This window comes from Rhodanobacter glycinis (genome assembly GCF_900114325.1).
GTDB lineage: Bacteria > Pseudomonadota > Gammaproteobacteria > Xanthomonadales > Rhodanobacteraceae > Rhodanobacter_A > Rhodanobacter_A glycinis.
Genome location: NZ_FOSR01000003.1, coordinates 167,052 through 224,722 on the forward strand (window position 1 = coordinate 167,052; position 57,671 = coordinate 224,722).

46 protein-coding genes (2 of these 46 cut by a window edge) are annotated in these 57,671 nt (G+C 61.5%); 27 read left to right on the plus strand and 19 right to left on the minus strand.

The window, feature by feature from the left end; all coding sequences use genetic code 11:
• Positions 1 to 207, plus strand: the end of a protein-coding gene (locus BMY90_RS04735; protein ID WP_092702054.1) for a BatD family protein. The gene continues 1,554 nt to the left of window position 1, outside the view; the window shows 207 of its 1,761 coding nt (coding positions 1,555-1,761); its start codon lies beyond the left edge, outside the window; it ends in the stop codon at positions 205 to 207.
• Between the two features lie 129 nt (positions 208 to 336).
• On the opposite strand, the gene BMY90_RS04740 is transcribed toward BMY90_RS04735, so the two are convergent.
• Complete coding sequence (locus tag BMY90_RS04740; protein ID WP_092702056.1) at positions 337 to 867, minus strand: O-acetyl-ADP-ribose deacetylase; 531 nt, start codon at positions 865 to 867, stop codon at positions 337 to 339.
• Positions 868 to 915: 48 nt separating this feature from the next.
• Here BMY90_RS04740 and BMY90_RS04745 point away from each other — a divergent pair, with 48 nt between their 5' ends.
• The 7 genes from BMY90_RS04745 (at position 916) to BMY90_RS04775 (ending at position 13,310) form a co-directional block, all read left to right on the plus strand.
• A complete protein-coding gene (locus tag BMY90_RS04745) occupies positions 916 to 1,380 on the plus strand; it encodes a MarR family winged helix-turn-helix transcriptional regulator (protein ID WP_008211540.1) in 465 nt (154 codons plus the stop codon).
• A gap of 224 nt (positions 1,381 to 1,604) precedes the next feature.
• The gene (locus BMY90_RS04750) at positions 1,605 to 2,726 is read left to right on the plus strand and encodes an efflux RND transporter periplasmic adaptor subunit (protein ID WP_092702058.1); all 1,122 of its coding nucleotides are present in this window, start codon (positions 1,605 to 1,607) and stop codon (positions 2,724 to 2,726) included.
• Positions 2,727 to 2,862: 136 nt separating this feature from the next.
• Positions 2,863 to 5,961, plus strand: coding sequence for an efflux RND transporter permease subunit (locus BMY90_RS04755; protein WP_092702060.1), 3,099 nt, complete (start codon positions 2,863 to 2,865; stop codon positions 5,959 to 5,961).
• Positions 5,962 to 6,576: 615 nt separating this feature from the next.
• A complete protein-coding gene (locus tag BMY90_RS04760) occupies positions 6,577 to 8,037 on the plus strand; it encodes a Wadjet anti-phage system protein JetA family protein (protein WP_092702063.1) in 1,461 nt (486 codons plus the stop codon).
• On the plus strand, positions 8,034 to 8,693 hold the full coding sequence (locus BMY90_RS04765; protein WP_008214054.1) for a DUF4194 domain-containing protein: 660 nt from the start codon (positions 8,034 to 8,036) through the stop codon (positions 8,691 to 8,693). Before BMY90_RS04760 ends, BMY90_RS04765 begins: the two co-directional genes overlap by 4 nt.
• Positions 8,680 to 12,111 (plus strand): SbcC/MukB-like Walker B domain-containing protein, encoded by a 3,432-nt coding sequence (locus BMY90_RS04770; RefSeq protein WP_092702065.1) that lies wholly within the window; start codon positions 8,680 to 8,682, stop codon positions 12,109 to 12,111. Before BMY90_RS04765 ends, BMY90_RS04770 begins: the two co-directional genes overlap by 14 nt.
• On the plus strand, positions 12,108 to 13,310 hold the full coding sequence (locus BMY90_RS04775; RefSeq protein ID WP_092702066.1) for a Wadjet anti-phage system protein JetD domain-containing protein: 1,203 nt from the start codon (positions 12,108 to 12,110) through the stop codon (positions 13,308 to 13,310). The genes BMY90_RS04770 and BMY90_RS04775 overlap by 4 nt, the downstream gene beginning before the upstream one ends.
• Before the next feature lie 90 nt (positions 13,311 to 13,400).
• Here the strand turns inward: BMY90_RS04775 and mscL are convergent, their stop codons facing one another.
• Entirely contained in the window at positions 13,401 to 13,811 is a 411-nt protein-coding gene (gene mscL / locus BMY90_RS04780) for a large-conductance mechanosensitive channel protein MscL (protein WP_092702068.1), read from the minus strand.
• 98 nt (positions 13,812 to 13,909) lie between these two features.
• A complete protein-coding gene (locus BMY90_RS04785) occupies positions 13,910 to 14,596 on the minus strand; it encodes a fumarylacetoacetate hydrolase family protein (RefSeq protein WP_092702070.1) in 687 nt (228 codons plus the stop codon).
• Between the two features lie 129 nt (positions 14,597 to 14,725).
• On the opposite strand from BMY90_RS04785, the gene BMY90_RS04790 reads away from it, so the two are divergent.
• The 4 genes from BMY90_RS04790 to BMY90_RS04805 all read left to right on the plus strand — a co-directional run bounded on the left by BMY90_RS04790 (position 14,726) and on the right by BMY90_RS04805 (position 19,632).
• Complete coding sequence (locus BMY90_RS04790) at positions 14,726 to 15,964, plus strand: efflux RND transporter periplasmic adaptor subunit (RefSeq protein ID WP_092702072.1); 1,239 nt, start codon at positions 14,726 to 14,728, stop codon at positions 15,962 to 15,964.
• Between the two features lie 98 nt (positions 15,965 to 16,062).
• Positions 16,063 to 16,749 carry an ABC transporter ATP-binding protein gene (locus tag BMY90_RS04795; protein WP_008212497.1) on the plus strand — a complete coding sequence of 229 codons (687 nt, stop codon included), beginning with the start codon at positions 16,063 to 16,065 and terminating at the stop codon, positions 16,747 to 16,749.
• 412 nt (positions 16,750 to 17,161) lie between these two features.
• Positions 17,162 to 18,328 carry an ABC transporter permease gene (locus tag BMY90_RS04800; RefSeq protein ID WP_092702074.1) on the plus strand — a complete coding sequence of 389 codons (1,167 nt, stop codon included), beginning with the start codon at positions 17,162 to 17,164 and terminating at the stop codon, positions 18,326 to 18,328.
• On the plus strand, positions 18,325 to 19,632 hold the full coding sequence (locus BMY90_RS04805) for an ABC transporter permease (RefSeq protein WP_092702076.1): 1,308 nt from the start codon (positions 18,325 to 18,327) through the stop codon (positions 19,630 to 19,632). Before BMY90_RS04800 ends, BMY90_RS04805 begins: the two co-directional genes overlap by 4 nt.
• 81 nt (positions 19,633 to 19,713) lie before the next feature.
• Here BMY90_RS04805 and BMY90_RS04810 read toward each other — a convergent pair whose 3' ends face one another.
• The 4 genes from BMY90_RS04810 to BMY90_RS04825 all read right to left on the minus strand — a co-directional run bounded on the left by BMY90_RS04810 (position 19,714) and on the right by BMY90_RS04825 (position 23,810).
• On the minus strand, positions 19,714 to 21,105 hold the full coding sequence (locus BMY90_RS04810) for a short-chain fatty acid transporter (protein WP_092702078.1): 1,392 nt from the start codon (positions 21,103 to 21,105) through the stop codon (positions 19,714 to 19,716).
• 180 nt (positions 21,106 to 21,285) lie between these two features.
• On the minus strand, positions 21,286 to 22,254 hold the full coding sequence (gene yedA / locus BMY90_RS04815; RefSeq protein ID WP_092702080.1) for a drug/metabolite exporter YedA: 969 nt from the start codon (positions 22,252 to 22,254) through the stop codon (positions 21,286 to 21,288).
• A gap of 196 nt (positions 22,255 to 22,450) precedes the next feature.
• Positions 22,451 to 23,302 carry a methylated-DNA--[protein]-cysteine S-methyltransferase gene (locus BMY90_RS04820; protein ID WP_245734901.1) on the minus strand — a complete coding sequence of 284 codons (852 nt, stop codon included), beginning with the start codon at positions 23,300 to 23,302 and terminating at the stop codon, positions 22,451 to 22,453.
• Positions 23,303 to 23,531: 229 nt separating this feature from the next.
• On the minus strand, positions 23,532 to 23,810 hold the full coding sequence (locus BMY90_RS04825; protein WP_092702084.1) for a hypothetical protein: 279 nt from the start codon (positions 23,808 to 23,810) through the stop codon (positions 23,532 to 23,534).
• 78 nt (positions 23,811 to 23,888) lie between these two features.
• On the opposite strand from BMY90_RS04825, the gene BMY90_RS04830 reads away from it, so the two are divergent.
• Positions 23,889 to 24,236 (plus strand): Rieske (2Fe-2S) protein, encoded by a 348-nt coding sequence (locus BMY90_RS04830; protein WP_092702086.1) that lies wholly within the window; start codon positions 23,889 to 23,891, stop codon positions 24,234 to 24,236.
• 163 nt (positions 24,237 to 24,399) lie between these two features.
• Here BMY90_RS04830 and BMY90_RS04835 read toward each other — a convergent pair whose 3' ends face one another.
• From BMY90_RS04835 to BMY90_RS04855, 5 genes are all read right to left on the minus strand, one after another.
• Positions 24,400 to 26,553: a YjbH domain-containing protein gene (locus BMY90_RS04835; protein WP_092702088.1), complete on the minus strand. Its 2,154-nt coding sequence runs from the start codon at positions 26,551 to 26,553 to the stop codon at positions 24,400 to 24,402.
• Positions 26,550 to 27,332: a capsule biosynthesis GfcC family protein gene (locus BMY90_RS04840; protein ID WP_092702090.1), complete on the minus strand. Its 783-nt coding sequence runs from the start codon at positions 27,330 to 27,332 to the stop codon at positions 26,550 to 26,552. Before BMY90_RS04840 ends, BMY90_RS04835 begins: the two co-directional genes overlap by 4 nt.
• Positions 27,329 to 28,000: a YjbF family lipoprotein gene (locus tag BMY90_RS04845; protein WP_245734903.1), complete on the minus strand. Its 672-nt coding sequence runs from the start codon at positions 27,998 to 28,000 to the stop codon at positions 27,329 to 27,331. Before BMY90_RS04845 ends, BMY90_RS04840 begins: the two co-directional genes overlap by 4 nt.
• Positions 28,001 to 28,445: 445 nt before the next feature.
• Entirely contained in the window at positions 28,446 to 29,555 is a 1,110-nt protein-coding gene (locus BMY90_RS04850) for a polysaccharide biosynthesis/export family protein (protein WP_092702094.1), read from the minus strand.
• 98 nt (positions 29,556 to 29,653) lie between these two features.
• Complete coding sequence (locus BMY90_RS04855) at positions 29,654 to 29,950, minus strand: hypothetical protein (protein ID WP_092702096.1); 297 nt, start codon at positions 29,948 to 29,950, stop codon at positions 29,654 to 29,656.
• A gap of 455 nt (positions 29,951 to 30,405) precedes the next feature.
• On the opposite strand from BMY90_RS04855, the gene BMY90_RS04860 reads away from it, so the two are divergent.
• From BMY90_RS04860 to BMY90_RS04910, 12 genes are all read left to right on the plus strand, one after another.
• Positions 30,406 to 30,897, plus strand: coding sequence for a low molecular weight protein-tyrosine-phosphatase (locus tag BMY90_RS04860; protein ID WP_008212521.1), 492 nt, complete (start codon positions 30,406 to 30,408; stop codon positions 30,895 to 30,897).
• A 47-nt stretch (positions 30,898 to 30,944) separates the two neighbouring features.
• Positions 30,945 to 33,146 carry a polysaccharide biosynthesis tyrosine autokinase gene (locus BMY90_RS04865; protein WP_092702098.1) on the plus strand — a complete coding sequence of 734 codons (2,202 nt, stop codon included), beginning with the start codon at positions 30,945 to 30,947 and terminating at the stop codon, positions 33,144 to 33,146.
• A 282-nt stretch (positions 33,147 to 33,428) separates the two neighbouring features.
• Positions 33,429 to 34,709, plus strand: a complete 1,281-nt coding sequence (gene tviB, locus BMY90_RS04870; protein WP_092702100.1) for a Vi polysaccharide biosynthesis UDP-N-acetylglucosamine C-6 dehydrogenase TviB — start codon at positions 33,429 to 33,431, stop codon at positions 34,707 to 34,709.
• Positions 34,710 to 34,887: 178 nt separating this feature from the next.
• Positions 34,888 to 35,841 (plus strand): Gfo/Idh/MocA family protein, encoded by a 954-nt coding sequence (locus BMY90_RS04875; RefSeq protein WP_092702102.1) that lies wholly within the window; start codon positions 34,888 to 34,890, stop codon positions 35,839 to 35,841.
• Between the two features lie 10 nt (positions 35,842 to 35,851).
• A complete protein-coding gene (wbpD, locus tag BMY90_RS04880; RefSeq protein ID WP_092702104.1) occupies positions 35,852 to 36,439 on the plus strand; it encodes a UDP-2-acetamido-3-amino-2,3-dideoxy-D-glucuronate N-acetyltransferase in 588 nt (195 codons plus the stop codon).
• On the plus strand, positions 36,436 to 37,536 hold the full coding sequence (locus tag BMY90_RS04885) for a DegT/DnrJ/EryC1/StrS family aminotransferase (protein WP_092702106.1): 1,101 nt from the start codon (positions 36,436 to 36,438) through the stop codon (positions 37,534 to 37,536). The genes wbpD and BMY90_RS04885 overlap by 4 nt, the downstream gene beginning before the upstream one ends.
• Positions 37,536 to 38,864, plus strand: a complete 1,329-nt coding sequence (locus BMY90_RS04890) for a lipopolysaccharide biosynthesis protein (protein WP_092702108.1) — start codon at positions 37,536 to 37,538, stop codon at positions 38,862 to 38,864. Before BMY90_RS04885 ends, BMY90_RS04890 begins: the two co-directional genes overlap by 1 nt.
• A 5-nt stretch (positions 38,865 to 38,869) precedes the next feature.
• The gene (locus BMY90_RS17005) at positions 38,870 to 40,195 is read left to right on the plus strand and encodes a hypothetical protein (RefSeq protein ID WP_139201690.1); all 1,326 of its coding nucleotides are present in this window, start codon (positions 38,870 to 38,872) and stop codon (positions 40,193 to 40,195) included.
• Complete coding sequence (asnB, locus tag BMY90_RS04895) at positions 40,195 to 42,063, plus strand: asparagine synthase (glutamine-hydrolyzing) (protein ID WP_092702110.1); 1,869 nt, start codon at positions 40,195 to 40,197, stop codon at positions 42,061 to 42,063. Before BMY90_RS17005 ends, asnB begins: the two co-directional genes overlap by 1 nt.
• Complete coding sequence (locus BMY90_RS04900) at positions 42,060 to 43,169, plus strand: glycosyltransferase family 4 protein (RefSeq protein WP_175481494.1); 1,110 nt, start codon at positions 42,060 to 42,062, stop codon at positions 43,167 to 43,169. The genes asnB and BMY90_RS04900 overlap by 4 nt, the downstream gene beginning before the upstream one ends.
• Positions 43,166 to 44,251: a non-hydrolyzing UDP-N-acetylglucosamine 2-epimerase gene (wecB, locus tag BMY90_RS04905; protein WP_281244031.1), complete on the plus strand. Its 1,086-nt coding sequence runs from the start codon at positions 43,166 to 43,168 to the stop codon at positions 44,249 to 44,251. Before BMY90_RS04900 ends, wecB begins: the two co-directional genes overlap by 4 nt.
• A 5-nt stretch (positions 44,252 to 44,256) precedes the next feature.
• Complete coding sequence (locus BMY90_RS04910; protein ID WP_217638550.1) at positions 44,257 to 45,468, plus strand: glycosyltransferase family 4 protein; 1,212 nt, start codon at positions 44,257 to 44,259, stop codon at positions 45,466 to 45,468.
• A gap of 26 nt (positions 45,469 to 45,494) precedes the next feature.
• Here the strand turns inward: BMY90_RS04910 and BMY90_RS04915 are convergent, their stop codons facing one another.
• Both BMY90_RS04915 and BMY90_RS04920 read right to left on the minus strand, forming a co-directional pair.
• Complete coding sequence (locus BMY90_RS04915; RefSeq protein WP_139201691.1) at positions 45,495 to 47,006, minus strand: hypothetical protein; 1,512 nt, start codon at positions 47,004 to 47,006, stop codon at positions 45,495 to 45,497.
• 438 nt (positions 47,007 to 47,444) lie between these two features.
• A complete protein-coding gene (locus BMY90_RS04920; protein ID WP_092702118.1) occupies positions 47,445 to 47,765 on the minus strand; it encodes a helix-turn-helix domain-containing protein in 321 nt (106 codons plus the stop codon).
• 250 nt (positions 47,766 to 48,015) lie between these two features.
• On the opposite strand from BMY90_RS04920, the gene BMY90_RS04925 reads away from it, so the two are divergent.
• Both BMY90_RS04925 and BMY90_RS04930 read left to right on the plus strand, forming a co-directional pair.
• Positions 48,016 to 50,406, plus strand: a complete 2,391-nt coding sequence (locus BMY90_RS04925; RefSeq protein WP_092702120.1) for a TonB-dependent receptor plug domain-containing protein — start codon at positions 48,016 to 48,018, stop codon at positions 50,404 to 50,406.
• Between the two features lie 52 nt (positions 50,407 to 50,458).
• Positions 50,459 to 52,663 (plus strand): Atxe2 family lasso peptide isopeptidase, encoded by a 2,205-nt coding sequence (locus BMY90_RS04930; RefSeq protein ID WP_139201692.1) that lies wholly within the window; start codon positions 50,459 to 50,461, stop codon positions 52,661 to 52,663.
• On the opposite strand, the gene BMY90_RS04935 is transcribed toward BMY90_RS04930, so the two are convergent.
• From BMY90_RS04935 to BMY90_RS04950, 5 genes are all read right to left on the minus strand, one after another.
• Entirely contained in the window at positions 52,563 to 54,311 is a 1,749-nt protein-coding gene (locus tag BMY90_RS04935) for an asparagine synthase-related protein (RefSeq protein ID WP_092702122.1), read from the minus strand. The genes BMY90_RS04930 and BMY90_RS04935 overlap by 101 nt on opposite strands.
• A gap of 49 nt (positions 54,312 to 54,360) precedes the next feature.
• On the minus strand, positions 54,361 to 54,990 hold the full coding sequence (locus tag BMY90_RS04940) for a lasso peptide biosynthesis B2 protein (RefSeq protein WP_175481495.1): 630 nt from the start codon (positions 54,988 to 54,990) through the stop codon (positions 54,361 to 54,363).
• 49 nt (positions 54,991 to 55,039) lie between these two features.
• On the minus strand, positions 55,040 to 55,180 hold the full coding sequence (locus BMY90_RS17010; RefSeq protein WP_139201693.1) for a benenodin family lasso peptide: 141 nt from the start codon (positions 55,178 to 55,180) through the stop codon (positions 55,040 to 55,042).
• Between the two features lie 168 nt (positions 55,181 to 55,348).
• Entirely contained in the window at positions 55,349 to 55,975 is a 627-nt protein-coding gene (locus BMY90_RS04945; protein WP_092702126.1) for a GntR family transcriptional regulator, read from the minus strand.
• A gap of 735 nt (positions 55,976 to 56,710) precedes the next feature.
• Positions 56,711 to 57,671, minus strand: partial view of an undecaprenyl/decaprenyl-phosphate alpha-N-acetylglucosaminyl 1-phosphate transferase gene (locus BMY90_RS04950; protein ID WP_245734905.1) — the 3' portion only. It continues 275 nt past the right edge of the window; only the last 961 of its 1,236 coding nucleotides appear in the window; the start codon falls outside the window, past its right edge — the gene reads right to left on this strand; it ends in the stop codon at positions 56,711 to 56,713.

The window sequence follows — 57,671 nt, forward strand, 5'->3', positions numbered from 1 at the left end:
GGCGAGTTGTCGGCTGCCTTGTCGTCCTCGGCGCAATGCGCCGCGATTGCCGCCATCCAGCAGCGCCAATACGGCGGCACGCCGGCAGGCGAGGGTGTGGATCTGGCGGCGACTTTCGCGCGCGGTTTTGCGTGGCGAAACGACGCCACCGGTGGAGACGATTCACCGTTGCCACCGCTGTACCCGTTCGACCTCGGGTCACGTTGAAGCGCTTCTCGTCGCAGACGACAGGCGCGGTTTCAGTCGCTCTTGTCGACGGGGCTTTGGCAGGAGCGCACCCTGTGCGCGATGCTCTTCGGCATATGCTCGCAAGAGCATCGCGCACAGGGTGCGCTCCTACCCGGAGGTCGACGCGTCCAGTGCGCGCTGAAGGATGGCACGCATGTGTTCGCTGAAGGCGCAAAGTTGCACGTGCAGGCTGGGCGATCCACGCAGGGTTTCGCGCAATGTGGTGATGGCCGTGGGCGCGGCGAGCTCGGGCGGGTAGCCATAGACGCCGCAACTGATCGCAGGGAAGACGATGGACTGTACTCGGTGTGCCATGGCCAGCTTGAGGCTGGCGCGGTAGCAGCGGGCCAGCAGCTCGGGTTCGCCATGGTGGCCGCCGTGCCAGATCGGGCCCACGGTGTGGATCACCCAGCGTGCCGGCAGCTCGAAGCCCGGCGTGATGCGTGCTTCGCCCGTGGGGCAGCGTACGCCGGCTGAAACCTCCGGCAGGGCGCGGCAGGCGGCCAGCAGTCGTGGTCCGGCGGCGCGATGGATGGCGCCGTCGACCCCACCACCGCCCAGCAGTGTCTCATTGGCGGCGTTGACGATGGCGTCCACGTCGAGGCGGACGATGTCGGCGGTGATCACGCTGATGGACATGCGCAGGCGATATGCTTGGGATATGCAAGATGGAGGGTGCGACAGACCATGGCGAAAACGGAAGACATTTCCTTCGGCTACCTGATGAGCGACGTGACCTTGCTGTTCCGCAAGCACTTCGATCGTCGCGCGGTGAAGTTCGGTTTGACCCGCGCGCAATGGCGTGCCACCAAGATGTTGTACCACCGCCCGGGCCTGCGCCAGACCGAGCTGGCCGAGTTCCTGGAAATGGAGCCGATCGCGGTGGGCCGGGTGATCGATCGCCTGCAGGCGGCCGGCTTCGTGGAGCGTCGTCCCGATCCGAAGGATCGTCGCGCGTGGCGCCTGCATACCACCGAGCAGGCGCACGATGTCATCGGTGACATGGAACGCATCGCCCAGGGCCTGCGCGTTGACGCCACCGCAGGCATCGCCCATGACGACATGGCGCACATGATCGCGGTACTGAACCGCATCAAGGAAAACCTGCAGGCACTGGAAAGTGCCGACGAGCCCATCGATCCGGCGGCATAGACGGCCGCGCTCGTGGCGCGTCATGCGCGCATGCGCCGCCTTGTCATGTGCCATCGGTACCGTCTGGCGCAACCCTGAAATGGCGCAGAATGGTCCCTCGGGAGGTCAACTGATCGACGTCATGCGCGTTGATAGCGAGACACGTTCCTGACGAACTTCGTCATATCCGACATGACCGCATCAAGCTGCGCTTGTCGTGTCGACGGCCAAGGGCCGGAGAAACCATGCAACGCAATTCCCGGAAGAACATGCTGCTGGCGGTGGTGGCGCTGGCGATCATCGGTGTGGCTCTGCACGGCTGGCTCGGCAGTCATGAGAAGGCGCACGCAACCAAGGCGCCGCCGGTGGTGCCGGTGAAGGTGGCGGTGGCCGCGCGCGGCAATCTTGATCTCGCGCTGAAGGTGATCGGCCGTGCCGAAGCGTATTCCACCGTTACCGTGCAATCGCGCGTCAGCGGGCAATTGCAGTCGCTGGCCTTCACGCCGGGCGGCCATGTGCACGCGGGGCAGGTGATTGCGCAAATCGATCCCAGCCTGCTGCAGGCGCAACTGGACCAGGCGCGCGGCGAGCTGGCGAAGGACCAGGCGCAACTGACCCAGGCGCGAAGCGTGCTGGCGCGCTACACGCCGCTGCTGTCCAAGGGCTACGTGTCGAAGACCGACTACGACAACTACAAGGCCAACGTGGGCATCTACGCCGCTTCGGTGAAGGCCGACCAGGCTGCCGTGGAAATGGCCCGGACCCAGCTCGGCTACGCGCGGATCACCGCGCCGGTGAACAGCATCGCCGGTGCGCCGCTGGTTTACCCCGGTGCGCAGGTCACCGCCAACGGCACCGATCTGGTGGTGTTGAACCAGGTGCAGCCGATCTACATCACGTTCTCCGTGCCGGAAGCGTCGCTGGATGGCATCCGGGCGGCCTTTGCGCGCGGCAAGGTGGCGGTGAGTGCCACGGTTCCCGGCACCAGGGGCGCGCCGCTCACGGGCACGCTGGATTTCATCAACAACACCGTGGATGCCGGCACCGGCACGATCCAGTTGAAGGCGGAATCCCCCAATACCGATGATCGCGTCACGCCCGGCCAGTTCCTGCAGGTGAGCTTGCCGACCACGCGCCTGGTCAACGTGGTGACGGTGCCGGTGGAGGCGTTGCAGAACTCGCCGAAGGGCAGTTTCGTATTCGTGGTGAGTGCGGACCACACGGTGCAGCAGCGGATGGTGACGGCCGGCCCGGACAGCCATGGTCGACTGGTAATCAGCAAGGGCCTGGCCGGTGGCGAAACGGTGGTCACCGATGGCCAGATGCTGCTGACCAACGGCTCGCACGTGAAAGTGGTGAAAGGATGAGCTGGGGCGAGGCGAGGCTGGCCCCTCATCCCAGCCCTCTCCCCGCCGGGGAGAGGGAGCAAAGCCGCGGTGAGGGTTCGTGTCTCGGGGTGTGTCGCGACCAAACACTGCACGGCTTGCGCGGAGTGCGAATCCTTTGAACATTCCCGCCCTGTGCATCCGCCGGCCGGTGATGACGGCGTTGCTGATGATCGCGCTGATCGTGTTCGGCGTGGTCGCCTATCCGCATCTGCCGGTGAACGAACTGCCGAACGTGGATTTCCCCACCATCTCGGTCAGCGCCAGCGTACCGGGCGCCTCGCCGGAAACCATGGCGACGGCGGTGGCGACGCCGCTGGAGAACCAGTTCTCCACCATCGCCGGCATCGACCAGATGACCTCGACCAGCGCACTGGGGTCGACCAGGATCACGCTGACGTTCGATCTCAACCGCAGCATCGATGGCGCCGCGCAGGATGTGCAGGCGGCCATTTCGGCGGCGCAGCGCCAATTGCCCACCAACATGCCTACGCCGCCCACGTTCCGCAAGGTGAACCCGGCGGACAAGGCCATCCTTTATCTCACGCTCGGTTCGGACACGCTGCCGCTGTCCACCGTGGACCAATACGGCGAAACCCAACTGGCGCAGGAGCTCTCGATGATCGAGGGCGTGGCGCAGGTGAACGTGTTCGGTTCGCAGAAGTACGCGGTGCGCATCAGCGTCGACCCGGCCAAGCTGGCGGCCAACGGTATCGGCATCGACACCTTGCAGAAGGCGATTGCCGACGCCAACGTCAATCTCGCCACCGGCTCGCTCAACGGCAGCCGCCAGTTGTTGCAGATCAGTTCGGACGGCCAGTTGCAGGATGCGGCGCCGTACAACCACATCATCGTGGCCTATCGCAACGGCGCGCCGGTAACGTTGTCGCAGCTCGGGCATGCATCGGACGGCGTGCAGAACGACCAGGTGGCCAGCTGGTACAACGGCAAGCGCGCGGTGGTGCTGGCGATCGATCGCCAGCCGGGCTCGAATACGGTGGCCACGATCGATCGCATCCGCGCGGTGCTGCCGCAGTTCGAGGCCACGCTGCCACCGTCGATCAAGCTGAATGTGCTGTACGACCGTTCCGATTCGATCCGCGCCTCGGTCGACGACGTGCAGTACACGCTGCTGCTGGCCGGCGTGCTGGTGATCCTGGTGATCTACCTGTTCCTCGGCAACGCGTCGGCCACGCTGATTCCCGCGCTGGCGTTGCCGGTGTCGGTGATCGGTACCTTCGGCGTGATGTATGCGCTGGGCTACAGCCTGGACAATCTCTCGCTGCTGGCGCTGACCCTGGTGGTCGGCTTCGTGGTGGACGATGCGATCGTGATGCTGGAGAACATCGTGCGCCACGTCGAGGCGGGCATGGACCCGTACGAGGCATCACTGAAGGGTTCCGGCGAGATCGGTTTCACCATCTTCTCGATGACGCTGTCGTTGATGGCGGTGTTCCTGCCGGTGATGTTCATGGGCGGCATCGTGGGGCGCCTGTTCCACGAGTTTGCCGTGGTCATCAGCACCGCGATCCTGATCTCGGGCTTTGTCTCGATCACCCTCACGCCGATGCTGTGCAGCCGCTTCGTCAAGCATGCCGAGCACGAGAAAAAATCGCGCGTGGCGCTGCTGTTCGACCGCGGCTTCAACCATGTGCGCGACGGCTACAACCGTTCGCTGGGCTGGTCGGTGGCACATCCGCGGGTGGTGCTGGGCGTGTTCTTTGCCAGCCTGCTGGCGACGGCGCTGCTGTTCGTGGTGGTCAACAAGGATTTCATTCCGGCCGGCGACAGTGGCCAGCTGATCGTCAACACGGAAGGGCCCGACGACATCTCCATCACCGGGATGATGAAGCGCCAGCAGGAGCTGGCGGCGATCGTGGCGAAGGACCCGAATATCGCCGGCTACATGTCGTCGGTGGGCTCGGGTGGCTCGCGCGCCACCACCAACAACGGCTCGATCTTCATGCGCCTGAAGCCGGGGGGCGAACGGACGCTCGATCCGTCGCAGATCATCCAGGAGCTGCGCCAGAAGTTCGCGAAGATTCCCGGCATCCGCGCCTACATCCAGAACCCGCCGGCGATTCAGGTAGGAGGGCGCTCGTCGAAGGCGGAATACCAGTACACCTTGCAATCGACCGAGTTGAGCGCCTTGTATGGCGAGTCGGGCAAGGTGCTCGATGCGTTCGCCAAGCTGCCCGGTTTCCAGGATGTCACCAGCGATCTCGACCTCAACGGCCCGGCGATCAGCGTGCATGTGGATCGCAACAAGCTGGCGCCGCTGGGGCTCACCATGAACCAGGTGCAATCAGCCCTTGGCAGTGCGTTCGGCGAGAACCAGGTGTCGACGATCTATGGTTCGGCCACGCAATACTGGGTGATCCTGCAGGTCGATTACGCGCAGCAAAACGATCCGGCGGTGCTGTCGCAGCTGTACGTCACCTCCAACACCGGCACGCTGGTGCCGTTGAGCGCGGTGGCCACGTTCAAGCGCACCTCGCAGCCGCTGACCGTGAACCATCAAGGCGAGCTTCCCGCGGTGACCATCTCGTTCAACCTCGCGCCGGGTGTGAGCCTCAGCCAGGCCGTGGGTGAGATCGACGGCGCGATGCAGAAGCTGGACCTGCCCGCGTCGATCACCGGCAGCGTGCAGGGCACCGCGCAGGCGTTCGAGCAATCCCTGCAGGGCATGGGCCTGCTGCTGGCGCTGGCGCTGTTCGTGATCTACCTGGTGCTGGGCATCCTGTACGAAAGCTTCATCCACCCGCTGACGATCCTGTCCGGCCTGCCAGCCGCGGGCGTGGGTGCGTTGCTCACGCTGATGATCTTCCACGCGCCACTGGACCTGTTCTCGTTCGTCGGCATCGTGATGCTGATCGGCATCGTCAAGAAGAACGCGATCATGCTGATCGACTTCGCGCTGGAGCGGCAGCGCGTGGAGGGCATGTCGCCGGCCGAGGCCATCGTCGAGGCCTGCCACGTGCGCTTCCGCCCGATCATGATGACCACGATGGCGGCGTTCGCCGGCACCTTGCCGATCGCGCTTGGCATTGGCGCGGGCGCCTCGTCGCGGCGGCCGCTGGGGCTGGCGGTGGTGGGCGGGCTGCTGGTGTCGCAGGTGCTCACGTTGTATCTGACGCCGGTGATTTATCTTTATATGGATCGACTGCAGCAGCGGTTTGGGCGCCGGGGGCGCGCTGTGGGTGTGGGGGCGGAGTAGGCATCTTCTTGTTGGTGTATATGGCTAAGGAGGGGAGGAGTGGTCGCATGTTGGCTCGTCTGAGGGGGTTTTCGCTCGTACTGGCGTGGTCGCAAACTGGCTCGCCTGCGGCGGGCTTTCGAGCGCCTGCCGGCGCCCGAGTTACCTCTCTTTGCTGGCCCAAAGAGACGTAACCCAGAGAAATGGCCTGATGGGACCCGCCGACCCTACAAGCCTTGGCGATCGAGGTGTTTGGAACCTGCGTGACACTTTCTGTTACACGCACGGCCACGCCGCGCCGTCACCGATAACCGAGGGGTAGGGAGAGCAGGCTCGCGTGATCGAACTCGACGCTGCGGTGTGCGGCTCTTCCAACCCTTCGAGAAGTGACGCACGGCGGAGGATCGGGCCCGCAGGGTGCCCCTCTTTGGTTTCGTTTTCTCGGGCAAGCGAGAAAATGAACCCGGCCGCCGGCAGGTGGGCGGAACCTTCGTCACCATAGGTGACGGCACGTGACCGAGAGCATTCAGGGAGGGTGACACACCCGCGAATACCTCCAGCTGGGTGGCCTCGGCCTCGTTGCGCCATAATCCGGAGCATGATTCCACGCCATCCCATGTCCTCACGGAGCCTTGCTTGAGCACCAGCGTGCCGCCGCTGTTTTCGGTGGTGCCGGGCGGGCTGTTTGGTCCGTTGGCGAGTGCCAATCGCGAGCGTTACTGGGAACTGTTGTGCCGGTTGTTCGACGAGTTCTTCGGTCCCGATGCGCCGTTGCCGCCCAGCATCGGCTTTCAGCGGCGCGAAATCACCGGCGCGGTCGAGCGCTATCTGCTCACTGATGATCCATGGGTGGATGAGGGTGGAGTGGATGAAGACGGTGGCGAGGGCGGCGCGCCGGGCGCCTCGTTGCTGGAACGCGCCAACGCGATCTACGAACGCTTTCGTTCCACCGGCTGGTTGCGCCAGGAGCGCGTGGGTGCGCGCGAAATGGTGTCGATGATGCCGGTGGTGTCGCAGCTGCTATCCACCCTGGTCGAGTTCGCCGAGCATGGTCCGACGTTCGTCTCGGCCAAGGTGCGTTCGATCGAGCTGCAGTTGCAGCAGGTGGTGGACGGCAAGGCGTTTGGCGATGCGCTGGACGAGGCCGCCGACCAGGCGCGACGACTGCTGGTGTCGCTGTCTTCGATGAGTTTGAAGGTGCGCGACCTGATGCCGGAGCTGAGCCGATCGGAAACCACGGCGCAGTTCGCGCGGCAGTGGTTCGAGCGTTACGTCAGCAGTTTCTTCGTGGGCGACTACGCCGACCTGCACAAGGCCGACCATCCGCTGGCACGGCGCAGCGCGATCCTGTCGATGGCGCAGCAGGTGGAAGACACGTCGCTGCACGAAGCCATGCTCGGCTGGTATCGCGAGCACCTGACCGGCAGTGATACCGAGCGCGCCGAGCTGCGCCTGCAACGCAGTCTGCGCCGGCTGCACGAGCTTGAACGCATCGACGAATATCTCGGTCGGCTGGACGAGGACATCCGCCAGGCCAATCGCCGCGCACTGGCCTTCCTCGACTACCGTCTGCGCGCGCCGGCCAAGCTCGACGTGCTGCTGCGTCGTGCCTGCCGTGGCGTGCTGCAGGCGCCGGAAGATGCACTGCGTTTGCCGGTGGCACCCGGTGCGCTGATGGATGACGCGCAATTGCGCCCGCCGCGCCGCAAGCCGCAGCCGATTCCGCGCAGCGCCAATGCCATGCAGCAACCCACGCCCGAGCAGCTGGCGCGCCTCAGTCTGCTGCGCCGGATGAAGCGCGCGCGGCTGGTCAACGCCGAGGACATGGCCCGCTACCTCGGTCGTCATTTGCCGCCCGAAGGTGGCATCGACTCCACGCAATTGTCGATCGGCTCGATCGAGGATCTGCGCGCCTATCAGACCCTGCTTACCCTGGCATTGCGCAGTCGCCGCATTGGTGGCTTGCGCCGCGAGGATCCGCTGGGTCGCCTGCAGCGCGGCTTCCGCGTGGAACTGCTCGACGCGGGCGAAGCGGGCGACAACGGCTACCTGCGCGCACCGCGCTTCGCCGTGCATCGATTACGGAAAACCGCATGAAACGCAGCTGGAACACGCTCAGCCAGATCTCCAACGGCGTGTACGCCGTGCAGGATTTCGAGCGCGCCGCCTATCGCCTGGTCACCGAGCAAGTGCTCTACGCCAGCGATCGCAACGCACGCACGGCGTATCACCTGATCGAGGATCACTTCGACGATTATCTTGCCGTGCTCGAACCGCTCGGCATCCGGCTGGAACGCAACGCGCACTATCGCTACGTGGTGGCGCTGCCCACGCACGGCGAAGGCACGCCGGTGACGCTGGACGAAACCCTGCTGTTGCTGGTGCTCCGCCAGCGCTACGACGAGGCGATGCGCCAGGGCCAGATCGAGGATCAGGGCGAAGTGGTGGTCGAGCTGCCCGACCTGCAGGAGGCGTATCCGGCGCTGGCTGGACGCGCGATGCCCGAGGTCGGCACGCTGCGCACGCTGGTCCGGACGCTCAAACGCTGGGGTGTATGCCGCCTGGTCGATACCGAGGGCGACGATCCGCAGCCGTTCCATTTGCGCGTACGCCCGGCCATCGTGGAGATCGTCGGCGAGCAATGGCTGCAGCGGCTGGACCAGCATAATCGCGACGACGACATCCCGGATGAAGCTCGCGACGACGCCGACACCGACACCGATGTCACGGAGGACGACGATGCAGCTGCTTGAGCGTGTGCACCTGGTGCAGTTTTTCCTGTTCGAGGCGCAGACCCTGACGCTGGACGCCACCAGCGCGATCATCGCGCCGAACGGTGCCGGCAAGAGCGCGTTGCTGGATGCATTGCAGATCGTGCTGCTCGGTGGCGACCGCAGTCGCATCCGTTTCAATGCGCAGGCCGGCGGCAGTGCGCGGGCGCGCAGCATTCGCGATTACTGCCTCGGCGTGTTTCGCAGCGGCGAGGAAGGTCGCAAACGGCGCACCGCCACCACCTACATCAGCCTGGTGTTCCGCGACCAGGACAGCGGCGTGTCGCTGACCGCCGGCATCGCGCTGGGCGCGTCGGCCGACGAACCGGATCACCGCCTGTACGGCCAGTACCTGCTGCCCGGCGTGGCGCTGGAACTGGACGATCATCTGGAACGCAGCAAGGGTCGCGAACTGCCGCTGGAGTGGGCCGCGTTCCGCGAGTTGGCGGTGCGCCGCTGTCGCGATGCCAACGGCAAGCTGGAGTTGCATCCGACCAGCGAACGCTTCGTCAAGGATCTGCTGTTCCGCCTGCGTGCCGCGCCCACCGCGCACCCGGATGTCGCGGCTTATCGCAAGGCGTTCCAGAACGCGCTCAACCTGCAGCGCGTCGAGGACGTCGACCTGTTCGTGCGTACCCTGGTGGCCGAGGACCGGCCCACCGATATCGCGCGTTTCCGTGGGCTGCTGGAATCGTTTCGCCAGTTGAAGGAAAAGATCGCGCAAGTGGTCGAGCGCATTGATGCGGCCGAGGGCGTCGAGCAGCAGTATGCCAAGATCGCCACGCAGGCTGCGCGCGCGGCCTCCTATCGGGCGCTGGCCGCCGAATACGCCCGCGACCTGCTGGCCGAGCAGGTCGACCAGGCCGAGCAGGCCAGCGAGCAGGCCACCGACAAGCTGGCCGCCACGCGGCGCGCCTTGCAGGAATCGACCCTCGAACAGCAGTCAGCCGAGGACGCGCACCAGCAGGCCAGCGCGCGCCTGCAGGGCAGCCAGGGCTACGGCGAGCAGGCGCAGATCGACGAGCTGGCTGCACGCGATCGCAACGAACTGGCGCGCTTGAAGAAGGAACTGTTGCGCGAGATCAGCTTCGTGCGCGAGCAGTTTCTCGCGCTCGGCAAACTCGGTTTGCCCAACGTGGATGCCGCGATGCTGGAACACGCACAGGCCGCGTGGCATGGCTGGTACGACACGCTGGTGGCGTTGCCCGCCGACGCCGAGCTGCCGTGGGACGCCGCTTCATTGCATGCGCAGGCGCACCGGGCGCTGGCGACGGCCAGCCCGTTGATCGCCGCGGCAGACGGCCACGCGCGCCAGTTGCATGCCACCTTCGAGGACGCGCAGGCGCGGCTCGCCGCTGCCCGCCAGAACCAGAAGCGGCTCGCCGCCGGCCAGGCCGAACTGAACCCGGATGCCGTGCGCCTGATGAGTTACCTGCACGACGAAGGCATCGATGCGCGGCCGGTATGTGACCTGGTGCGGGTCATCGATGCCGCGTGGCAACCGGTGATCGAAGCCTATCTGCGCAGCAACGTCGAGGCCTTGCTGATTCCTGCCGCCGCCGAGGAACGCGCCACCAAACTGTATCGCTCGCTGCAGGGTGGGCGCAGCGTCTATGGCGTGAAGCTGGCGCTGAGCAGCCAGGCGCGCAACGGCCGCAGCAACGACCGGCCTGCATCCGACAGCGTGGCCGCGCTGCTCGATGGCGACAACGCCGATGCGCTCGCCTTCTTGCGCCGCCAGCTCGGCGAACTGCGCTGCGTGGAAACCGAAGCCGAGTTGATCCGCAGCCGCCAGGGTCTGACCCGTGACGGCCTGCTGGCCAAGGGCGGCAGCATCGAACGCCTGCGTCTGCCGGCGGCCGGCGATTTGAAGATCGGTGCCACCGACAACCGCGCGCGCCAGCGCGTGCTGCGCGAAGACATCGAGGCGGCCGAGCGCGACGTGCGCCAGCTCGAACCGGAACTGCGCCGCGCCGAAGCCTGCCAGCGCGGACTGGCACGACTGAGCAACCCCGACGAACCGGCGCAGTCATTGCACGACCACGTGCTGGAACATCGCCAGGTCGCCCAGCGCTATCGCGCCGCATTGGAAAATCGCGAGTCCACGCTCAATCCGGATCTGCTGCGACTGGCCGAGCAGGTGCGCGAGTTGCACGAGCGCATGGCCGAGTGGCGCAAGCAGAGCAATCGGCTGATTGGTGAAGAAGCCTTGGCAGCGCGTGCTGTCGAAGAGGCGCGGCGCCTGTTCGATGGCCTGCGCGCGCAGGAAGCGATGGTGGCGCAGCGCGCCGTCGAGGCTTTCCGCGATGCCGATGTCGACAACGCACGGGTCGAACGCCAGCGCGAGGAACTGGACGCGAAATTCCCCTCGCTGGAAGAACGCGGCAAGCGCTGCACCGAACGTGCCGGCGAAAGCGATGCACGCCTGCGCAGCCTGTTGCCCGAAGCCTGGAGCGGGTTGGCCCAGTATGCGAAGGACCATGGCCTCGGCATGGAATTTGCCCCGGACCAGTGGCGTCCGGCGCAGGCGCTGCTGCAGAAGGAACTGCATCACTTGCGCGATACCGAACTGGCCAACTACCAGGGCCAGGCCGACGAGGCCTACGCCACCGCGGTGGAAACCTTCCGCAGCAACGTGGCCTCCACGCTGTACGACAACTTCAGCAAGCTCAAGTACCAGATCACTACGTTGAACCGAACGCTGCGCGGCAGTCCGGCGTTCTCCAACAACGAGCGCTATCAGTTCCACTACGAGGTGGCACCGGAATATCGCGAGCTGCATCGCTTCATCCAGCGAGCGGCGGATGTGGGCGGCGAGGACAACCTGTTCGGCAGTGCCGGCGAAGTGCCTGCCGCGTTCCGCGAACTGATCGAGGACAACGCCACGACGCGCGGCAGTACGTCACCGCTGGACGACTACCGCCGCTTCTTCCGCTTCGAGGTGCAGATCCGGCAGGACGAACGCGTGGTCGGCACGCTCAGCGAGCGCATGCGCTCGGGGTCGGGCGGCGAGCATCGTGCGCCGCTGTACGTGATCGCCGGTGCTGCGCTGGCGGCCGCCTACGGCAAGAGCGAGGCGTGGCCCGGTGGCATCGGGCTGATCCTGCTCGACGAATTCGGCGACAAGATCGACGCGCAGAACGCCCGCGCCGTGGTCGATTACCTGCGCTCGCTCGGCCTGCAACTGGTGCTGGCCGCGCCGGACACCGCCCAAGGCACCTTGAGCGGCGTGCTGGAAAGCTATATCGAATTGTTCCGCGATGGCGACCTGCTGCAGGCCGAACGCATCGAGGTGAAGCAGGCGGCGCGCGACCTGCTGCTGAGCGACCAGTTTGACCTGCATCCGGCCTTGCTGGCCGAGGAAGCTGCCCGCATCGCCCGTGAGTCATCGAGCGCATGAGCGCGGCGCGCAGCGTGCTTGAGCGCCTGCTGCGCCGCGCCGAAAGTGCGCGTCTGCGTGGCGCCGATGAACACGTTTCGCTGCCGATGGGCAGTACCCGCGAATACACGGATTTGCGCTCGCTGGCCGAGCTGGAACGTTTCCATGCCGAGGTGGCGCTGGCCGAGCGCGACGGCGCGGTCAGCGTACAGCGCGAAGCCCGCAGTGGTGATGGTTCGCGCCTGCTGCGTCTGCGCGTGGCGGATCTTCCCGCATTGGCGCGCCATCTTGATGTGCCGTTGCTGGGTGACCGCGTGACCGAAGCCGCTTCCCGTCTGGCAGCATGGGTCGAACGCTTCCCCGTCCTCGCCGACGTGCTCGACGCTTGGCGCAGCGGACGCAAGCTGCGCAGTTGCGGCCCGGAAGCTGCCAGGGACTTGGCGGACGCGGCGATTGCCGTCGCGGCCCGTGCCGACGATGCCGATCACGAACGCATCCTGCGTCGCGAGAGCGTGCGCCTGTTTGGCGACAGCAAGCGGCTGGAGAAGCTGACCACGTGGCTGGAGTTGCTGGTCACCGGCGAACTGGCCGCTACCGGCTTGTCGAAAGAGGAAGTGTGGTCGGCGATCGGCCTGCGCCGCGAACCACAACCGCTGTTGATTTCCGGCTGCGGCCGGGTCGTGTTGACCGATGCCAGCGTGCCGCTGGTGCGTCCCTATCTGGGCTTGCCGGTTGAATCGGTGCAGTCGGTGGCGGTGACCGCAGACTATGTTCTGAGCATCGAGAATCTCGCCAGTTTTCATGACGCCGCACTTTCCCCGGATGCGGCTGCCGGCTTGCTGCTCTATACCGGCGGTATGCCATCGCCCGCGTGGCGAACGGCGTACGCGCGCATTCTGGGAAGCTTGCCGTCAACTTGTCCGGTTTACCACTGGGGCGATGTCGACGAAGGCGGCTTCCGCATTGCCGCGGTGCTGGCCGGGGTCGCACGCGGTGCCGGCCGCGTTTTGCAGCCATGGCTGATGTCGCCCACCGACCTGGATGCTTCGGTCTTGCGCGTCGCCGACGTGCCTTCGGCATCCGTGTTGGCGGCGATGCGCCACTGGGCGAGCCGGGCCGGTTGGGAGTCGTTGGCGCAAGCGCTGGCGCAACGGCCGACTCGCCTGGAGCAGGAGCGGCTCGATCCCGTGATGCCTGCGCCGGAGTCGTCTACCCGCTGAGCTTGCCCTGCAGTTTGCCGAAGCAGTTTGTCAGATACGAAAAAGGCGACCGACGGCCGCCTTTTTCGCGCATCCGACAGCGTGTCGGACTTACGCCTTGTTCTTCAGCAAATCGCGGATCTCGGTGAGCAGGGTCACGTCAGCCGGCGGCGCGGCGGGGGCGGCTTCTTCCTTCTTGTGCATCTTGTTGATCAGCTTGACCACCATGAAGATCGCAAAGGCGATGATGATGAAGGTGATGATGGTATTGATGAAGGTGCCGTAGTTGATCGCAACCTCGGCGATCTTGTGCTTCGGATCGCTGTTGTCTGCCGGTTTGAGGATCCACTTCATCTTCGAGAAATCGACGCCGCCGGTGATGTAACCGATCGGTGGCATGATCACGTCGTTCACCAACGAGGTGACGATCTTGCCGAATGCGCCACCGATGACGATACCGACCGCCATGTCGATGACGTTGCCGCGCATCGCGAATTCCTTGAATTCCTTCATCATGCTCATCGCTTTCTCCCCGAAATGCTGCCGAATGGCACGAGAACTTTAGCGCAGCAGGCCGGTGCCGCACAGGTTTCCGGTTTGGGAATCGTCCGATATTACGCTCAGACAATACGGCCGTTCAGCTCGGCGATGCCTGCCAGTTCGGCATGGAAGCGGTCGCCGCACTTGAGCGCCGCCACGCCGGCCGGCGTGCCGGTGAAGATCAGGTCGCCGGGCTTCAGTTCGAACAGGGTGGACAGCGCGACCAGGATCGCCGGCACGTCGTGAATCATCTCGCCCAGGCGCCCGTGCTGGCGCAGTTCGTCGTTCACGCTCAGGCGCAACTCGGTATCCGGCCCGGGCGTGGCATCGCTGGCCGGACGCAAGGCCGAAACGGGGGCGGAATGGTCGAAGCCCTTGGCCACGTCCCACGGATGCCCCTTGGCCTTCACCTGCGCCTGCAGGTCGCGCCGGGTCAGGTCCAGGCCCACGCCGTAGCCGAAGACGGCCGCCATGGCCTGCTCGGCGGAAAGGTCGCGTCCGCCAGCCTTCAGTGCCACCACCATTTCCACCTCGTGGTGCAGGTCGGTGGTGATGCTGGGGTAGGGCACGTCGGCACCGTCACTGACCACGGCATCGGCCGGCTTGCCGAAGAACATGGGCGTGCCCTTGTCCACAGCGGAGCCCATTTCGCGGGCATGCTCGGCGTAATTGCGACCGACGCAGAACACGCGGCGGATCGGAAAACGCAGCTCGCTGCCGAGCACCGGCAGGCTGGGGACGGAAGGCGGATCGATGACGTAGCGCATGCGTCCAAGCGTAGCAGTTCACCACGGCAGCGGGTGACACCTGTCACCAGCGATGGTTGATGGGCGTGCATGGTTGCGGCGGTGAGTGACGCCTATCGTGCCAGCCATGCCAAGTGCCAGGGGACAAGGGTGAGCGACACCGATCTGTTGAAGGAATTGCGCATCGAGCGCCATCAGCGCGAAGACCACGGAACGGGCTCGCCACGCTGGCCGTGGCTGGTCGGCGTGCTGGTCGTGCTGGCGCTGGTCGCTGCCGGTGGCTGGTGGTGGTGGGGTCATCGCGCCATGCCGGTGCAGGTGGCCATGGCGGTAGCGCCGTCATCGGACGCCGACGCCGGCGCGGTGCTGCAGGCGACCGGCTACGTCACCGCGCGGCGGCAGGCCACGGTGTCGGCGCAGATCACCGGCACGCTGACCGCGGTGCTGATCGAGGAAGGCGACCACGTGCACAAGGGCCAGGTGCTGGCGCGACTGGACGACAGCGCCTGGAAAGCCGCGTTGACGGCGGCCAAGGCGCAGGCTGCCGCGGCCCATGCGCTGGTGAACCAGTACCAGGCCCAACTGGCGCAGGACACGCGCGACGCGGGGCGTCAGCAGTCCCTGGCGGCACGCGGGCTGGTGGCGAAACAGACGGCCGAACAGGCACGCACCCTGGCCGATACCGCCCGCGCCCAGCTGATGTCGCAACGCAAGCAGGCCGCCGCCGCCGATGCACAGGTCACCCAGGCGCAGGTGAATTTCGACTACTGCGTGGTGCGCGCGCCGTTCAGCGGCGTCATCACCACCAAGGATGCGCAGGTAGGCGAAATCATCTCGCCACTGTCCGCCGGCGGCGGTTTCACCCGCACCGGCGTGGGCACCATCGTCGACATGAATTCGCTGGAGGTGGACGTGGACGTCAACGAGGCCTACATCGGTCGCGTGAAGCCGGACATGCCTGCCGAAGCCGTGCTCGACGCGTATCCGGACTGGAAGATCCCCGCCCACGTCATCGCCATCGTGCCCGCCGCCGACCGCGGCAAGGCGACGGTGAAGGTGCGCGTGGCGCTGGAGCGGAAGGATCAGCGCATCGTGCCGGACATGGGCGTGCGCGTGTCGTTCCTGGATGCCAAGCCCGAGCCTGCGGCACAGGCGCCCAAGGGCGTGCTGGTGCCGGCCAAGGCGATCGTGCAGCGCGGTGGTCATGCCGTGGTGTTCGTGGTCGATGACGGCAAGGCGTTCCGCCGCGAAGTGCAACCGGCAACGCAGAACTACGGCGATCTGAAGCTCATCCCGGCGGCGGTGAAGGCGGGCGATGTCGTAGTGGTATCGCCGTCGGCCGGGCTGCATGACGGTTCGGACGTCCAGACGGAAGCATCAAAACCCTAACCACTGTAGGAGCGCACCTTGTGCGCGAATGATTTTCGCGAAGGGCTTCATCGCGGACAGCGTGCGCTCCTACACGCGCTCATTCACCGGAGACAATCATGGACACGTTGATCGAAATTCGCGACCTCTCCAAGCGCTACACGCGTGGCAAGCAGAAGGTCGAGGTGCTGCATCACATCAACCTGGACATCGCCGAAGGCGACTTCCTGGCATTGATGGGGCCGTCCGGCTCGGGCAAGACCACCTTGCTCAACCTGATCGGCGGCCTGGATACGCCGACCGGCGGCAGCATCAGCGTGGCCGGGCAGCGCATCGACCAGCTCGGTGGCGGTGCGCTGGCCAAGTGGCGCGCCGCCCACGTCGGCTTCATCTTCCAGTTCTACAACCTGATGCCGATGCTGAGCGCGCAGCGCAACGTGGAGCTGCCGCTGCTGCTGACCAAGCTGTCGGGCGCACAGCGGCGCAAGAATGCGGCGATTGCCTTGCAATTGGTCGGCCTGTCCGAGCGTGCCTCGCACAAGCCCAGCGAGCTGTCCGGTGGCCAGCAGCAGCGCGTGGCGATTGCCCGCGCCATCGTCTCCGACCCCACCTTGCTGGTGTGCGACGAGCCCACCGGCGACCTGGACCGCCAGTCCGCCGAGGATGTGCTGGGCCTGCTGCGCACGCTCAACCGCGAGCACGGCAAGACCATCGTGATGGTCACCCACGATCCCAAGGCCGCCGAATATGCCAACCACACCTTGCAACTGGACAAGGGCACGCTGGTCGAGCAGGTGACGGCATGAACGCGCGTGCTGCAATAACTTCCTCTCCCCTGCGCGGAATCTCCTCTGCTCGTCGTTCCTGCGCAGGCAGGAATCCAGAGCCTTTGCCGCTGGAGGCGTGCAGGCGCTGGACCCCAGCTTTCGCTGGGGTGACGGAGGGTGAGGCGGCAACCGCGCCGCGAGGGTCGGTCAACGCGACGCCCTCTCCCCTCTGGGGAGAGGGCTGGGGTGAGGGGACAACCTCGCCGCGAGAGTCGTTCAAGGCGACCCCCTCTCCCCTTTGGGGAGAGGGTTGGGGTGAGGGGTCAATCTTGCGGCGAGGTTGGGTGAAAGCCCGCTTCGGGAAACCTTGTCACGAGCACCCGCCCCTCATCCGCCCTTCGGGCACCTTCTCCCCGAAGGGGATAAGGAATCATGTCGAGGGGATACGGCCATGAAATACCTCCATCTCATCTGGGCTGCGCTGTTCCGGCGCAAGTCGCGCACCTTCCTCACGCTGGTGTCGATCATCGCGGCGTTCGTGTTGTTCGGCCTGCTCGATTCGGTGCGTGTGGCATTCACCGCCGGCAATGACGTGGCGGGTGCCGGCCGGCTGATCGTGAACTCTAAAATGTCGATGCAACAGCCCTTGCCGGAAAGCCTGGGCGCGCGCATCGCCACCGTGCCGGGCGTAGCGGCGGTGGCGTCGGCGAACTGGTTTGGCGGAGTCTACCAGGACCCGAAGAACCAGGTGGTCAGCTTCGCGGTGAGTCCGAATTATTTCGACCTGTATCCCGAACTGAACCTGCCGGCGGACCAGCGCGCCATCTGGGGCAAGACGCGCACCGGTGCCGTGGTCGGCGCGGCGCTGGCGAAACGATTCGGCTGGAAGATCGGCGACAAGATCCCGCTGCAGTCGACGATCTTTCCGTCCAAGGCCAGCGGCAACCAGACCTGGACCTTCGACATCGTGGGCATCTTCCACGCCAGAGACCCCGCCCAGGCCGGGCGCGAGCAGATGCTGATGTTCCACTGGAAATACTTCGACGAGAACAACGCCTTCGGCTCCGGTACCGTGCACTGGTACGTGGTGAAGGTGGCCCATCCGGCGCAAGCCGACGCGGTGGCGCATGCCATCGACGCGATCTCGGCCAACTCCGACCACGAGACCAAGGCGCAAACCGAGCAGGCGTTCCAGGCGTCGTTCATCAAGCAGATGGTGAACATCGGTTTCATCGTCACGGCGATCATGGGCGCGGTGTTCTTCACCCTGTTGTTGCTTACCGGCAATACCATGATGCAGGCGGTACGCGAGCGCACCAATGAGCTGGCCGTACTCAAGACGATAGGGTTTTCCAACACCAGCGTGCTGGCGATGGTGCTGGCCGAAGGCGTGCTGATGCTGGTGCTGGGCGGTGCGATCGGGTTGGCACTGGTGTCGCTGATCGTGCCGGCCCTCAGCGCCAAAAGCGGCGGCATGATGCCGGTGCACGCGGTGGCCGGCAGCACCTGGCTGGTTGGCGTGTTGCTGATGGTACTCATCGGTGCGGTGGTGGGCCTGCCGCCCGCGCTGCGCGCGATGCGCTTGAACATCGTGGAAGCCTTGAGGATGGGCGCATGAAAAAATTCCTGATCAATCTCGGCTTGCTGCTGCTGATGGTGGTGGCGCTGGTGATATGGACGAAGTTGCCGTGGATCGGTGCCGTGGCGCTGGCGGTGCTGCTGGCCCTGTGGATGCTGCTGACGCGCACCGGGCGGCAGGCGAGCTCAGTGACGGCGGTGGGCATGGGCACCTTGCGCCAGCGGATCGGTTCGTCGTCGGTAATCGTGATCGGCATCGCCGGTGTGGTCGGCGTGCTGGTGGCGCTGCTGGCGATGGGCCAAGGCTTCCAGGCCACGCTGCAGGGCGGCGGGCGCGACGACACTGCCATCGTGCTGCGTGGCGGCTCGGTGTCCGAGGCGCAGTCGGTGATGACGCACGACGACGTGAATGCCATCGAACAGGCGCCGGGCATCGCCCGCGACGCTGCCGGCAAGCCGCTGGTGTCGGCCGAGCTGGTGGTGGCCGCGAGCATGCGCAAGAAAAATTCGGACGACGATGGCAATGCGCAATTGCGCGGCGTGGACGACAGCGCCTGGGCGCTGCGACCGAACCTGAAAATCGTGCAAGGCCGCAAGTTCAAACCCGGTCTGCGTGAACTGGTGGTGGGGCAGGGCGCACAACGCGAGTTCGCCAACCTCGGCGTGGGCGACGAGGTGAAGCTGGGCCGGCAGCGCTGGAAGGTCGTCGGCGTGTTCGCCAGCGGCGACGCCTACGCCTCGGAATTGTGGGCCGATCGCAAGGAGGTGGCGGCGGACTATCGTCGTGGCGACAGCGCCGAATCGGTGCTGGTGAAGTTGTCCAGTGCGTCGGCATTCGCACCCTTCAAGGCGGCGCTTGCCGCCGATCCCAAGTTGAAGGTGGAAGCCGATACGACGAAAGCCTACTTCGCCAAGCAATCGGCAGGGCTGGCCAAGATCATCCGTATCGTAGGTCTGGTGGTGGGCGTGATCATGGCCATCGGCGCGGTGTTCGGCGCACTCAACTGCATGTTCGCCGCAGTCGCCGCGCGGGCCCGCGAGATCGCCACGCTGCGCGCCATCGGTTTTCGTGGTGGCCCGGTAGTGGTATCGGTGATGCTGGAAACCATGCTGCTGGCATTGCTTGGCGGTGTCCTCGGCGCGGTCGTCGTATGGCTGGTCTTCGACGGCTACACCGCTTCCACCCTGAGCGGTTTCTCCGACGTGGTATTCCAGTTCAAGGTCGACGGTGCTCTGATCTGGACCGGCCTGAAATGGGCCCTCGCCATCGGCTTCATCGGTGGCCTGTTCCCCGCCGTGCGGGCGGCACGCCTGCCCGTAACCACGGCACTACGCGAGCTGTAATTGTAGGAGCGCACCCTGTGCGCGATGCTCTTCGGTTATGTACCGAAAAGCTCGCGCACAGGGTGCGCTCCTACCGATCCTTCACGGCATGACCGGCGGCACGTACGTCAGCGTGAGCCCAAGCAACCACAGCAAACCCAGTACCAGCGGCACATGCACCAGCAATTGCATGAAGGTGTAGCCGACCACGTCGCGCGCCTTCAGGCCCAGCACGCCGAGCAGCGGCAGCATCCAGAACGGGTTGATCAGGTTCGGCAGCGCTTCGGCGGCGTTGTACACCTGCACGGCCCAGCCCAGGTGCACGTGCAAATCGTTGGCCGCTTGCATCACGTAAGGCGCTTCTACCAGCCATTTGCCACCGCCCGAAGGCACGAAGAAGCCGAGGATGGATGAATACGCACCCATTACCAGCGGGAAGGTGTCGGTGTTGGCCACGTGCACGAACAGTTGCGACAGCCGGTGCGCCAGCGTCAAACCGCCATGGCCCTGCACGTGGGTGAGCAAGGCGGCGATGCCGCCGTACAACGGGAACTGGATCAGCACGCCCGCCGTGCTCGGCACCGCCCGGGTCACCGCATCCAGAAAGCTGCGCGGACGCCAGTGCAACAACAGGCCCGCCGTGAGGAACAGGAAGTTGTAGGTGTTGAGGTTGGCGATGGCGCTGACTGCCGGCTTGCTGGCGAATTCGTGGCCCAGCCAGCCCAGTCCCAGCAGGCCGATCAACACCGACAGCAGCGGGCTGTATTCCAGCCATTCGCCCGGCCGCGTGCGCGGCGGCAAGGCCGGCGTGGCGGTTTCCTCGGCGACGCCGAAATCCTCGGCGGTGCGTGCATTGCGGTCCGACGGAGCGGTAAGCCAGCACACCACCAGCGAAGCTGCGATCAGGCAGCCGGTGAGCGCGAATGATTGCCACAGGAAAATGGTGTTGCTGAAAGGAAGCACGCCGGTGATGGCGAGCAGGCCCGGCGGCATGCTTGTCGGGTTGGCCTGCAACTGCGCCGCGGACGAGGACAAGCCCATCGCCCACACCGCACCCAGGCCGAGATAAGCCGCCGCGCCCGCCGCGCGGTAATCCATGCGCAGATCTTTCCGCCGCGCCAGCGCACGTACCAGCAATCCGCCGAACACCAGCGAGAAACCCCACGACAGCAGCGAGGCCAACATGCTCACCAGTGCCACGTAGCAGATCGCGCCACGCCCGCTCCTGGGGGCTCGTGCCAGCAGATCGATGAAACGTGCCACCATCGGTGCGGTGGCCACCACGTAGCCGCCGATCACCACGAAGGCCATCTGCATGGTGAACGGGATCAGACTCCAGAAACCACTGCCAAAGGCGTTCACCGTGGCAACCGGCGAACTGCCGAAGCTCAGTGCGACCACGGCCACGATGACCACACCCAGCGCAGCAAATACCCACGCATCCGGGAACCAGCGCTCCGACCACGCCGCGCTGCGCAGTGCGGCACGCGCCATCCGACCTTCATTCACTGTATTCATGCCAGTCCCCATGCGGTGTCCCGGCCATGGTGGCGCGCGTCACGCAGGCAGGACAAGCCGACGATGGTCGATGCGCGCCGCTGCGACGAAGCCAGGCATTTCTCCCTCCCCTGTGCAGGGGAGGGTTGGGGTGGGGTTAGGCGTTGCGGTAGAGCCTCACCCCCTCCCAGCCTCTCCCTGCGCCGCAGAGGGAGGGGAAATGCTGGTGAGTTTGGGCGGCTTCTGCCGAGCCAGCGTGATCACCGCCACACCCAGCAGGATCACCGCCATGCCTGCGAGATCGAACGGTCCAACATGTTCGCCCGCCAGCAGCAGGCCGAACAGCACTGCCACCGGCGGATTCACATAGGCGTAGCTGGTAGCCAGCACCGGCCGCGCGTGCTTGAGCACGTAGAGGAACGCGCTGAAGCCGATCAGCGAACCGAACACCACCAGGTAAGCGAGCGCCAGCGTGGCGTGGGCGGTGGGATGTGCCGGCAAGCGTTCGCCGCCGCCGAAGCCCATGACGAGCAACGCCGCGCTGCCGCACAGCATCTGCGCCGCGGTGTTCATCGGGCCGGAGGGCATGTCCTGGCGCTTGCTCCACACCGAGCCGAAGGCCCATGCGGCAGCAGCGGCCAACAGCGCCAGTGCACCGAGGCGCGAACCGGACAGGCTGCTGCCGAGATTCAGCACGATCACCCCGGCGAAGCCGATCGCAAGCCCCAGGCTTTCACGGCGGCTGGGCCAGTCGTTGTAGAAGCCGGAGAACAGCGCGGCGAACAGCGGCATGCTGGCGACCGCCACGGCGGCGATACCCGAGCTCACGCGCTCCTCGGCGAAGCAAACCAGCCCGTTGCCCAGGCCGAGCAGCAGGATGCCGGTGACCGCTGCATTGCGCCATTGGCGTGGCGAGGGCGGCGCCACCCCGCGGAGTCGCAGGTAACCGAACAGCAGGCCGCCGGCACACAGGAAGCGCACGCCGGCCAGCAGGAACGGCGGATAGCTGGCCAACGCGAAGTGGATGCCGAGATAGGTCGAACCCCAGATCACATACAGCGCGAGCAGGCCCAGCGGCACCATCACGCGCGGATTGGCGGACAGCGGGATCGCCGCAACGGCAGGCGTGGTGGTGGAGTCGTTCATGGGGAGTCGAGGGGGAGGGAGGCGACGCAGTGTAGCGCCGGAAGCATGCTGCATCGTGACGGCAGCAGGCGCCAGCGAGCATTTCGCAAGGCAGGCTTGAGGCAGCGTCAAGACGTCCGGTTTGCGGCAGGTAGGAGCGCACCCTGTGCGCGAAAAGCCTGTTGCAGGCTCAGGCAATCGCGCACAGGGTGCGCTCCTACCGTTCTGCCATGCGTTGTTCGCTGGCCAGAAGTTGGCGCTTGCGCTCCACGCCCCAGCGCCAACCGCCCGGCGAGCCGTCTTCGCGCACCACGCGGTGGCAGGGCACGATCAGCGCCAGCCGGTTGCTGCCACAGGCGTTGCCGACGGCGCGGGCGGCTTTCGGTTGGCCGAGCTCGGCGGCCAGTTCGCCGTAGCTGCGCGTCTGGCCGGAGGGGATGCGGGTCAGCGCGTCCCATACGCGCCACTGGAAGGCGGTGGCGGCCACGTCCAGCGGCGGGAGAGCGGGTGCATCGGCGCCGCTCCAGCCCAGTTGACTGGCGATGCGGGCGATCACCGCATCCAGCCATTCCTCGCGGCCGGCATCCACGCGTTCGCGGGCGGCTTTGGGAAATTCATTGGCCAGGCGCGTTTCCAGTTCGGTGTCGTCCGCACCCAGCGTTACCGAGCAGATGCCGCGGGTGGTGGCGGCCACCAGCAAGCGGCCAAGCGATGTGTCGGTGGTGGTGTAGCGGATGCTGGCGCCGGCACCACCGGCCCGGTAGCTGGCCGGGGTCATGCCGAGCAGACGGTCGCTGTGCTCGTAGACGCGACTGCCCGAGCCGAAGCCGGCTTCATAGACCGCGTCGCTGACGCCGGCACCTTCACGCAGGGCCGCCTTGAGCTGGCCGAAGCGACGGGCGCGGTGGTATTCGGCCGGACTCATGCCATAGCGCCGACGAAAGGCACGCTGCAGATGGCTCGGGCTGAGCCGGGCGGTCTTGGCCAGGGTGTCGAGTGTCGGCGCTTCATCGGTGCAGTCGAGCTGTCGACGCACTTGTTCGAGCGTGGATTCGGTGGATTTGTTCATGGGGAGCCCCATGCGGATACATGGGACGAGATTAGGGCGCGAGTGCCGTTCCGACTATCCGGATCGTGCGCACAGAGCAAATCGTGTGCCGGTAGCCCGTTTTTGTAGGAGCACACCCTGTGCGCGAATGCTCTTGGCCGGATATCGCGAGAAGCCTTTCGCGCACAGGGTGGCTCCTACGAGAGCCTGCATCGTCGGCAGGAGCGGCTTCAGCCGCGGTCCACCCGATTCAACGCGAGACCGGTCGCCCGTGCTGAATCACCACGAATTCGCCTTCCAGCACGTCGGGCTGGTGCGGCTGGCGGCCCTGCATGGCAGGCTTCGCACCTGCGCGACCCTGTTTCCACTGTCGCCAAGCCAGCAACAAGCCGCCGCCGACCAACAGGATGCCGGCCACCATCAGGCCGAAGACCAGCAGGACACCGACCACGGCCAGCCCGATCAGCAGGGACAGGGCACGGGCCAGCGGATGGCGAGGGCGACGCATGGGCGGCAGGATAAAGCGCATGTGTTAAAAATCCGTGTGCTAAAATCAATGACTTACATGTGCAACGATGGGGCCTGACGGCCCGCGAGACAAGTGCCGATGGATACACTCCCCCCGCTCCGCCCATTGTGCCGCCTCGATGATCTGCCCGATGGCGAAGCCGTGGCGCTGGACGCGATGTTGCCCGACGGCGAGGAAAACCTGATCGTGCTGCGCCATGGTGATGGCGTGCGGGCATGGATCAATGTTTGCCCGCACGCCGGGCGTCGACTGGATTGGGCGCCGGGTAAATTCCTGATCACTCGCGGCACCCTGGTCTGCGCCGTACACGGCGCCAGCTTCCGCACCGATGATGGTTGCTGCGTGGGCGGCCCTTGCCGTGGCGACAGCTTGCGCGCGGTGCCGCTGACGATTGAAGACGGCGAGGTGTGGCTGGTACCGGGATGATCGCGGCTGAAGCCGCTCTTACAACGGCACCCGTGGCCGCGATCCCCACATTGTAGGAGCGCACCCTGTGCGCGATGGCTCTTGATCTTGGTCGTCGTCAGAGCATCGCGCACAGGGTGCGCTCCTACAGTGGCAGTCACGTTTGGCGCTTCTATCCGCGTACCTACTGCGTGATCATCTGCAAATTGCCGTTGAAGTTGTCGCTGTCGCGGCCGTCGGTCAGGGTGTACAGCGAATAGCGGCGACCCAGCGTGGCACCGCCGTCGCGGATCAACGGTTGCCACAGGATGTTGGCGCGGTTGACGGTGGAGCGGGGCAGCATCAGGTCGAACGGGATCGAGATGTAGATGCCCTTGTCGAAGCTGCCTTCGCCGTATTGCTTGCCGTCGGCGCTGGTCAACGTCGCGTAGGCGCCCATGCGCACGCCGTTGCGGAATTCACGCGAGACGTCGATGGTGCCGCCCCAGTCGCCGGCGAGATAACGGCCGGCGCTCAGCGCCAGGGTGACGTCGTCCACGCCGGTGTCGATGTAGGCCGTCACATGGCCGGTGGCGACGTGATAGTGGCGGAACGAGAAATCCTGGTCGAAGCCGCGCTGCTTCACCCACGCCGCATCGGCGCCCAGCGCCCAGCGTTCGCCGAATGGGCGGTACAGCACTTCGCCGCCGACGCCGCCATACATGCTTTCGAACATGCCGGCGTAGGCCATGCCGTACCAGTCCTGGCCCAACCGTTTCGTGGCGGTCAGCTGGAACACCGGCAGGGTGATGCGCCGGCTGGTGAGGTATTCGCGAATGTAGGTGCGTACGCGCGGCAGGTTGCTGGGTGCGTCGTAGGTGAACTTGTCGTAGTTGTTGATCAGGTTGGCGCTGACCACGCCGCTCCACCAGAAGTTGGGCGTGAAGTGGAAGTTGGCTTCGTAGTTCGCGGCAATCTGATACAGGATGAACGCGTCGGGGCCGCCCAGGCTCTGGCCGTAGGTGATCGAGGCACCGCCATCGAACTTCTTCGGCTTGGGCTGGTACAGCACTTCCTCGTGCTGCGGCATGGGCTGGTCCTGCTCCACGCTGAGCCGGAACTCGTCCATCGGGATGCGGTGGTCGAGCAGGGCATCGAAGCGTTCGCGATGCACGCTGGTATCGACGATGGGCAGGCCCTCGCGGGTGGATTCCACGGTGAACCAGTCGATGCCCGGCCCCAGGTAATCATCCAGCACGCGCGCGGTACGGCCCATCGCCTTGGCGGTGTAGAAGTAGCGGACCTGTTCGCCGGTGACCACTACCTCGCGGCCGCGACGGGTGATCTTCGACACGCGAATGCCGGCGTTGTCATGCAACTGGCGGCTGACGTCGGCCCAGTTCACCTGTTCCGACGTGGTGGTAACGGGCGTCGTCTTGCGTGGCGGCAGCGGCGGATCGAGCACCTTCGGCGGCGCCGCGTGTTCAGCCAGGTTGGTGTGCAACGTGATGCTGAACATGGCGGTGTTGCCGCGTTCCAGCGCCGCACTGAAATCCACGCTGCGATTCAGTCGGAACACCGCGCCGACGTTAAACGGGCTGCTCTGCGGTTGATTGTCGTTATGCGGCTCGTGCTTGTAGTTGTTGCCGTCGTATTCCACTTTGATCACCAGCGGCTGCCACGGCGTCTGGTAGCTGATGCCGCCGAACAGTGCCGCCGGACCACGGAAATAGGCGTGGCTGTTGAACTCGCCGCCGGTGCTGGAGTGCCCGGTGGGGCGAGTCTTGAACTTGTCGCTGAGGACGCCGAACGGATTGGAGATGTCGCCGCGGGCGCCCATGTAGCCCCAAGCCATGCCAAGGCTGGCGTCGATCGGACCGAAGCGCTTGCTGGTCACCACGTATTCGCCGGAGAACAAGCCAGTGCCACCCAGGTCGCGGATGCCCACGGCTACGGCCGGTAACCAATGGCTTTCCTGCCACAGCCGCACCTTGGCGTCGATCGATTTGTCCTTCAGGCTTTGATTGCCGCTGAGTGACTCGGGACCGTATGGGATGTTGCTGATATCGGAATAGCGAATGATCCCTTCCAGCCACGGCAGCGGCTGCAAGGTGAAGTTGTAGCGTGTGTACGGCTGCGCGTGGCTGGCGGTGAAGGCGACTTCGCCGGCGTCGGCCATGCGTGCGGTCGGGGTCTGCCACAGGCCGGCGCCCCCCCAGTCGCTTTGCGTGGGTGCATAGCCGGTCGGCGTGGTGTCGGCCAGGGCCGGTGCGGCAATCAGCAACCCGGCCAACAGGCAGGCGCGGCGACAGGGAGCGGAAACGCGCGAGCGACGCGTATGACGGATGCGTTGCTTCATGGCGTTGCTCCCGGGCCAGGCAAGGTCTGGGTGGCCAAAAACGCAGCCACGTCATGGTTCAGTGTGGCATCGACGTGCTGGGCGGCGCGCGCCGGCAACGGCACATAGATCACCGCCCCCTGGGCCAGCGACAGTGGCAGGGAGCGGTTCCACAGCGCTACGCCCTGGCGAAATACCCGGCCGTCCGGTTCGATCACGTAGATCCAGTCGTGGTCGGCGCGTCGGGAGTAAGGGCACGCGGCGAGATAGCTGCGTGCGTCCTGCATGGCTTGCAGCGGCAGCGTGCATGGCTGCTGCACCGCGCCGACGACGCGGATCGTAGTGGGGCGCAGCGGATAGAACAGACGGTCGCCCGGCTGTAGCGGCAGGTTGGCAGCGGCATTGGCCTCTACCGGACGCGGGTCGAGCAAGGCCGGCATGCGACCGGTGACTGGCAATGCGGCGATCCGGTTGCGCAGGCGGCCAACCTCTTCCGCCAGCGCCGCGTCACCACGTTGAAGCGCCTGAAGGTGCAGGCTGTCCAGATCGAACAGTACGCCGGCTTTCTGGCGCTGTTGCTCCGATTGCAGCGATGGCCGCAACCAGGCGGCGCCGAGCATGTAGGCGTCAGGCCGTACCTGGGCCGCAAGCGCGGCATCACTGAGACGGGCCGAGTCCTTGAGATTCAGCACGCCAGGGTGATCCACGGCTCCTTCGACGCGTACCTGTACCTGTGCCAGGACGGGCAGGGTAGCGGAGGCCAGCAACATGGCCAGGCTGGTCAGCATCCACCGCTTCATGACGCCTTCCCGCGATACGGGCGCAACTGCACCAGGGTGATGGCCATACCCGGCGCCACTTGCTGCACGCTTTTCCATATGAAGCCGTCGGCTGGATCGACCCAGTAACGGTTGGTGGCGCGGTAGTGGGCGGCCGGCGCGCTCAAGTGTTCGTCCACGCGCAGCACGGTATGCGTCTGGCCGAGGATGGTGAGCTGCTCCGTGCCGGCCGGTACCAGTCGGGCCTGGACCACGACGTCGTAGCGATAACCGGGTGACCAGTCTTCGTGGCGGACGTAATCAAGCGGTCCACTGAGGTGCTGCAGGCCGCGCGCGAAAGGGTTGTCGGGGGATTGATGAAGGCCGTCGAGATTCTGCGACAGCCCGGCGGTTTGCACGATCTGACCGTGCTTGAGGAAGACCACCACGCCGTGACTGCCATACCAGTCTTCGCGCGCACCATCGATATTGCCGAGAATCAGCACGGCGTGGCCTTCACGCGTGCTCGCCTCCATCTGGTAATACGGACGGGCGGCGACTTCGGCGGCCGTCGGGCTGTGGTCACGATGCTGCTGCACCACCAGCTTCACGGCATCGACGGAGGAAGAAGACACTGCCGTGCAGCCGGCAAGCATGGTCACGAGCAGCAGGCTGGTTAGACCGTGGTAGAGCGTCTTGCCTTTGGCCAAGGGCGCTATCCCTGATGCTTCGTATTGTGCAGCGGCGTCATTCCAGCGAAAGCTGGAATCCAGTGCCTTGTGCACCCCAGAGCTTGAAGCCACGGGATCCCAGCTTCCGCTGGGATGACGAATTCTTAGCCATGTCGCAAAAGTGGGGGGCATGGGGTCGGGACGATGAACGAAGGCGTGGCACCGGTGCATGCTGCACATGGCGGTAGCCGCCTGGACCATTCCTGATAGCCGTGAGCGAAAGCTGGAATGATGGCGAGGGAGGCGCGCTTTTCCCGCACCAGAATCACGGGCTCTCAGCCTTGTCGCCAAAGCTCGGAGCAGGGAGGCTGCGTAATGGTCCGGTGACAAGCCGTGGATTCCTTGTTCCTCGGAAGATCGGTTCACGCGGCCATGCGAGGACGCGTGCCTGTTGATACGCGCCGCCAAACGGCGGCGCGGACAATCAGTTGCTCTTGTCGAGATAGTAGTGCGAAGAGGCAGCCGCACTCAGCGCGCTGGTCAGCGGCAGTACCTGACTCAGGAAACGGTTCCAGCGGGTGACCCCGGCTGCGCCCACGAACACCACGTCGCCAGGCTGCACCTGGAAATGATCGGCGAGTGCGAAAGCGGCCGGCGAATGTGCATTCAGCTGGTATACGGTCGCGGGCTCATTCTCGATATTCTTCGCCCCGCGAATCACGTACACCGATTTGCCCTTGGAGGTGGTCTGGCTAAGGCCACCGGCCCGCCCGAGCGCCTGGGTCAGGGTCAGATCGGAGGTCTTGAATGGAATAGCCATCGGGTGGGTAACTTCACCCAGCACGTAGGCTTCCTGGCGATCGTTGTAGGGCAGGTACAGGCGATCGCCAGGCTTCAGATAGATGGCACGAGCCAGATCCTTGCCATGATCGAGCTTGTCCAGATTGATGTGGTAAGTCTGACCATCGCGGGTCAACACCAGATTGGACAGGTTGGCATCCTGGGTGTTGATCGTGGCTACTCCAATAGCTTGTGCCAGCGTCAGTGGGACCGCAGTAATCGGCTGTGGATCGGTTTTCACAAATGCGCCGCTCAACGTCACGTGTTGGCTGCCGTAGCCGATCACGCTGACATCCACCTGCGGCTTCTCGATATAGGTGGCCAGTTTGTTGCTGATGGCCTGGCGCAACTGCTCGATGGTCATGCCCTCGACCTTGAGCTGGCCCACATACGGGTAGAACAACGTGCCGTCGGAGCGCACCAGGCGGCCGTTGGCCAGCGGCTGCTGCTGTGGGCCGGCCGGCGAGGTCAGCTCGGGGTGATCCCACACCGTGATGTACAGCGTGTCGCCCGCACCGATGCGGTAAGGCTGGGGCTGATAGGCCAGCAGCGCGGGCGGTACGGCGGCACTTTGCTCGGAGGCCTGGTCCATCGCCAGCAGCTTCGGCGTGATCTGCACGAGCTGGACGTGGCTGTTGTCGGCGTTGCCGTCGCGCACCAGCTTGCCGGTGGACATGTGCTGACCGGGTGCCCAGATGCAGCCAGCCAGCAGGCTGACGGAGGCGGCAAGGGTCAGGAGCGGGAGTATCTTCATGGCGAGCAGCTACCTTTTCTGCTTTGCAATCAGGCACGAAAAACCGTGCCGGACGCATCCGGCACGGCTGTTCATGCAATCATCACGGCGCGACGAACTTAGTTCGTACCAGTGGTGCCGGTGGTGCCGCCGGGGCCAGTGCCGCCGCCGCCATTGTTCTCGTTACCGTGGTTGCTGCTGCTGGTAGCGCCAGCAAGCACGGCTACAGCCGTGGCGCCCATGCCGATATAGACGGCGGTCAGCGCGCCCTTCGACGCTTGGCCTGCGGTGTTTGCGCCAGGGACGGTGGCTGCAGCAGAAGGTGCAGGCGCAGCCGGGCTCGGTGAAGAAGGCGCCTGGGCGAAAGCCTGGCTAGCCAATCCCGTGGCCAACAGTGCGATGAGCAGTGTTTTCATGGTAGGAGCTCCGTGCCGTGATAGTTGGGGAAGTATAACCATAACTGTGTCGCGGTTGTCTTGCAGTTTTGACACCGATGGGGCACGCATTCAGCTTGCCAGGCCAGTTTCATGCGAAACTTTGCCGCTTGGTCGGGTACCATAACCGACTTTGGCAGGATACAACGCAGCCGGTTGAGTATGGTCTGAGCGTTTAGCTCGTCATCCCAGCGCAGGCTGGGATCCAGTGCCTCCAAGCCAGCAGACACAAGGCACAAGGCACTGGATTCCTGCTTGCTCAGGAATGACGAACCAAAAGCTGGTTACCCAGACCTTTCTTGGATACAAGCTGTCGCATATTCTGTTGCACTGCACAAACAGTGCGAACGGCCGGAATCTCGCGTTATCAGGGGGAGATGCCGGCTACAACCCAAGCCATGCCGAAACGGTGCTTCCTCGGAACGACGGTCAATGGAATGGCTGCCGTGTCGCTTTGCACCTGCGCCGGCGATGATTCGGAGAGTCAAGTCAAGGTGTTCAAAAGGATATTGACGGTCTGCGTTGGCAACATCTGCCGCAGCCCCACAGCCGAATACCTCTTTCGGCAGCAGTTGGCCCACCGCGGCATCGAGGTGGGCAGCGCCGGCATTTCCGCCATGCGCGACTACCCCATGGACGCGACCGCCCTGCAGGTCATGGGGGAGCGGGGCGTGGATGGCTCCGTGCATCGCGCGCGCCAGGTGACGCCGGGAATGCTGCGCGAATCCGATCTCATCCTCGGCATGGAAAAAAGCCACCTGACCACGCTTGCACAACTGGCCCCCGAGGCCAGCGGCAAGATGTTCCTGCTCGACAAGTGGGGGGAAGCGCGGGATATTCCTGATCCATATCGACAGCAGCGCCCGGCGTTCGAGCACGTCTATGCGCTGATCGATCAAGGCGTCCGTGGCTGGCTGCCCTACCTGTAATCAACGTGTCGCACACTTTTAGCCCTTTCAGCCGAAAAGCGAATTCCATGGCAGCTGCGCAAAGCACGACCTCGAACGACGACGAAATCGACCTGAACGCTCTGCTGGGAACCTTGCTCGACCACAAATGGTTGATCATCGTGGTGACGGCGGTGTTCTGCGTGCTCAGTGTGGCTTACGCCATCCTGGCCACGCCGATTTACCAAGCCAACGCCATGGTGCAGGTGGAGCAGAAGGTGCCTGATCTGCCTGGGCTGAGCGCGATTAGCCAGACCCTGGGTGCCTCCAGTTCCGAGGCGACTACCGAGATTGCGATCATCACTTCGCGCTCGGTGATCAGCAAGGCGGTGGACAAGCTCAATCTCAACGTGGTGGTGACGCCGCACCGGTTTCCGCTGATTGGCAATTTCATGGCGCGTCGTTACTCGCCAGCCCAGCCCGGTGACGTAGCCTCGCCATGGCTGGGCCTCAGTCGTGACGACTGGGGTGGCTCCAAGTTGGATGTGTTTCAACTGGATGTGCCAAATGGCTTGCTGGGCAAGCACCTGACCCTGATCGCGGGTGAGCACGGTGCCTACACCGTACTGGATGACGACGATAACCTGCTGCTGCGCGGTCAAGTGGGGCAGGTGGCCAAGGGCCATGGCGTCACCATGCAGGTGAAAACCTTGGCAGCCAACCCGGGAATGCGTTTCGATGTGGTACGTAATCGGGATCTGACGACGGTTAGTGATCTTGCACAGAAAATCAATGCCAGCGAGCAGGGCAAGGATTCCGGCATCATCGCCTTGACCTACGACAATGCCGATCCGCAGCTGGCAACCGATGTGCTGGACCAGGTCGAGCAGGCCTACGTGCGCCAGAACGTGGATCGCAACTCGGCACAAGCGGCCAACAGCCTGCAGTTCGTCAAGGAACAAATGCCGATCGTGCGTGAAAAGCTGGAGAAGGCCCAGGCAGCCTTGAATGCATTCCAGACCAAGGCCCATTCCGTCGATATCACGCTGCAGACCAAGGGTTTGCTCGACCAGATCGTGGCGGTTGAAACCAGCATCCAGCAACTGGACATGCAGAAGGCGGACATGGAGCGCCGCTTCACCAAGGATCACCCGGCCTACAAGGCCTTGATGCAGCAGATTGGCCAGTTGCAGGCGCAGAAAGCGGGCATGGAAAAGCAGGTGGGAAGCCTGCCGGATACCCAACAGGAACTGCTGCGCTTGACGCGCGATGTGCAGGTCAGTGACAGCACCTATACCGGTTTGCTTAACCAGGCGCAGCAACTGGAAATTGCTCGCGCCGGCACCGTGGGCAATGTGCGAGTGGTGGATACAGCCGCCGTCGATGTCACCCACCCGGTAAAGCCGAAGAAGGCCATTATCGTGTTGGGCGGCACGTTCCTGGGTGGTTTCCTGGCGATTGCTTTCATCTTCCTTCGCCAGATGCTGAACCGCGGCGTGGAAGATCCCGCCGATATCGAGCAACTGGGCTTGCCGGTGTATGCCTCCATCCCGCAGAGCGACAAGGAACGCGATATTTCGTTGCGCGGCACACATCAGCACGGCGACGGGCGACAACATCTGCTGGCCGTGACCGACCCCGCGGACTTGGCCACCGAAGCCTTGCGCAGCCTGCGTACCAGCCTGCATTTCGCCCGGCTGGAAGCGAAGAACAACCTGCTGATGATCTCCGGCTCCAGCCCCGGAGCCGGCAAAACCTTTGTGTCGGCCAACCTGGCCGCAGTCATCGCCCAGGCGGGGCAAAAGGTGTTGCTGATCGACGCAGACATGCGCAAGGGTAGCCAGCACAAGGTCCTGGGTGGGCGTGCCGAAAACGGTCTGTCCGAATTGATCTCCGGGCAGCTCGAACTGGCCGCAGCCATTCGCCCCGTGACAGGATTGGACAGCCTGCACTTCATCGCCCGCGGCAAGGTGCCGCCGAATCCGTCCGAGCTGCTGATGCACTCCGGGTTCACCGCCCTGCTTAAGCAGGTGATGCCGCTTTACGACCTGATCATCATCGATACGCCACCGATCCTGGCCGTAACCGACGCCGCCGTGATCGGCCACCATGCCGGCACCAGCTTGCTGGTGGTGCGCTTCGGCCTGAATCAGGCGCGCGAAATAGCACTGGCCAAACAGCGCTTCGAGCAAAACGGCGTGGAGATCAAGGGCGCCATCTTCAACGCAGTGGAAAAACGCAGCGCCGGCTACTACTCCTACGGCTACTACGAATACAAAACCGCCAAATAACTCCCGCCGTTAACTCCCTCCCTCGCAAGCAGGGGGAGGGCTGCGGCGCCCTTAACTCCCTCCCCTGCCTGCAGGGGAGGGCTGGGGAGGGGTAAAGCTTTGGGGTGAGATAAAGCCCCTTAAATTCCAGTGCACAACGCTCAAGAAATACCAGGTCACACGCTCGCCATGAAACATTTCAAGCCCATCATTCCCAGCCATGCTTGATTGACCAACAGTCCTCCGTCCGTCTCCTACCAGAACGAACGGATTCCCCTTCGAACATCACCCAACGGAAGCCTCATGCAGTCACTGGACAACGCGAAGATCGCCATCATTGGCTTGGGTTACGTCGGCCTGCCGCTGGCCGTGGAATTCGGCAAGCAATTCGACGTAATGGGTTTCGACATCCATGCCGCGCGCATCGAGCAACTGCGTGCCGGAGTCGACCATACCCAGGAAACCTCGGCCGAAGAGCTGGCTTCTGCAAGCAAGCTTCGCTACACCACCGATCTTGAAGCCTTGTGTGATTGCACGGTGTTCATCGTTACCGTGCCGACGCCGGTGGACGAGATCAAACGCCCCGATTTCACCCCGTTGATCAAGGCCAGCCAGTCCATCGGCAAGGTGCTCAAGCGTGGTGACGTGGTGATTTACGAGTCCACGGTGTATCCCGGTGCCACTGAAGAAATCTGTGTGCCCGAGCTGGAGCGTGTCTCTGGCCTGAGGTTCAACGTCGACTTTACCGTGGGCTACAGCCCCGAGCGCATCAATCCGGGTGACAAGCAGCGCCGACTCACCACGATTCCCAAGATCACCTCTGGCTCTACCCCAGCAGCCGCTGATTTCGTTGATGCGCTGTACCGCCGCATCATCACCGCCGGCACGCACAAGGCGTCCAGCCTGATGGTGGCCGAGGCCGCCAAGGTCATCGAAAACACCCAGCGCGATGCCAATATCGCGCTGATCAACGAATTCGCCCTGATCTTCCACCGCCTGGGCATCGACACCACCGACGTACTGGAAGCGGCGGGCACCAAGTGGAACTTCCTGCCGTTTCGACCGGGCCTGGTCGGCGGGCATTGCATCGGCGTGGATCCGTACTACCTGATCCAGAAGGCACAATCGGTGGGTTACTACCCGGACATCCTGCTTGCCTGTCGACGCATCAACGATGCCATGGGCCAGCACGTGGCCAGCGAAGTGGTGAAACTGATGATCGGCAAGGGTCATGCCATCAAGAACAGCCGTGTGCTGATTCTGGGCCTGACGTTCAAGGAAAACTGCCCGGATCTGCGCAATACCCGTGTGGTGGATCTGGTAAAGGAATTCGAGAGCTTCGGCGCCCAGGTGGATATCTACGATCCATGGGCTGACGCAGCTGAAGCCAAGGCCGAATACGGTCTGGACCTGCTGCCACACGCTCCCGAACCGGGTACCTACGACGCCGTAGTGATTGCCGTGGCGCATGACGAGTTCAAGGCCGGCGGCAGCGCAGGCGTGCGTGCGTTGGCCAATGGGCGTGCCGTGCTTTACGACATCAAGGGCATTCTGCCCAAGGATGAAGTCGACGGCCGCCTTTGAGTTTTTTGGCCTTTCGTTGCCGGTGCGCGAAGAACTCATCGACAACTGGAGGTTGTTTCGAAGATCTCGATATGTGCCAGGCATCTTGAGGGTGCTCGTCACCCCAGCGAAGGCTGGGGTCCAGTGACTTAAAAGCTGCCCCGCTGCCTCTCACTCATATTCTATGGAGTCTGTATCAATGAAGAAATTCGGTTTGATCGGTGCTGCCGGCTACATCGCCCCGCGCCATATGCAAGCGATCAAGGACACCGGCAATACGCTGGTAGCGGCCTATGACCCCAACGACTCGGTTGGCATCATCGACAGTCATTTTCCGGACGCGGACTTCTTCACCGAGTTCGAGCGCTTCGATCGTCACGTGGACAAGCTGCATCGCTCCAACCACGGCAACAAGCTCGACTATATCTCGATCTGTTCGCCCAACTACCTGCATGACTCGCACATGCGTTTCGCGTTGCGTTCCGGCGCGGATGCGATCTGTGAAAAGCCGCTGGTGCTCAACCCGTGGAACATCGACGCCCTGCAGGACATCGAGCGCGATACAGGGCGCAAGGTCAACACCATCCTGCAACTGCGCGTGCACCCGGCCATCGTCGCGCTGCGCGACAAGGTTCGTGCAGCCGGAAACGATACCAAGCATGAAGTCGACCTGAGCTACATCACCTCGCGTGGGCATTGGTACCTGCAGTCGTGGAAGGGCGATCTCAAGAAATCGGGTGGTATCGCCACCAATATCGGCGTGCATTTCTTCGACATGCTGCATTTCATTTTCGGTGACCTGCAAAGCAACCTGGTGCACCACTCTGCCGACACCAAGGCCGCCGGCTATCTGGAATACGAGCACGCCCGCGTGCGCTGGTTCCTGTCGGTGGACATCAATGATGTGCCGGCTGCACAGCGCGAAGCGGGTCAGCGTACCTATCGCTCGATCACTGTCGATGGTGAGGAAATCGAGTTTTCCGGCGGTTTCACGGACCTGCATACGCGCACTTATGAGCGCATCCTGGCTGGCCAGGGCTATGGATTGGAGGACAACCGCACGGCGATCACGGCGGTATCGACGATTCGCAATGCGCAGCCGCTGGGGTTGCAGGGCGACTATCACCCGTTCCTCAAGAACATCAGCCGTTGAGGCAGGCACCATGACCCACTATCAGCACCCAAGTGCCATTGTCGATGACGGAGCACAGATCGGCGAAGGTTCGCGGGTATGGCACTTCGTCCATGTTTGCGGCGGTGCGCGTATCGGCCAGGGCGTGTCGCTGGGGCAGAACGTATTCGTCGGCAACAAAGTGGTAATCGGCGACCGCTGCAAGATCCAGAACAACGTGTCGGTGTACGACGACGTGACGCTGGAAGAAGGCGTGTTCTGTGGCCCGAGCATGGTGTTCACCAATGTCTACAACCCCCGCTCGCTGATCGAGCGCAAGGACGAGTACCGCAATACCCTGGTGAAGAAGGGCGCCACGCTGGGCGCCAACTGCACCATCGTTTGCGGCATCACCATCGGCGAATTCGCCTTCGTGGGTGCGGGCGCAGTGGTCAACAAGAATGTGCCCGCGTACGCGCTGATGGTGGGTGTGCCAGCGCGCCAGATCGGTTGGATGAGCGAGTTTGGCGAGCAGCTCGAACTGCCGCTGCAAGGCGAAGGCGAAGCCGTGTGCAAGCACACAGGGGCGCGTTATGTGCTCAAGGGCATGCAACTCCAAAAGCTGGGTACATCTAAATGATCGAGTTCTGCGACCTCAAAGCACAACAAGCGCGCATCAAGGACAAGATCGATGCGGGCATCCAGCGCGTGTTGGCGCATGGTCATTACATTCTCGGGCCGGAAGTGGCTGAGCTGGAGGAAAAGCTGGCGGCCTATGTGGGCGCCAGGTACTGCATCACCTGCGCCAACGGCACCGATGCGCTGCAGATTGCCCAGATGGCGCTGGGCATCGGCCCCGGCGATGAAGTCATCACGCCAGGCTTCACCTACATTGCCACCGCAGAGACCGTGGCACTATTGGGTGCCAAGCCGGTGTACGTGGACATCGATCCGCGCACCTATAGCCTGGATCCTGCGCTGCTCGAAGCGGCCATTACGCCAAAGACGAAGGCCATCATTCCGGTATCACTGTATGGCCAGTGCGCCGACTTCGATGCCATCAACGCGATTGCGGAGAAGCATGGCATCCCGGTGATCGAGGACGCGGCACAAAGTTTCGGCGCCACCTACAAGGGGCGCAAAAGCTGCAATCTCACCACGATTGCCTGTACCAGCTTCTTTCCCAGCAAGCCGCTGGGTTGCTATGGGGACGGTGGCGCCATCTTTACCAATGACGACGAGCTGGCCAAAGTCATGCGCCAGATTGCGCGACATGGGCAGGATCGGCGATATCACCATGTGCGCGTGGGGGTGAACAGCCGGCTGGATACGCTGCAGGCGGCGATTTTGCTGCCGAAGCTGGAGATCCTCGATGAGGAGATGGAAGCCCGCCAACATGTGGCTCAAACCTATGGGGAGTTACTGAGTAAAGCCGGAGTGACCACCACACCGCATGTGGAACCACACAACCGCAGTGCCTGGGCGCAATATACGATTCAGGTTGATCAGCGAGCGCAAATACAAGAGAAGCTGAAAGCAGCCGGAATTCCGACCGCTGTGCATTACCCTATTCCGCTTAATCGTCAGCCAGCGGTAGCTGATATCAATGTCAAATTGCCAGTAGGTGATGCTGTTGCCGAAAAAGTGATGAGTTTGCCGATGCATCCGTATCATGCTGAAAACAGCGTTGTTGCCGTGGTGGAATCGTTGATCGTGCGCGAGGAAGTGAGCGGCTGATGATTGCCTCATGGTGGCAACGCGTAGAAGGAATATTACCGAAAGGCCGGGTGGCACGCAGCATCGTTACTTTGGCCAGCGGCACTGCGGCTGCACAAGCAATTACAGTCTGCGTAATGCCTGCCGTGACACGGTTATACACACCATCCGAAATAGGTGTGATCTCGCTGTTTCTGGCATTTTTTAACTTCTGTGCGCCGTCGCTTTCATTGCGTTACGAATACGCATTATTAAACGCACAGAACGATGCCGAATCGCATGTGATCAATCGATTGGCGATGATTTGCGTTGTTGGTACATCGATTATTTCCATGCTGATTCTTGCCATTTTGTGGAATGCAAATATTCTTGGATTTGGGTTATTACCGTGGTGGTCGCCGATAGCGGTCATGATTATACTTTTCGGCTATGGGCAATTCATGGTTTGCCGCTCATGGGGACTGCGCGCAGGTCTGGTGAGTCGCATCACCAAAGCTACCATGGCGCGTTCTGCGGCAAACGCCATCACGCGTATTGGTTTTGGGGCGCTAGGCGCAGGTGTGTCTGGACTGTTTGCGGCTGAATTGGCTGGCGCCTGGGGGCCTGCTGCGGCTCTTTACCGTTCGGTACACAGTCATTTCGCGCCTAGTCGACCTATTCCGATTACTCAAGAAATGTTGAAAGCGACCATGAAGCGTTACCTGAAGTTTCCGATTCTGGAAATGCCTTCAACTCTCGTTAATCAGTTTGCGGCGACCCTGCCAGTGCCAATGATCGCCACCCTGTATGGCCCTTCGGCGGCGGGTTGGTTCGGACTAGCGCGTGCAATGGTGGGAATTCCGAACACACAAATCGGTGCCGCTGTTGGCGATGTATTTCAGGTGGAGTTGGCGCGTGCTATAGCAGAACAAGATCACGCGCGTGGGCGTCGTCTTTTCTACATGATGATGGGTAGGTTGAGTCTATTCGGGTTATTGCCCATGGCAGGTGTGGTAACGCTAGCGCCATGGTTAATGGCAACAGTCTTCGGTCAGGCATGGAGCGAAGCTGGATGGATTGCGGCGACAATTTCTCCTTGGTTATATGTTGCATTGATAGTTAGTTCGCTTAGTCGCCTGTTGTCCGTCTTACAGGTACAGGAGTTTAAATTGTTTTATGACGTGGCTGCGGTGCTTTTATTCGTGGGCGCATTTTTGCTAGCGCGATACATGAAGTGGACATTGTTGCCAATGGTTGCATGCATGTCGGGGGCGGGAGTATTTGCGTATCTTATTTATTTGATAGTTCTTGTTATGGTTGTTGAGTCGCGCCTTCGAAAAGGGCGTGGTGGTCATCAGGATTTGAGATAAATTAGATGGCGCTGAAGAAATCCAGCATATTGGATATCCTTCTCGTATGCATATACGAGACGCTGTTGTCGATTATTTTTGTGCGGTTTATTTTGCCTCTTCATGGTTATGAAGTGCAGATCGCGCAGACAACTGGTGGTTCGGTTAATTATGTCAAGGTCGCACTATCATATGTTGTGACCTGTGTTGCTGTCTTTCTCTTTAGGTCAATAGGAGTGGCGAAGAGGGCGAGCCGCTTTGTGATGCTAATCCAGCTTCTGATGATAGTTGTGCCATTTTGTGTATTGTACGGCTATTTGAATTATCCGACATGGCAGCTTGCATTGGTTTTTCTTGGTTATGGCGGTGCTGTTCTTTCTATAAATGTAATTCCATCTATTAGACTTCCATTGTTGAGTATTGAGGTTAGGAGATTTTTTATATTTCTGGCAGTGGCGATTATATTTTATGTGTATGTTGGCTTGGTGGCGACCGGTGGAATTCAGAGAATAAATTTCGACTTTTCGCAGGTTTATAAGGTAAGGGCGGGTTTGAGTAAGCATGAATTTCCGTTGTCGGGATATTTTATACCGTGGGTAGCATATGTTTTAAATATGGCCATTCTTACCTACTCTTTGAGTATTAGGGGGCGTTCTTTAATTAAGTCTATGTGTGGCGTTTTTTTGGTTATTCTGATGCAGGTGATGTTATTTGGGATGACGAACTTCAAGGCTTTCATATTTTTGCCTTTTGTCATTGTGTTTCTTGTTCTTTTTATGGGAAAAATTAATCTTTTTAGAAGCGCTGTCATGGGTGTATCGGTTGCTTTGTGTTGTTTGATTTTGTTGTCACTGGTTGGGGTTGTGTTTAGTATTGCTATCGTGGATAGGGTGTTTGTTACTCCATCTGCTATCCATAGTTTGTACTTCAATTATTTTTCAACTCACCCTTTGGGTTTGTTGCAAGGAACAGTGGGTAAGCTATTTGGTTCTTCCTATAATGAATCTATTATTATAGTGATTTCCAAGTTTTATTGGGGTAGGGTGTTTTCGCCGAATGTCGGATGGATCGCCGATGCATTTTCTAACTTTGGAGTCATCGGGGTTCCAGTATACAGCTTAATTCTGGCGCTATCTTTGAGGGTCGTTGACGGTTTCGTGGACGAGCGCATGCCAAGTGGCGTGGTGGAGGGTTTGCTGTTTGGCTTTGCGTTCAGTATTACAAATACGTCGTTATTGACATCCTTGCTTACTGGAGGATATGTGGTGGCAGTTGTTGCACTATGGGTCATGACCTCTCGCTGGAGGCGAGTTTCTAGTGTGGTATCGAAGAAAGCTAGGGTGAATTTCTGATGTGTGGTATTGCTGGATATATTTTTCACTCTTCATTTGTGGCCGAGAGAGAAACTTTTTCATCACTATCTTTTATTGAACGGCGGGGGCCTGATGCGAATGGAGTCGAGAGCGAGTTGGTGCATGGACATTCAGTGGCTTTGCTGCATTCGCGTCTTTCGATTATCGATCTGACGGTGCGGGCGCGTCAGCCGATGCGCGACCGTGATTCAGATTGGTTGATTACTTACAACGGCGAGATATTCAACTACCTCGAGTTACGCAGGGAGCTGATCTCTCTGGGGCGGGTGTTCGAAAGCGACAGCGATACTGAGGTCCTGCTGCAAGCGTGGGCGCAATGGGGCGTTGAGGCGCTTTCCCGTCTGAATGGAATGTTTGCCTTTGCCGTGTTCAACAAACGCACTGGCGAGCTATGGCTGGTGCGTGACCGCTATGGAGTCAAGCCCTTGCTATGGGGGCGCTTGCCGAATGGCGGGCTGGTTTTCTCTTCCTCGGTGGCGAGTGTCGCCACTGACGTCGGAGCTGAAATCGATCTCGATTACTGCGCGCGCGGCGCGCGCTACAAGGCATTCGAATTGCCGGAATCCGGCGCACCGTTCCGACAGGTGCATGCTGTTCCACCGGGCTGCTGGGTAAAGGTTCAGATCTCGGATGCTGGCCTCGATGTTACGGAGGGGCAGTGGTATGACTTACGCCATGCTGTCGTCAAGCGAGCGGCTACACTCACATCGTGCACCGATCAGCAGCTTCTGGAAGAGTGCCGGCTGGTTCTGGAGAGCGCCGTTCAGTTGAGGCTGCGCAGCGACGTCCCACTGGCTGTTTCACTCAGTGGTGGGCTCGATTCCTCAAGCATTGCCGCGCTGGCCTCGAGGCGTGTCGCGGATTTGAAGGGCTTCACGTACGGCGCCCCGGACGCGGCGGAATCCGAAGGACCGGTGGTGGCTGACTTTGCGAAGCGGGTTGGCATTGGTGCCGAATTCATCTGGCCCAAGTTCGATGCGAACGAACTGGATGCTTTGCTCGAGCGCACGTTTGTGTCCCAGGAAGCGCCATTCGGCGGTCTCAGTGTGCTGGCCCAGAACGAGGTCTTCCGCACCGTTCATCAAGCCGGCTTCAAAGTTCTCCTGGGGGGGCAGGGGGGCGATGAGTCATTTGCGGGGTATCGCAAGTTTTTCGTGGTCGCACTGCGGGATGCATTGAGTCGGCATGATCCCCGTGGTGCGGTCCATTTCGCCTGGTCGTTGGGCCTTATGCTGTTGCATGAGGCCAGGCAGGCGCGCATGTACTGGCAAGGGCTGAGTCGCTACAGCAACCGCCGACCGTTCGAGTTCCAGTTGCTGGACTGGCAATCGCCGGCAATCAATCTGTGGGGTGACGGTGGCACTGCGCTCAGCGTGCGGCAGATCGAGGATGTTCAGCGCTGGAGCATTCCCAGCCTGCTGCGCTACGAGGACCGCAACTCGATGTCGCATGGCTTGGAAACCCGATTGCCATTCATGGACTACCGACTGGTGGAGCTTGCCCTTGCGTTGCCTGCGCGGCTGAAGATTGCCAAAGGGTTCGGCAAATGGGCGTTGCGCAGCATCGATAAAGGCACAGTGCCGGACTTCATCAGGCTCAATCGGCGGAAGCGTGGATTCGACGTCACCCAATCGTGGATCGAAGGCGGTATAGGAGCGAGCCTGCGCCGACGGATCCAGGACCATCGTGGCGCATTGGCCGCGCACCTCAAGCCGAAACTTGATATCGATCGGCATCTAACGAATGAGCGATTGAGCAATGACAGAAATTTACTGGACGAGGCCTTGATGCTGGCATGGCTGGCCGAACCGGTGCGCGCACCGAATCGCCTGGAACCGGCAGCATGATCCGCGTATGTCACATGTCATCGGCCCATCAAGGCCTGGATATCCGCATATTCGCCAAGGAATGTGTCTCATTGGCTGATGCGGGGTACGAGGTGCATCTGGTCATCACGGCACCGACCGATGCGGTCGCGAAGGCGGCGGCACAGAGGGTGACTATGCATGTTTTGCCGCGGCCCGCTGGGCGCTTGGCGCGCATGTTCAAGCAGGGGTGGCGTTGTTATCGCATGGCAAGCAGGTTGAATGCCGATATCTACCACTTCCATGATCCGGAGCTGATTCCATACGGGATGTTGCTCAGGCTGACTGGAAAGCGAGTGATCTACGATGTACACGAGGACCTGCCGCGAGACATTCTCGACAAGGAATGGATCCCCGCCTGGGCGAGGCGTTGGGTGGCAGCTGGAGCCGAGGCACTGGAGTATATCGGTGCGCGCTGGTTCTTCGCGGTGTCGGCGGCAACGCCGTTCATTGCCGAGCGCTACCGGCGTATTACATCGAGAGTTATTGATATCAATAACTTTCCGATGCCAGATGAGCTCGCGCCCCCGGAAGTCGCTGTCAAGCGGCGCAGGCAGGTATGTTATGTCGGAGGTATCACGCGTGTACGGGGGCTTAAGCCATTGGTGCAAGCGCTACCTGCAGTGACAGATGTCCGTTTGGTCCTATGTGGAAAGTTCACTGAGCCGGCGTTCGAGGCAGAGATCAAGGCGTTGCCGGGCTGGCGGCAGGTGGATTATCGAGGCCAGGTTGGCCGAAAGGACATGCAGCGCATTTTGAGTGAGTCGATGGCCGGTGTCGTTACTTTCTTGCCGATTCCGAATCATACGGATGCCCAGCCCAACAAGATGTTCGAATACATGTCCGCCGAACTTCCCGTTCTCGCATCCGACTTTCCCTTGTGGCGACAAATTGTGGATGGGGCGCAGGCCGGCGTATGCGTCGACCCGCAGTCGCCACAATCCATTGCCGCAGGGATTCGCGAGCTGGTCGACGATCCAGCCAAGGTCCAGCGAATGGGCAAGGCCGGACGCAAGGCGGTGCTGGAAAAATACAATTGGCCAACCGAAGCCGAGAAGCTGGTCAACTTCTACAAGGAATTGCAATGAGGGTCGTAACGGTTCTAGGGGCTCGTCCACAATTCATCAAGGCCAGCGTGGTTTCGGCGGCCATGCTTCAGCACGAAGACATGCATGAGGTGGTTGTTCATACCGGGCAGCACTTCGATGCCAATATGTCGGACGTGTTTTTCGCGGAACTTGGCATGGCGTCGCCAGCGTATCATTTGGATATCCATGGCGGCCAACATGGCGAAATGACTGGGCGTATGCTCCAGGGTATCGAGCGTGTATTGCTGGATGAGAAGCCCGATGCCATGTTGGTCTATGGCGACACTAACTCGACACTTGCTGGTGCTCTGGCAGCGGCCAAATTGCACATCCCGGTGGCACACGTCGAAGCAGGGCTGCGTTCATTCAACATGCGTATGCCCGAAGAGGTCAATCGCATTCTTGTTGACCGCATTTCCAGTTGGTTGTTCGCTCCCACCGACGAGGGCGTGGTCCAACTGCAACGGGAGGGTATTGATGCGGCACGCATACATCAGGTAGGCGACGTGATGTATGACGTGGCACTGCATCATGGCGAACGCGCGAAACGCATGAAAGTCAGTGCGGTCGAGCGGCTGGGCTTGCAGAACCGTGGCTATGTATTGGTCACTGTTCATCGTGCGGAAAACACCGATGATCCACATCGGTTACAAGCGATCGTAGATGCCTTCATTGAGGTCGGGCGACAATTGCCCGTAGTGTGGCCACTTCATCCCCGCACGCGTGGCATGCTGGCCAAGGCGGGGCTGCTATCGTCCCTTGAGCGGGCCGTACGCTTGGTTGAGCCTCTCGGCTACATGGAAATGGTGCAGTTGGAGCAGTCTGCTGCTGTCATCGCTACCGACTCCGGCGGCGTGCAGAAAGAGGCATTTTTTCACCGCGTACCCTGCGTGACATTGCGAGATGAGACCGAGTGGGTGGAGTTAGTAAGTGGTGGCTGGAACCGGTTGGCCCCCCCCAATAATGCATCGCAGGTAGCGATAGCGGTGCTTGAGGCGCGAGGGCGTGCAGGGGACTCGATACAGCCCTATGGTGATGGGCATGCCGCCGCTAAGATCGTGACGGGTCTTGCAGCGCTATGAGAATATTGTTTTTTTCCGACAATTTTCCGCCGGAAAGCAATGCCCTGACCGCACGGCTCTATGAGCATGCGATGTACTGGATCAAGGCAGGACACCAAGTGACGGTGGTCACCTGCGCGCCGAACTTTCCGGAAGGAAAGTTGATGGCGGGCTACAAGAACCGTTGGCGGCAGGTGGAGGACATGGATGGAATCCGTGTCGTCCGCGTAAAGACCTATATGAGTGCCAACAAGGGCTTTTTGAAGCGCATGATCGATTTCATGAGCTTCATGGTGGTCGGCGCGTTCTTCGGCATGTTCGAACGTAAGCCGGACGTGGTCGTTGCGACATCGCCGCAGTTTTTCTGTGCATTGGGTGGTATGGCTGTTGCGCTATTGCGACGCAAGCCCTTCGTGCTGGAGGTTCGCGACCTTTGGCCTGATTCAATCGTCGCGCTGGGTGCTATGCGGCGTAATGCGCTAATTCGATCATTCGAGTGCATGGAGAGATTTTTATATCGTAGGGCGGATTCGATCGTTGCCGTGACCCAAGGTGTTCAAAGGGGAATTATTGATAAGGGAATCGACCCTGGGAAAGTTCATCTTGTCATAAATGGAGTCGAGCTCTCGCTTTATGGGGCATCTTCCTCTGACAGAGAAATGGCGTCCAATTATGATCTGAAAGGTAAGTTTGTTGTCGGCTACCTTGGGACGCATGGCCTTGCGTATGCTTTGAATGAAGTTCTGGATGCCGCGAAGCTTCTTGAGGCGCGAAGTGATATTGCTTTTTTCTTTGCCGGATCCGGTATTAATAGAGAAGCTATCGAGATGCGTGCCAAATCTATGCGCCTGACAAACGTAAGAATGGTTCCTAGGCAGCCGAAAGAAATGATGCCGGCATTATGGGATATGTGCAGTGTCGCGCTAATACCTCTAAAGGCGAATGACTTCTTTTCATTGACTCTGCCAGCAAAAATGTTTGAGGCGATGGGCAGTGGCGTTCCGCTGCTTTTTTCCGGTCCACGGGGCGAGGCTACGGAAATAATAGAAGAAACGGGTGCCGGTATCTGCATGCCCCCGGAAGATCCACAAGCGTTGGCAGATGCCATTTGTCGTCTTGCAGACGATCCACTACAAGTGAAAGAAATGCGTGATGCTGCGCGAGTTGCAGCGCCTGCGTACTCGCGCCAAGTACAAGCAATGCGCATGGAAGATGTACTACGCGCTGTATCTGCATAGCTTCCGGTTGCGACAAACCACCATCTTCAGTTGCCAACCAGGCTTGACAGAAATGTCAGGCTCCAGATCTCCTGAGCCGCATCCGGTGTTTTTGGCATCTGGAGCCGGGAATAGTATTTGTCGACGAACGTACTTTTTTTGGTATCGGCCCCGTCGAGCAGACGATAGATCTGCAGGTTTAATGACCGCAGCGTTTCATTGAATTCCCCCCATTGCGGATATCCCCCGGTCGGATACGACCAAGCCAGACTATATGGAGCCTGGCCTGGTCGGCACTGGTCGGTTCCGTTCGAGTAACCTGCGCGGTACCACCCGTTGCTTCCGTCCCAGAAGTTGCTGAACAGAGGGTGCTGCCTGTCCTTGTTCCATACCTTGTCCACGATCTGATTGGCAAACGCCCGCTGCAATTTAGAGGGATTGAACGAGGGGTTGCTGTAGTCGAAGACCTTGGTCAGATTAGTGCGATTACGTACGAAAGAAGCCAGCGCTGGTACCAGGCGGCGGGCGTGGCTAAGGTCCCAGCCGATACTTGAGTCGACATAGGCGGCTTTGCTTTTTACACGGTAGGTTTTTTGCATCACGCCGAAAATGTTCTGATGACAGGACACGGGACTGGTGAGTGCGTTGTAGGCGGCGTATTTGGAGTCGGCATAGTTGCGCCAGTAGCCGCGATCAATCTCTGCGCGTTGGTCGCCTGATGTATTAAATAGCGTGATCCGGGTAAGGAACAGGTTGAATATGCCGGCGATCTGGCTGTGCTTGGTTTGCAAGGACTGGAATGCTTGCCTCCCTGCGCCTTCCATCTTGACGCCGGTTTCATGTAGTTCAGCCAGGTCGGACAGTATGGTCATGAACCAGAGGTCGCGATCCTGGAAGAAATACGTGGACTGTCCATCCTTGGCATCGGCTGATGTCATTCGGGTACGCGCAGCCACCGACTTGAAGTAGGTGGGTGACAGCCAGTTGTCCACCTGGGTAGCCATGGCGGTGGCGGCGTTGACCACAAAGGCTTTTTCTGCGGCAGTTCGCTGGCTAGTGGGTATGGTTTCCACGATATCGGTGGCAACGGCGCCGAGCAAACCGAGGAACTGCGCACTGCACAGTTGCACCTCTTTGCCGAGCAGATGATTTGCTGGCGTACATGTACTGCCACCAGTACAAACCCATCCACGGGTGCCAGGTGCGTCTGGCAGCGGGCGTAGGGACGCGAAGACGGGGCTGAGCGCATCGACCAGTTCAGCGATCTGCTGGCGGTCTTTGCAACGCCGGGTCATTTCAACGAAGGGCTGCAGCTCTTCCTGCGTATTGTACAGGACGTAGACGTTCCCTTCCTTGTTCAAGCCGCTGCTGATCTGGTTGCCGTAGTAACCGCGCAGTGCGTGTTCCCATAGCCCGATGGCTTGAGCGTGCACGGTTCCGGTGCATGAGAAATCAGGAGAAGTTGGCGGGGGCGTGGCAGACGTCCGCGCGTTAGCCGATGGCGGAGCGCCAATCAAGAAGATGGCTAGGGCAACCAGAGGAATCGCGATGATGCGCATAAGGGCGGCTTCGGAAGTTATGGGGGCCGGGACCGTGAGGTTCCGACATGTGCAGCGTGCACAGCATAACTTTCGACCGAGCTTGGAATTCGGGGATTCGCGGTCGATTTTTCTTGCGTTTCTGTCTGGTTTATTGAGCCACCTTGATTGCCCGTATGAATTTTTGTGGAAACTCAGGGTACAGTCCAAAAGACACCGCCGTATGCATGGCTGCGCTGTACTTCGGGATCTCCGCGATTGAATGGTTCTTGAACTTGGTGAGGAGTGAGCACCTGTTGCGCGAAGAGAAGATCCGCGAGGTATGACCCGCGTCAAAAGGCTCGGGTCGGAAGGTGTCAGCAGCGTGCTCAGCTCCCGTGGATTGGCTCGATTGCTTTCGCTTTCTTTCGAGGTGGCCAGTAACGGCGACCTTCTGCTCTATCGTCGGTTATGGGTGTCCTACCGCTTCTTAGCGCGCGCTTTAAGCTCGCTCACAACGGTCCGCTGCTCCGCGCGCGGCAGCTTTGCAAACGCAATGATCATCTCTGCGATTTCGTCTGTATCCGCATACAGCGCTGCGAGCGGCATTTCCAGTGCGTCTGCGAGTCTTTTTGCGGTGCGTAGGTCGCACTCGTTAACGCCACGTTCGTAGCGGTTGATCCGTGTACGTGCCACTTCAGCCACGATCCCGGTGGCGACGCCAAGCGCTTCCTGAGTCAAGCCTGCAGCCAGTCGGGCTGCACGCAAGCGGTTGGCGAAAATGAAGCGGGCGTCGTCCAAGGTATTGCCACGGGAATGTGAGTCGTAGAGTCAGCATGCAGTCTTGCTCTCGTCTTGTCTGTTACTGTATAAGTAACATTGTGATGCTGTTGCGGCAATCGATTTGCCTGTTTGCCGCTTTGCGGCCAGCGATTCGGGACGCATCACCAGTGCGAGTCATTAGCGGGACATATCTCGCCTGACGACCTTGCAACTCCGAGACACACGGGACCGGCAGGCCAGAAGGGCCAACCAAGGGGAGGGACGCAGCATGAAAACAAGCACGCTACGCAACGCCATTTCCATCGCTTTGCTTGTGGCCGCCACCGGCACCGGCGATTGGGCCATGGCCCAGGACGCCACGAAGGACGCGACTGCGCAGGGCAGGGCGCCAGTGATTGACGCATCAGGTAAGACGCACCTGAAACACACGACAGACGTCACCTCGCCGCCAGCCATCACGAATCTGGAAAGCGTGCAGGTCACAGGCACGCGCATCCGCGGCGGCACCACGCCATCGCCCGTCATCACGATCGGCAGTGAACAGATCCAGCAAGAAGGTTTCACCGACCTCGGCCAAGTGATTCGTAGCGTGCCGCAGAACTTTTCTGGTGGGCAGAACCCGGGCGTCGCGGCAGGCGCAGCGCAAGGTGGGCCCAGTGATCAAAACCTGACTGGCGGTTCGGGCCTCAATCTCCGTGGGCTGGGGCCAGATGCCACTTTGACCCTGCTCGATGGCCGTCGCATGTCCTACGGCGGGGCCGTACAGGCTGTCGACATCAGTGCCATCCCGGTTGAGGCAGTGGAACGCATCGAGATCGTGCCGGATGGTGCCTCGGCCATCTATGGCTCCGATGCGGTGGGCGGCGTAGCCAATGTAATCCTCAAAAGCGACTTCGATGGTGTGACCGTTGGCACGCGCTATGGCGGTGCCACCGACGGAGGGCTGTCCACGCACGAGTACAACGTCACCGCTGGCACTACCTGGGCCACGGGTGGCTTGATTGTGGCCGGGGAGAAAACCTCCAGCGATCCGATCTACTCGGACCAGCGCGACTACACCCAATCAATGTACCGGCCTTCGACGTTGTGGCAGGGCAACGACTTGCGCAGTGGCCTGCTCAGCCTGCACCAGTCGTTGGGAGATGCCGTTGAGCTGCATCTGGATGCACTCAAGAGCGAGCGGGATATCCACACAGCGACGGGTTATGGCAGCGTTTATTACCTCTATCGGGCGCGGACCGATACCACTCTGGTAGCACCCAGTCTCGAAATGGATTTGTCGGGCGACTGGACGCTCACGATCAGCGGGGCGGTGGGGAAAGACAAGACGTCTTTTGTTGAGCCGACGGTGAGTAGTGCGAGCGGGATGGCCATCGCAAGTGGCCTTGGTGCGTACCGCAACAAAAGTCTGATTTACGAGATCGGCGCGGAAGGGCCGTTGTTCACACTGCCTGGGGGCGAAGCAAGGCTGGCTACGGGTGCGGGCTATCGATACAACGATTTTCTATACATGGGTGGCAGGACGATCTACGCCGATGGCGACGAAAACAGTCGTTTTGCCTATGCCGAGTTAAACCTTCCAGTGGTTGGGCCGGAGCAGGGCATTGGGGGCATTGAGCGGCTTGCGCTGACTGGCGCGGTCCGCACCGAAGATGGTGATTACGGGAGGGTGACCACGCCCAAGCTCGGGGTGATCTATTCGCCTAATGCCGATTTCTCGTTGAAAGCCTCATGGGGCAAGTCGTTCAAGGCGCCTACGCTCCTGCAGCGCTATTTCGCCCAGAACGCCGTCTACTATCCGGCGTCGACATATGGCGGCGGTTATCCGACGGATGCCGCGGTGCTGTTTCTGACGGGTGGAAACGCGAGCCTGCAGCCGGAGCGGGCACAGACATGGAGTGCCTCGCTCGCATTCCACCCGGAAGGATTGCCCAGCTTTGAGACGGAGCTGAGCTGGTTCGATATCGACTACACCCAACGTGTCCTGCAACCGATCACTACGAACAATGTGTTCGGTAATCCGATCTATGCGGATTTTGTCGACTACGATCCAACCGAGGCCGCGCAGGCGGCGGTGCTGGCAAGTACCAGTAACTTCTACAACTACGTTGGCACACCTTACGACGCCAGCAAGGTCGTGGCGATCGTTGATGGCCGGTATGTCAATGCATCCCGGCAGCAGATTAAAGGAATCGATCTGTCGGGGTCGTACCGAGCTGACTTGGGCACGGGGCAATTGACGTTCCGTGGCTCGGCCAGTTGGTTGGACAGCACACAATCCCTGACGGCGGCGCAAAGCCCTTACGACCTGGCCGGTACGTTGTTCTACCCAGCCAGGATCAGCAGCCGAGTCGGGGCGGCGTGGCATCAGGGTGGCTTCACCGCTTCGCTGTTTGGAAACTACAAGAGCGGAGTAACCGATACGGCAGACGGCAGGAAGGGCGCCTCGTTTACTACCTTCGACGCCACGCTGCGCTATGACACCGGCGCGCGCAATGACATCTGGTCGAACGTGGCATTGGAGCTGTCGGCACAGAACCTGCTCAATCGCGCGCCGCCGTTATACGCAGTCACATCGTTGACCCTTGCGCCTTACGACTCGACCAACTACTCGGCGATCGGTCGTTATCTCAGCCTCTCTGTTTCCAAGCACTGGTGATGCTGCGTTGGAGCCGAGCGATACATTGCCATGCTGGTATAGGAGTGAGGTCATGATGTCTGTTCCTTTCTACGTCATCACCAGACGGATTTTGAGCCTGGGGCTGTTACTTAGCGTGTTTGCTGCTGTCCCCCAGGCTTTTGCGGTGTCGCCACGGCAACTGGTGGAGATCGCGGACTTCAGTAGTCCAGTGGTTTCGCCCGACGGAATGTATGTTGCGTTCCGGGTGTCGCGAGCATCGATCGAGCGCAATACCTACGACACCGTTTGGTACATCCAGCGGATGGATGGATCGTCGCCGCCGCAACGTGTGGGCGACGGTGGCTTTCCCCTGCGCGACTCGGCCGGCATTCCCGTGCCGGCCACGGTGGTCTGGTCGCCGGACGGGCGCTGGGTGTATTACCGCGCCCGGTTGGGCGGTCGCATCGACGTTTGGCGTGCTTCGATCAACGGCGCGGCTGCCGAGCGCGTGACCGGCGGCGATGCCGATGTGCGAGGCTTTGCCCTGAGCGATGACGGCAAGGTGCTGAAGTACAGCATAGGGCCGACGCGCGAGGATGTGGCTGCGGCGGAGCAGTCCGAATACGACCACGGCATTCACGTCGACCGATCCACTCCACTCGGACAGCCCTTGTTCCGATCCGGCTATACCGAAGGGCGTCCGACTACTCAACGTTTGGGCCTCATGTTCAACCGGATCGACCTGACTGCTGATGTGCCGGATCGCTGGAAGGCGATCGATCTGGCGAGCGGTGCGGTACGGGATCTCGCGCCATCCGAAAGGCCGCCCAAGGTGCTGGAGGCGTCGGATCTTGCTAAACGAGTGCCTCACATCTGGAAATTGGCGCGCGATCGCAAAAGCGGGCGTATCGCGCTAGTGACGCGCACGGGAGCAAGAGCGGGTCGGCCACGGATCGAGCTAGCTATGTTGCCAAGCCGCGACGCACGTCACTTGGTGAAATGCGTGGCGGAGGCGTGTGTCGGCAAGCGGATCAGTGGTGTGCAGTGGCGCCCCGGGACCGATGAAGTGATCTTCACCGTCACGCCCTACGACCGCGGCTTCGCCCAGTCCATTTATCGCTGGAATGTAGATACGGGCGCGGCTCATCTGGTCGCCACATCGAGTGGTTTATTTGGCGGAGAAAAGCGCTGGGAACCCGGAACCTGTGGTGTGTCATCCAAGGCGTTGGCGTGCGTGACAGCCAATGCCAATCGCCCGCCACGGTTGGAAAGGGTCGATCTGCAGACTGGGGCGCGACAGGTGCTATTCGACCCGAATAAGGCCCTGGCGCAGGATCTCGCCAAGATTCCAACACAACTGTTGCGTTGGACGGATGCGAAAGGAAGAACGTTCACCGGCCAGCTCTACTCGGCACGCCGGAGTGGTAACACACCGCCGCCTTTATTCATCACCTACTACTGGTGCATCGGTTTCGTGCGGGGAGGGGCCGGCGACGAGTGGCCGTTGGCCACGATGGCGGAACAGGGTATTTCCACGCTTTGCATTAACTCACCCTCGTTCTCGCCCGATGCCGACAAACGCTACAGCATGGGGCAATCGGCTGTAGAGAGTGCGGTGCAACTGCTCGCATCGGAGGGCCGTATCGACAGATCGAAGGTTGGGATGGGCGGGCTCAGTTTTGGCAGCGAAGTGACGATGTGGACGCTCATCCATTCTGACGTAATTACAGCAGCATCGATGGCGTCGCCCACCACGTCGTTTATGTATTACCTATTGGGTAGCAATATCGGGAAGCCGTTCTTGTCGCTGCTACGGACGAACTGGCAACTGGGTGCTCCGGACAAGACGCCCGCACAGTGGCGGAAGATTTCGCCGACCTTGAATCTGGACAAGATTCACGCCCCGATACTGATGCAATTTCCTGAGCAGGAATACATGTTTGCACTTGGCTATGCCATTCCGCTTATGCTAAGTCATCGCGCGGACGTCTATGTTTTTCCCAACGAGCCACACAACAAGTTCCAGCCCCGACACAAGCTTGCCGTGTACGCGCGTAATTTGGACTGGTTCCGGTTCTGGCTGCAGGGGTATGAGGATCCGGATCCGACAAGGGCAGCGCAATACGCCCACTGGCGCACCATGCGGTCGAGCATGTGCCAGGAAGCCAGGAACACATTGTGCGATAGGGAGCACTCTAGGGCTGATGGCGTACCCAGTTCTCGACCATGCACAAGTCGAACATTCTCAGGAAGGTTCTGTCGCGCGGCGGCAAAGGCCTTGAAAAGAAGGAGCTGATGGCGCGCGTGTCCAGGAGGCCTTGTGACTCGAGACGACCCGATAGCAGGAAGTCTTCGATCTGATGCTTGTTCCGTTCATACATGGCTCCCAGGTAGCTCATGTAAGTCGCCTTGCTTTGGCGGTTCAGCACGTCGGGTGGCAAGCGGTCGGAAAAAGCGGTTCGTGCGACCGCGCGATTTCTGCCCCCGGCGATCCACATCCAGCTTGGTGCCCGGAGGCAGGCTTCCATGACAGGTTGTGTCAATAGTGGAAACCGTAGAGGTCGTCTGTATTTGCGCGCTGCCTGGCTCTCGAAAAGCTGATTCCCAGCCAGATCGAAAATTCGCTCCCGGTCACCCGGTAACGCATTCATGGGAGCCGCAAACCATGGATGTGCTTCCGGCTCTACGTGTGCCGAGCTTGGTGCCAAGAACGTGGGATCTTGATGGAAAGGAGATTGAGGCGGCCGCCGAAGTTTGGAGAGGGTAAGGCGGCCTGCCTTCCAGAATGTGCATTGGTGCAGGCTAGCCAAATTGCGCACGGCAGTGATGGCGTCACCGAAACTATGAGCTCTCCAGGCATCAGCACTGGGAGCCGCGGTCCGGAGATAGCAGAACACTGAATCGCCTCCTCCTCCCGAGTAATAGGCGGTGGCGCCGTGGTGTTTGGCAGCTGCCTCCATGACCTCGTCCACGACATACTGCAAGGGCCCCATCGCGGGAATCACGGAGTCGGGAGGGGGCGTAAAGTTAAAACGTGCCTTGTCGAAGCTCAGGTGCTCAGCGTGGAGTTCGACGCCGAGCTGTTCTGCCACCTGACGCGCGTACTGCTGTTCATCCACTCCGGGAACCGGGGTAACCAAATTGCAACAGGTGACGTGCGCATGGCAATTCCGTAGACATGCCGCGACGATAGATGAGTCGAGGCCGCCGGATAATTCCAGCAATATGGAGCGGTCCACACTCATCCATGCGCGGACAGCACTCTCGACGGCGTGGAGGACCTGGTTCGCCGCATCGCGCAAGTCGCGGTAACGCTGTTCGCGGGCGACGAAATTCCAGGGCGACCACGCTTGCCGGATTGAGACCTCGGTGCCACTTGTACGTAACGAACAGCCAGGCAGCAGTTCGAATAGATCAGCGAGTCCAGTGCGTTCCGTCTTGATGTCGGGATAACGCAGGCGGTGAGCGATGAAATCCCAGTTGACCTGCTTTCGGTAGAGAAGGGCCTGGAGGGCCAGGGAAATGTCTGACGTAAGGAAGCCTGCCCCATCTTTGATAGACCAGACGCACGGAAGATTGCCGGCGGCTGATGGGGCCCGCGTCATCGTGAACGCTCCGGGGTGCCGTGTATCAGGCTGGATAATGAGGTACGAGCCCCAGTAGATTTCCAGTATGTGCTTTTGGGTCTGCGTTGGATCTGAATGCCTTGGAAGTTTTGCGCTGTCGCGGACAGCGATCCCGTCCCGTGTAAACAGGTGGCCGATGACTATCCCCCCGCCAGGCAGTGACAACGTCGACGTGTCCTCCGTCCCGAACAGTGTCAGTTTGCCTGACGCATAGTGGACGCGCATACCTATCGCATGAAGCGTATCAGCCAAGTTGGAAAATTTGGTGTCAGCACTCTCGTCCGCGGGGGCCAGGATAGCGATGTAATCGTTGTCCATCAGATCACCCGTATGGGCGTGAAGGCTGACGTGTGCCCCACAGAATCATTCAGAACCGTGGTCCGAGCTGCGCCCAGCTGTGCGCGGAGAATGGGTCTCCTGTCACGCCGAAGACGAGATCGGCATACAGCTCACGCTTGGCCAGGAACTTGATCATCGCGATGGAATCGAGAAGGCAACACGTATCTATCGGGACGTACAGGCGCGCGCTGCGGAAAGCAGCTGCAGCCTCCAGAACATGGGATTCATTCGGACAGCTTGTTGAAAGTCGAGATGTCCGTTTTCCTCGAAAGGATGCAAGCCTCCAGAGGACCTGCTTCAGACCATGGGTTTTCAGTTGCCGCCGTATTGAACAGACGATTGCCAAGGTGTCCAGCCATTCGCTGACGCTTGTCCGACTGGCGTGAACAACCTCTTCCTCCATCGCGCTACGCGTGGGAGTTTTTGTAAATAAAAGTGGTGTGTGATCGGAGTCGACGAGTTTTTCGATCAGTATGTTTCGTTCGATCAATCTACGAATGCTGCTGGCTGGTGCATCGCCGTTATCCAGATAAGTGACCAACGCAGACTCCAGGCACCCACCGAGACGAAAGTACCGATCGTTTTGGATGTCGAGGAAGATCAGGTGGCCATCGACCCTGCAGAATGACAGGTCACGATGTAGTCTGAGTTGTGTCATTTGCATTACTCCGGAAAAGAGAGGCGCGCCTTTCGGCGCGCCTTGTCGGTTATGCTTCGGAGATGCCGCCAAGCGGGGATCCACCGAAGTTCTCGATGAATCCGCCGGGCCCTTTGGTTTCGACGCTTGCGACGCCGAGTTCGATGACCTCGTCCTGCGCGTTGCTGCGAATGTTTTCGTTCGTGTCCATCTTAATCTCCTGCGTTTGCGTCATGGCTGTTCCATGACGCGGCCACCGTAGGAGCCGGGAAATTTGATCTTCAAATGATTATTGCGTTGTCATCTGATGATTAATCCGGGAGTGTGATGTTCGTCACGTTATGCCGGACTTTGCCGCGATGCTTTTCGCTGACGCGCGCTAGTGAAGGTGGTCGCTGCGCTCGTTCAGCAGGGCCACGATGCACGGGACGAGTTGCTTGCGGCGTTCGTGATAGTCGTGCAGTGCGGCTTTCAGGGCTGGCATGTCGCGCTTTTGCCAGTGCCGGTTCAACTGCGCAAGCTCTTTGCCGAGGTGCTCGATCAATCCCAGTTTGGACCGGCGTATCGGCGCCAGCCGGTCGTTGGCCTGCTTCACGGCATGGTGCAAGGATCTATGGGTTGTTGCGCGGGCGATGGCGTCGAACAGTTGCCACGTCTGTTTGGGCAGGTCGTCGTCGGGTGCGGGCTCCAGCGTTTCCGCTTTCTGGGCTGCCGGTGCTGCGCCGATATCGCATGCCATCAGCAGCAGGCGTTCCATCCAGTCGTAGAGGTCGCGCATGGCCACTTCGGTAAGCAGCGGGACGTGCAGTCCGCCGCGGGCCTGATCGACGACCAGTGCTTCGCCGACCAGACGGTAAAGCGCGAACCGAACAGGTGTGGGACTGGTGTTGAACTCGGTGGCGAGCGTGGCCGGGTCAATCCGCTGCCCGGGGACGTAATGTCCGGATCGCAGTGCGCGCCGAACCTGTCGATACACGAATGCACTTTTGGAGTGGGTCGCATCCATAGCTGATCCCCCTGTTTGTGAGTCGTTGCGTCCTGAGCCGGATGGTATGAGGGCTGGGCAAGTGGGATCAGGCCGCAAATGAAATCCGCACGTCGGTGTGTCTGGATTTGCGAGGAGGGTTTTACCATAGAGTTTCGCTGGATGTGACGAAGCCATGGGATGTGCGGAGCGCGCGTCGCTGCGTATTCCAGCCAGAATGACCACCTGATCCGGCAATAGCTGACCTTTCTTCCGGTGTTGGCCACCGTGCTGCAACCTACCCGTCGGCTCGCCCTTAATTCGCCCGCCGCGTTCCGTGAAGACGCTCTGGCGAGGGCAGGGAAGATCATCGCCTCAGCGATAGAGCCCGGCAGAAGCAAAAGCCAATAGTCGGGCGAAGGGATTGTTGGCGTAGTTTACAAACTACGATTGCGCCTGTGATCGAGCTAAAGCAGACCGAGACATTCGCCAAGTGGGAAAGCCGCCTGCGTGACAAGGTTCGCCCTGAGCGTAATTCCGCAGGGCCGCAGGCATGGAATGCCTATGGATGGCCGTGGCTTTGAGGCGCGAGGAAATTGAAGGGCGCGCGAAGGAGCGCTTCGACTTTGCGTGCTGGCGCAAGCTACGCTCAGCGCGAACGAAATCCATGGCTGAACTTCGTGGCCAATCAGAACGTAGTTTGGGGGCGTTTCCCAAAGCTTCGCGGCGCCGTAGAAATACAAAACCGCTTTGTTTGGCAGTCGGCTGAATAGCGCCTTATTCTGCCTGTACTCCGCCATGCAGCGGACTCTGGCTGGTACTTGGCAGCATGGGGTTTCGGCCGCTTGACGTGATGTCAGCATCATTGGCAGCCGGTGGCCCGACCAAGCCGCGACGACGCGATTCCTGGCGCAGCCAAATACGCGTAACCATGACGACGTACACGCCCAGCAAGGTACCAAATGCCAGCAGGCTAACTTCGGTGCCCAGCATGCGCGTGACCGAGCCGCAGAAGGCGAGGGTGGCGGCCAGTGCGATCAGGCAGACAAGGGTGCGGCGGGAGCTCAGGCCGGCGCCCATGAGGATGTGATGGATATGCCCGCGATCCGGCTTGAACGGCGATTTGCCCTGACGCAGCCGACGGTACATCACGGCGATGGTGTCGAGTACGGGAAGCGCAACGCACCACAGTACGTCGATCGGGGAAATATGCCTTGGCGAAGCCTGGCTGAAATCGATCAGGGTCCAGGCAAACAGATAGCCCAACACCATGGAGCCGGCGTCGCCCAGGAAAATCTTGCGGCCGACCAAGCCGAGATTGGCGGCCAGATAGGGGAGCAGTGCGCAGCCCGTGAGCAGCATCAGCGCGGTCGGGCCGTGCATTTGTGCAGCATTGCTGTACAGCAGGATGGCGCCAATGGTGACCAGCGACAGGCTGCCGGCCAGGCCATCGATGCCGTCCATCATGTTGAAGGCGTTGAGCAGGCCGATGACGGCGACCACGGTAAAGGGCACGCCCAACCAGCCAAGGGCCAGCTCGTGACCGAACAGGTGACCCACGCTGTGAATATAGACGCCCGTCGTCCCGATCACGGTGAGGATGGCGGCGGTTTGCACCAGCAGACGGGCGCGCACACTCAGGTCGTAGCGGTCATCCAGGGCGCCGAGCAAGGCAAGCACTGCCGAGGTGGCGAGCAGCATCTTCACGAAATACGAGAAGCCGTCGAACCATAGCGCG

What these genes read in the sequence shown, in the direction of transcription:
- asnB (WP_092702110.1), top strand. Translation starts at nt 40,195, where the DNA reads ATGTGTGGTATTGCTGGATATATTTTTCACTCTTCATTTGTGGCCGAG.
- BMY90_RS04850 (WP_092702094.1), bottom strand. Translation starts at nt 29,555, where the DNA reads ATGAAGATACTCCCGCTCCTGACCCTTGCCGCCTCCGTCAGCCTGCTG.
- BMY90_RS04765 (WP_008214054.1), top strand. Translation starts at nt 8,034, where the DNA reads ATGAAACGCAGCTGGAACACGCTCAGCCAGATCTCCAACGGCGTGTAC.
- BMY90_RS04885 (WP_092702106.1), top strand. Translation starts at nt 36,436, where the DNA reads ATGATCGAGTTCTGCGACCTCAAAGCACAACAAGCGCGCATCAAGGAC.
- BMY90_RS04785 (WP_092702070.1), bottom strand. Translation starts at nt 14,596, where the DNA reads ATGCGCTACGTCATCGATCCGCCTTCCGTCCCCAGCCTGCCGGTGCTC.
- BMY90_RS04795 (WP_008212497.1), top strand. Translation starts at nt 16,063, where the DNA reads ATGGACACGTTGATCGAAATTCGCGACCTCTCCAAGCGCTACACGCGT.
- BMY90_RS04860 (WP_008212521.1), top strand. Translation starts at nt 30,406, where the DNA reads ATGGCTGCCGTGTCGCTTTGCACCTGCGCCGGCGATGATTCGGAGAGT.
- BMY90_RS04770 (WP_092702065.1), top strand. Translation starts at nt 8,680, where the DNA reads ATGCAGCTGCTTGAGCGTGTGCACCTGGTGCAGTTTTTCCTGTTCGAG.
- BMY90_RS04805 (WP_092702076.1), top strand. Translation starts at nt 18,325, where the DNA reads ATGAAAAAATTCCTGATCAATCTCGGCTTGCTGCTGCTGATGGTGGTG.
- BMY90_RS04775 (WP_092702066.1), top strand. Translation starts at nt 12,108, where the DNA reads ATGAGCGCGGCGCGCAGCGTGCTTGAGCGCCTGCTGCGCCGCGCCGAA.
- BMY90_RS04940 (WP_175481495.1), bottom strand. Translation starts at nt 54,990, where the DNA reads ATGACACAACTCAGACTACATCGTGACCTGTCATTCTGCAGGGTCGAT.
- BMY90_RS04810 (WP_092702078.1), bottom strand. Translation starts at nt 21,105, where the DNA reads ATGGCGCGTGCCGCACTGCGCAGCGCGGCGTGGTCGGAGCGCTGGTTC.
- BMY90_RS04935 (WP_092702122.1), bottom strand. Translation starts at nt 54,311, where the DNA reads ATGGACAACGATTACATCGCTATCCTGGCCCCCGCGGACGAGAGTGCT.
- BMY90_RS04875 (WP_092702102.1), top strand. Translation starts at nt 34,888, where the DNA reads ATGAAGAAATTCGGTTTGATCGGTGCTGCCGGCTACATCGCCCCGCGC.
- BMY90_RS04900 (WP_175481494.1), top strand. Translation starts at nt 42,060, where the DNA reads ATGATCCGCGTATGTCACATGTCATCGGCCCATCAAGGCCTGGATATC.
- wbpD (WP_092702104.1), top strand. Translation starts at nt 35,852, where the DNA reads ATGACCCACTATCAGCACCCAAGTGCCATTGTCGATGACGGAGCACAG.
- tviB (WP_092702100.1), top strand. Translation starts at nt 33,429, where the DNA reads ATGCAGTCACTGGACAACGCGAAGATCGCCATCATTGGCTTGGGTTAC.
- BMY90_RS04740 (WP_092702056.1), bottom strand. Translation starts at nt 867, where the DNA reads ATGTCCATCAGCGTGATCACCGCCGACATCGTCCGCCTCGACGTGGAC.
- BMY90_RS17005 (WP_139201690.1), top strand. Translation starts at nt 38,870, where the DNA reads ATGGCGCTGAAGAAATCCAGCATATTGGATATCCTTCTCGTATGCATA.
- BMY90_RS17010 (WP_139201693.1), bottom strand. Translation starts at nt 55,180, where the DNA reads ATGGACACGAACGAAAACATTCGCAGCAACGCGCAGGACGAGGTCATC.
- BMY90_RS04925 (WP_092702120.1), top strand. Translation starts at nt 48,016, where the DNA reads ATGAAAACAAGCACGCTACGCAACGCCATTTCCATCGCTTTGCTTGTG.
- BMY90_RS04820 (WP_245734901.1), bottom strand. Translation starts at nt 23,302, where the DNA reads ATGAACAAATCCACCGAATCCACGCTCGAACAAGTGCGTCGACAGCTC.
- BMY90_RS04800 (WP_092702074.1), top strand. Translation starts at nt 17,162, where the DNA reads ATGAAATACCTCCATCTCATCTGGGCTGCGCTGTTCCGGCGCAAGTCG.
- BMY90_RS04855 (WP_092702096.1), bottom strand. Translation starts at nt 29,950, where the DNA reads ATGAAAACACTGCTCATCGCACTGTTGGCCACGGGATTGGCTAGCCAG.
- wecB (WP_281244031.1), top strand. Translation starts at nt 43,166, where the DNA reads ATGAGGGTCGTAACGGTTCTAGGGGCTCGTCCACAATTCATCAAGGCC.
- BMY90_RS04750 (WP_092702058.1), top strand. Translation starts at nt 1,605, where the DNA reads ATGCAACGCAATTCCCGGAAGAACATGCTGCTGGCGGTGGTGGCGCTG.
- BMY90_RS04840 (WP_092702090.1), bottom strand. Translation starts at nt 27,332, where the DNA reads ATGAAGCGGTGGATGCTGACCAGCCTGGCCATGTTGCTGGCCTCCGCT.
- BMY90_RS04835 (WP_092702088.1), bottom strand. Translation starts at nt 26,553, where the DNA reads ATGAAGCAACGCATCCGTCATACGCGTCGCTCGCGCGTTTCCGCTCCC.
- BMY90_RS04830 (WP_092702086.1), top strand. Translation starts at nt 23,889, where the DNA reads ATGGATACACTCCCCCCGCTCCGCCCATTGTGCCGCCTCGATGATCTG.
- BMY90_RS04945 (WP_092702126.1), bottom strand. Translation starts at nt 55,975, where the DNA reads ATGGATGCGACCCACTCCAAAAGTGCATTCGTGTATCGACAGGTTCGG.
- mscL (WP_092702068.1), bottom strand. Translation starts at nt 13,811, where the DNA reads ATGAGCATGATGAAGGAATTCAAGGAATTCGCGATGCGCGGCAACGTC.
- yedA (WP_092702080.1), bottom strand. Translation starts at nt 22,254, where the DNA reads ATGAACGACTCCACCACCACGCCTGCCGTTGCGGCGATCCCGCTGTCC.
- BMY90_RS04825 (WP_092702084.1), bottom strand. Translation starts at nt 23,810, where the DNA reads ATGCGCTTTATCCTGCCGCCCATGCGTCGCCCTCGCCATCCGCTGGCC.
- BMY90_RS04865 (WP_092702098.1), top strand. Translation starts at nt 30,945, where the DNA reads ATGGCAGCTGCGCAAAGCACGACCTCGAACGACGACGAAATCGACCTG.
- BMY90_RS04930 (WP_139201692.1), top strand. Translation starts at nt 50,459, where the DNA reads ATGATGTCTGTTCCTTTCTACGTCATCACCAGACGGATTTTGAGCCTG.
- BMY90_RS04745 (WP_008211540.1), top strand. Translation starts at nt 916, where the DNA reads ATGGCGAAAACGGAAGACATTTCCTTCGGCTACCTGATGAGCGACGTG.
- BMY90_RS04915 (WP_139201691.1), bottom strand. Translation starts at nt 47,006, where the DNA reads ATGCGCATCATCGCGATTCCTCTGGTTGCCCTAGCCATCTTCTTGATT.
- BMY90_RS04890 (WP_092702108.1), top strand. Translation starts at nt 37,536, where the DNA reads ATGATTGCCTCATGGTGGCAACGCGTAGAAGGAATATTACCGAAAGGC.